Source organism: Ensifer sp. 22460, assembly GCF_052044935.1.
In the GTDB taxonomy this organism is placed as follows: domain Bacteria; phylum Pseudomonadota; class Alphaproteobacteria; order Rhizobiales; family Rhizobiaceae; genus Ensifer.
Genome location: NZ_JBQENZ010000040.1, coordinates 1 through 51,008 on the forward strand (window position 1 = coordinate 1; position 51,008 = coordinate 51,008).

Here is a 51,008-nt window from a genome sequence, read left to right on the forward strand (position 1 = left end):
GTGAGCGTCCGGCGAAGGCATTTTCGCTTGGTCGAGAGGCCGATATTATAGGTCGCGTTTCATCTCGTCTGCCATTACGCGGTCGACCACATCCGGATCGCATTGTTCATCGACGAGAAACTGGCGGATTCCACCATCCCATGTCCGTATGTCGGCGAGGAGATTCTGGAGCTCGTCCACGCCGTTCTCGGTCAGGCCCTTTGTGCCGTATTCGCTGCCGTCGCGGACATAAAGCAATTCGCCTTCGCTGATATTATCCGAGTTGGCGGTCACCTCTTCGATCAACTCGAGGTTCTCGCCGATCATCTCAGCGACCTGTTTGAGGGTATAGATGATCCTTGAGCGTGCCATCACGCAGCCTCGTACCGGTCTTTTGCCGGAGTCCACTGCCACGGGAGCAGTTCCGCAAGTCGATCCTTGGGATGGCTCTGGATCCTGGTCAGGACGTCTGCCAGATAGGTCTCTGGATTGTGGCCATGGAGTTTAGCTGTTTCGATGATGGTCAGGATATTGGCGATGCGCTCGCCGCCCTTGTCTGACCCAGCAAAGAGCCAATTTTTTCTTCCAATTCCGAGTGGCCTCATAGCGCGCTCAGCTATGTTGTTATCGATTTCGACACGGCCATCGTCAATGTAGACGCTCAAAGCTGCCCATCGCGAGAGAGCGTATCGCATCGCTTCGGCAAGCTTCTGTTTCTGCGGCAGCGTCGAAAGCGACGTTTCAATCCAAGCCTTGAGGTCCGCCAGAATGGGTCTGGCGTGTTGCTGGCGCAGTGTTCGCCTCTCGTCGGAAGACATGCCGCGGATACGATCCTCGATATCGTAGAGTGCACCGATGCGCGACAGAGCCTCGTCGGCGATCGGAGATGGCTTGAGCTTGATCACATCATGGAACTTGCGGCGAACATGCGCCATGCAGGCGGCTTCGATGATCTGGTTGCCGTAAAGCTTGCTATAGCCAGCATAGCCATCCGCATGCATTACGCCGCTGAAGTCAGCGAGGTGTTCAGCCGGATGCACGCCCTTTCGGTCGGGGCTATAGTAATAGGCGATCGCTCCGGGCGTGGGATCCTGGTAGCCGCTGCCGTCGAAGACATAGACCCAGACCCTGCCGGTCTTCGTCTTTCCTCGTCCTGGATCGAGAACATCGACCGGCGTATCGTCCGTGTGTACTCGGTCGACCGCGGCGATATGGGCTCTGATCAGCAAGATGAGGGGCGAGAGCAGAACGGACACACGGCCAACCCAGTCCGCCATGACAGACCGGGAGATGTCTATCCCCAGCCGGTCGTACATCTCGGACAAACGATAGAGTGGGATATGATCGTCAAATTTGGCGACCATGATGTGTGCGAGCAGTCCTGGTCCAGGTTTCCCTCGCTCGATCGGCAAGCTCGGCATCTCACCCGATACCGTCGTGTCGCAGTCCTTACAGACCATGCGCTTCTCGATATGCCGGACGATCTTCACCGAAGCCGGCACATGCTCCATCACCTGGACCACCTTGTCGGCCGCCTTCAGGAACGACATGCCACCACAAGTCGGGCAACTGCAGGGCGCTGTGTACACCCGCTCTTCAGTTGGAAGGCCATCCGGCAGAGGTCTGCGTTTCGGCTTGTCGGGGGTATCATCCAGATCTGGCAGCAGGCCTTTTCCGGAACGAGCATCAGCCTCGGCGCGGGAAGCCTCGATCTCCTCGAGCATCAGCTCGAATTGCTCAATCTTCCGATCGATCTTTTCCGAGGATGCGCCGTGCTGCCGATGTCGGAGCAGTTCCAACTGCGCGCGCAGAAGGCCGATGATCGAGTCGCGTTTGATGACTTCGGCTTCTTGTGCGCTGAGTTTCGCCGCCTGTTCTGCGACGAGCGCGCGCAATGCCAATAGCTCGTCCTGACTGTCCAGCGGCGGTGCTTTCATGCCCAAAAACATAGCCGATTTGCAGCGAAAGCACTAGCGTTTTGCCCCGGATGTGCCTGTAAAATATAGCTTTTAACCCGTGCGGCCAGGGGCGGAAGTCCACGCTGGTCGGCGCCAGTCAATCCCCTCAACAAGCATCGACAACTGAGCCTGCGTCAGATGCGCAACACCATCTTTCGCCGTCGGCCAAGGAAAGTATCCGCGCTCGAGAATCTTGTAAAACAGGCAGAACCCTTGGCCATCCCACCATAGAAGCTTGATCCGGTCGGCGCGCTTTCCACGGAAGCCGAAGATCGCTCCGGAACCCGGCGCTTCCTTGATCACCGCCTCGACCATAGCAGACAGACCATCGATACCGCGCCGCATATCGGTCACCCCGCAAGCCAAGTAGACCCGCACATTTCCTGTCGGCCCGATCATGCAGCCTCAACACACGCGATCAACGATGACAACGTCTTGCGTTCAATGTCCGCCGGAACTTTCAAACTGCGACCATTTCGTAGCTGGATCTTGATAAGCGCGGGCGCCCCGCCGGCCGCCGGCATCTGCCCGAGGCTTACTTCGTTGACCAGGTGGACCGGAAGGAACGTTGCTGACACATCGAAGTGGCTAAGCGCTTTCCGCCATAAACGGATCTGCGCAGGATAAATGTCATGGCGACGAGCGACATCACCAATGCGAACGCCCGGTTGATCGGCTTCAGCCAATATCGCCAGCTTCGCTTCCTTCGACCACCGCCGCCTACGCTCAACGCCGGAAATGATCTCCATGCGAGCCATGCCAACCTCTCAGATCTGATATTAGTGCCAGCACTAATGCTGGTTCTAATGCCAGAACATCGCCTAACTGGCTCGTTCAGCAAAATCCGCTCACCGGACGCTCACGATTGTATGCGGGATCTGCTCGATCATCGAGGCGATGCGCGCCGCGAGTTGCTTCTTGCCGCCGAGGTAAGCCGCCGGCGGGGACACGGGCCGAACGGCCGTGAACTGAAAACTGTCTTGCATTGTCGAGGACCATTTTTTCTGGCACACCGCCGAGCGCCTGCGCAGGCAGCGGGTGTGGCAAGGATCCTTTGGGATTGCCAGGCGGGAACGACGCCAATCAGCTCCGCCGTTGCAGCTCTAGGGCTGCGACCACCCGTGGCCGGGCAGCCAAAGGCCGGAGGGCACGCCCTCCGGCCAATCTCATTTACGCGCCGTCATGCGTCGCGGTTGATTTCGAAAACGTCAGATGGCCCTTCCATCTCGCGTACGCCTTTGAACGAAGGGTGTCGAAGCTTTCCATCTTGCGTCCAGGCGCGATACTCGACATCGGCGACGAGAAGTGGCCGCGCGAAGAACGCGCCCTTCCGCTTCAGCGCAACCGCCGGCTTATCCGCCGGGATCGCATTGAGTAGCTCCCGCAGCGCCACCGATTCTTGATTGCTCCACCCGGTGCCACAACCTCCTACATAGACGAGATCGCCAGCCTTCATCGCAGCCAGAAGCAGGCGTCCGATCGCGCCTGGTATGCTCGACGCTTCATAGCCGACGATGGCGAAAGTATCGCGCCTGGCGCATTTGATCTTCAGCCATTCCGGCCGCCGGCCCGAGTGATAGGGCTTATCCCGCCGCTTCGCGATGATGCCTTCGAGCCCGTGCTCGCATGCGACGCGGAAAAACTCTGCACCGTCCGCGTCGACCTCTTCGGAAAAACGGATCGCGCCAGTCCTCCCGGCGACGATCGGCTCTAGCAGGCGTCGGCGCTCCGACAATGGCAATAGCCGCAGATCGCGGCCGTCGAGATAGAGGAGGTCGAAGGCCATCAAGAGGACTTCGCCGCTGTCGTGGAGGCTCGGTCGCTTGCCAAGCGCCCTCTGCAGCAGACCGAAATCCGAGCGGCCCCGATCGTCGAGAACGACCGCCTCACCGTCAAGGATCATGGACGCGTGCCCAAGCTGGCGCGCCTCAGCGACGATCGATCCGAAACGCCGCGTCCAGTCATAGCCGCCGCGCGTGATCGCCTTCACCCTTCCCTGCTCTACGTGGATGGCGAGCCGATAGCCGTCCCACTTAACCTCGTAGAGCCATCCCTGCCCGGGCGGCGGCTTATCGGCGAGAGTCGCCACGCAGGGAGGAATGCTGCTCGGCATCGGATCGGCCGGCGAGGCGGGGGGCGGTTTCCTTCTCAGTGTTTTAGCCATTCCGCATTAACGCACAAAGCCGTGAAAAGGTCTGCTCTATCGCCGTGCCCGTCGCCACCCAGCGGCCCGCGCCTCGGCCTCACTGCAGAACCAGCGTTCGCCGTAGCGGGAATTGATCACGGTCTCTGAGTAAAACGTCTGGCCGGGGACGTGGTAGATCCGCTCTCCGGTGTTGATGCTGACGTTGCCCTTGATGTTGCAGCTTGGGTCGACCATGGAGAGAAGCGTAGAAGGCTCCGCGATCCACTCCTGGATCGAAGTTACCCCAGCAATGCCCGTGACCCCGATGAGGACCATTAAGGCCGGCGCTTCACGCAGCATCGACCTTTTGCGCGGAACTCTACGATACTGATGGCGCATATCTCCCCCTATGCCACCCTTGCATAGGGATTGAACGTCAAAGTCGAAAAATTGTCAAAGCAATCTCTAAAATAGAGATTCTTGAAATTACGCTTTCATCCGCGCGAGGCACCAGTCCCAATACGTCTCGACCATCTCAGTGGCCTCGCGTGCGGTGTCGCAGTAGCCCTGGTTCGGTGTCGGCGGAGCGCCTTGGAAGGTCCGGGGAATTGATCCTGCCCATTGCCAACGGCCGGCAATAGGGCCGCTGGTCTCTTTTCTGATCCTGCCGATGTAGCCGACGCCATCGAAGCCGAGCCAATCGAGATCGGTCGGCGGGTCGTTGGCGTCCAGCTCTGTGCGGCGCCACTGGTAGCGAGGTTGGTAGGGATCGGTCATGGTTTCTCGCGCCATGCGTCGGAAAACGGCTCGCGCCCAAGTGCTTTGGAGATCTTCCTCCAACATGCGCCGCCCATACCTGGTATCCGGAGCAGCTCCGCCCCGGGCACATCTTTCAAATCCTCTGCCGTCTCATAACCGAGCTGGTTAAGCTCGGTTAGAAGCCAGGGCTTTAGCTTTAGGTCTGCGAGTTTCGTGGTCATGCCCGTATCAGATCAGGCTTCTTCACGTCGCGCAATTTGTAGAATTCTACAAGGTTCTTGCCAGCTTGACTCCAACTTGGCTTTGGAACATTTAGAGAACAGAATAATCTTGGAGCCAAGGCCATGATGCACTCCCCCCCTTCTCCGTCGGTCCTGCCCGCCGCTTTCACGACGAAGCGCGCGGCCGCCTATTCGGTTCGCGGCTACACCATGGGCGCCATAAGGGATGGTTGGTGGGCTTTTGTGCCTGGCCAGGAAACCAAGCCAAATGACGATCTGATTGACGAGCTGTGCATCGCGCACACGAAGTCTGGTCGGACCCTCCTGAGGTATCTGCGCAAGGGTAGAGTGCCAGGCACGTGGGATCTGCTGTCGGTTACCGGCGAACCATTGCTCGACCAGGAGCTTCTGTGGGCAGAGCGGGTGATCTGGCTCGAACCCCATAAAATCACCCACACCGAGATCACAGAGTGCCTCGCGATTGGGGCTAGCAAGGTTGCCGAGTAGTCCGATGCAGGGAGAGATCAAGCTCAAGTATCGTTGGAAGAGGCATCCCGGCGACCCCGAAACGCTGTTTCATGGCGACGATGGCGACCGTCGCATGGGCCGAGTTCAGAAGGCGGTAGCCGGCAGTTACTGGCTATGGTTCATGAACTTCCAGCACGGCATCAACGATCCGGCCGTCGCGATCTCATTGAACGGCGCGGCCGAGAGTGCTCGAGAGGCGGCTGCAGCCTGTGAGCGCTGCTATGACGCGGTGCTCGACCTGACGTGGCCGGGAATGACGGCCGCGCACCGCGCCCGTCTCTTTGCCCACGAACATCAGAACAGGCGATAGCGCTTGAGAAAGTTCGCCACCAGGGCGCTTGGCTTTGTTGAACGAACGATGGGGATGCAGATTGCCTCCATTGCTTTAATTGCCTCGGCCATCTTGGCTGCGATCTCGTCTCGCTCAGCATAGCCAGCCCAGATCCTCTCCTCGAACCGTTGGTGGGTTTCAGCGTTGAGCCCGTTTGGGTTTCTGAAGAGAGCCTGATATCGGGTGATCGCCGCCGCTCGGAAAGACCGGAGCGCAGCATCCACTGTATCGAAAGCAGCCGCAGCGTTCTCGCCAAACAAGGCGCGCATTCTGAAACTGTAGGAGAAAAATTCCGACCAAAATTCACTCTGCGATTCCAGCCTAGCCAAGGGCACGAAAAGATGATCGCGGCGATCCCGCTCTTCGTCGCTTTCGCTTTCATCCCTCTGACGCGTTTTCCCCTCCGATGCATAGGACGCCGGTGATCGCAGTGCATCCATCCGTTGCTCGGCCTCATAGAAACGCTCTATGACGGCTTGGCACAACTCGATATCTCGCTTGCCGGTGGTTTCTCTGCGCCAAGCGTTGAGCCCACCAACGGCCACATAAACGCCGGCACCCGTTGCGATTGCCGTAAGCCAACCTTGAATTACCTCAAGCACCGCATCCCCCTGCGAAAGAGCCAAGTCGTAAATCTTATTCAAGGTGCGCAGTGGATTCGCAAGTCGCCCTTCGGTTGAACTTTCCATAGTTTTTGGCAAACTGGCGGCAGCCACCTATGGGCTACGGAGGAGGAGCGAATGAGCCTGGACAAATACACGCTGCACAAAGATGGCAAGTCGGAGAAATGGCGCCTTGAAAAAGAAGGGTCCAACCGCGCAAAGGCACAATTCGATACGAAGAGTGAAGCCCTGAAGAGCTTGCGTGATACTGTTGGACCGAGCGGCGGGTCAGTCCGCATCCGGAAAGTCGACAACACGATTCAGGAGGAGCGAACGTATCCACGCTCTAAAGACCCCAAGAAAAGCAAAGGCTGATCATCAGCCGCAAACACGAAAAAAGGCCCCGGGCCGAAACCGCGGGAGAGAGCAACGTGTTCAGGCTTCGCTCAGCTCTGCTTATCGACCGCCGCCCCGAACCACCGCATGAACAGCACCTCCGACCCACGCGGCCCCAGGTAGGCAAGCGCGGCAATCATGCCCGTCGCCATCGGTTGACCAAGAGCAAGCCACGTCGCCAATCCTTCGCCGATGAAGGCCATGCCGACCGCGATCGGCATCTCCCACAGCAGTTCCTTGCCGAAAAACTTGCGTCGCATCTTTCGCACCTCGTTTGTGTGCCACATGAGGCGGCCGGCGAAGACTGCGATGAGGGTGGTCGCCGCGCCGCCGAACCAGGCGTTGAGCAGCTCGATAAGTGACGTGTACTTTTCCTGCATGTCAGCGATTTTCCCCGTGTCGCTTGCATTCCGCCTTCGTCCAGATCGCCGCGGCGCAGATACCGACGGCGGTCCGGTCTATCTTTCGCTGATCTTCCGGCGTCGCCCCTCGCGCGCCGATCAGGTCTGTCCCGACGATGCTTCTAAGAGCCGTCACACTCGCCGGCGCCGAAGTTCCACAGCCCACCAGCATCAAGGCAGGAATCGTAATCAATGCGCTTCGAATGAGCGCGGCTCGCCGCTTCATTGTTCTGCCTTTCAATCTTGGTGGTGACGGACTGCGCACCGTCCTCGCGGATCTCGACAACGAGCCAGATGAGACCGGCGAGCACGAGCCCGCTGATGATGATGCGTGGCCACATGTCAGCGGGCCGGAGCGCGGTTGACCGACCAGCGGCCAGTGAAGAACATGAAAGCTGCGATCGAGCCGATGACGATCAGCAGCGCGGCGATGCCGGCGGCATAGGGATTGTTGACACCCAGGACTGCCGAAAGGCCAGCGCCGCCGAACAAGCCGCCGACGGTGGTCACAGCCGTTCCACTCTTCGCAGCCGGTACGTCGTCAGCCTTGGCCGCTTCCGGCTTCACGTCCGGCTGCTCGGCCGGCGTTCGCGACGCCTCGAGCGCGTCGAGGAAGTTCCGGTAATAGCCAGCGATCAGCTTCGCCTTGTCAGTCCCATTGATGATCGCGCGCGCGCCGACCGGATCGTCGTCGACCTGCTTGAAATAGTCGGCGAGCTTTTTGCCGGTGAAGGTGCCGGCGATCATGCCGTCGAAAAGGATCCGAACGGCCGTCGCCATCTCGCCAGCCTTCTCCGGCGTGTCGGCAATACCGAACTTGGCATAGTTCGCCTTGCCGGTGATTTGCGGCAGGCCTCGGCCGCGATAAAGCCAACCGTCATCGGGCGCCGTGTTGCCCATCCGGCCGCCATAGACCTTATTCGCCAGCTTGCGCGGATTGCGGGCGAAAGGCTTGGCGCTGGCGATCGTCGGGAACCGGGACGGCCACACCTGAGTGAGACGCTCGGCCGAATAGCTGAGGTTCTCGGTTACCGGCTGCATCGTGCCGCCGGTCTCGTGAAAGACGGTCGCCAGCATGTATGCGAGATACCGGTTGTCGATCACCTTGCCGGTCGACTGTCGCCGATCCCACTCGTCGAGGATGGCATTCATGCCGTCGATCTGGGATTGCGTCAGGCGGTGGCCAAAAGGCGCGCGCCTCGCATAGGCGAGGAACGTCGTTCTGTTCATCGGATTTACCTCTTCGTTAGGAAAACAGGCCACCATCCGGCGCGGCATGATGCCGGCAGGGGGAGCATGATGGGCTATGATTGGGATGGCGCTCGCGGGCGCCGAATAGTACGATGATTGCCGCCCGAAATGAGCGCGCAAGGGGAGCGCAATGTTATGCGTGTCGATGACCGTCAGACTTCGGAGGGCCAGTGTGGTCCATTTTGGTCTCCGCCAATTGCTGTCGATCAGGCCGAGTTGAACCCTGCGATCCTGCGGCAGATTGAGACCTGTGCCGATAAACGAGATTTCAGGGCCTACCAGGTCCAGGTGTTCGCAGATCGCGTCGGGCCACCCGAGGGCCATGTTCGAGATCGCCTTTAATCCCAAGACTCAACGCGCATGCGCAATCTACGAGGCCGTGTCGGAGATGGACTTTGGCAATGGTCATCGAAGGCTGGTTGTTGCGAACGATCCGCTCTGGGTCACGGCCGCGACCCCTCATACGGCAGTCAACTTCTTCTTCCAGGCACTAATCGAGCAATCCGACGACGCCTAACCCCATGGTCTATGCTGGAATCTCGCCCACGAGCGCCGTAGCCGTCGCGCTTGCGGCCTTGCTGGTATCGGTCGCGGCTCAGGTGGTGACGCGAGCGATCTGAGGGCGAACTACAGCTTCTGCGCCTCGGCCCACATGGTTTCGAACTGCTCGGCCGAGATCCCGAGCTGCGCGGCAATTGTCATCAGCAGTGGATGATCCCGCTTGAACTCGCCGGCATATTGCCACTCGATTCGAGCCCTTTCCTTGTCAGCCCCATCCGGCAGCGCGTCGATCGCCGCCTCGACCTGGGCAAGGGAGAAGCCATTGTTGACAAGGCCGAGGCGAAGCTGGCGCGCGCTCAGCGGCTGGTTCTTTTCCATCTCGGCACGCTCTTGCGCGATCCTGGCCAAAGTTTGCGCTTCGCGGGTTTCAGCATCCGGCGCCAGTGCAGCACGAATAATGGTGTCGTCATCTCCGATGAGAAGCCGGCCTTCCCTTGCCGCCGCCTCTCGCTCGAAACGCACGAGCTGGTCACGGGCGGAATTGACGACGCTCCGCGCAACAGAGTTCAAGGCGAACTGAACGCCGCCCGATCGGTAGACGTGGGCCAGAGCCTTGTCATCCTCTGGCGACGTTTCAAGCGTGACGATGTACTCCATAGAGACCCCCTTAGAATTGGATGAATTCGATGCTCAAGCTTGAGTTTTCCAAGCTCATCACGGTTGAACCGGTGATGCCGCACCAAGAGATGTACGAGTTGGCGTTCATGTACGCGATCACCGTTCGGGTCATGCTGACCCAAGCGTTTGTCGGGCAGTACATGGCCACCCACGAGTTGCCGTTGACGCCAAGTCCGAACACAGATGGCGACGGCGAATTCACGACAGCGCACGCCGTCAACCTGTACCACCCTGCAACCGGGATGTGCACGGCGCGGCCGCCGATGCCGGGATTGCCGCCAATGGTGAACGCTGAGCCGCTGCCGCCACGTAGGAAGTCGAAGCCGAATGTTGAACCAAGGATGCCGTGGTGCTGTCCGGCGCCCAGTGTTGCCGTCCCCTGTCCCGCATAGCAGTGCATCAGCGGAGTTTGCCTGGTCTCGACAATCCCGTAGCGACGATTGATGCTAAAGGCGTAGCCTTCCCATGTAGGGCCTTCGCCGTAGCGGCTGAAGCCCAGGTTAGATCCGACATTGTTTCCGGTCTCGGCTTCCGCGGTGGCTTCAATACCCCAGCGGGCCTGGCCATTCGTGGTCAGCAATACCTGCCTGGTCGATCCAGAAGCGCCGTTAATGCGAACCATTCCGCCATTGGCGTAGACCCAACCGGATAACGTAAGGTCGCCGGCGACAGTGACAGCGCCGTTTACGGTACCGCCCGCTGTTGAGAATGCCCCGATCTTGGAACGCATGTCAGCGGCGCCAGCAGTCGTCGCGTAGTAGTCCGTCCACACCTTGCCGAGCGGCACCGCATCTATCTGGGCGATGAGCTGCCCTTCGGTGGAGTGCCATCCGAGCATGACGTCATTGCTGGCGCCCATGTTCGAGCCGCCAGAGCGCCGCACAACCTTTGCAGCCGATGCAAAGGTCGCGTCGGTCGTTGCCGCCACTAGTGTTCGCCCGTAGCTGGTGAACGGTGCCCACGCCATCGCGGCGTTGCTCGTCGCAAACGGCACCCTATCAGCGATCATCGACGGCCCGAGGGCATTCAAGGCCGAGAGCGTCGGCGTGTCCAGCCGCGTGAGGTAGTTCGCCAGCGCCTGAGCGTTGGCAACTGTCTGCTGTCCATAGGCGGTGTCGCGCATGATCGCATAAGGATAGGTGCCGGAAGCTCCCTTCCATTTGATCGCGGCGGTGATCTGGGTGTTGCTGTCGACCGAGAGGATCGGTAGCGGGTTGCCGTCCGCTTCCGCGATCAGAATGCCGCCGGCGATCAGCGCGGTTTGCCAGGCCGTGCCGATGCCCGCGATCACAGCGCTGCCATTCGTCAGGGTGACGGTCCCTGCCGTGTAAGGAGTGGTCATGTTGGGAGCTTCCTAAGCTGGAATGCCGAAGATGTAATAGCGAATGCCGCCCGGCGAGTAGGCCCCGGAGGTTCGCCAGGTTCCAGGGCTATCGCTGCGATTGTAGTAATCGCCGACGTTGCCGGTGAAGGTGTAGAACCGAGCGTTGTTCGCCGTCAGTTCGCAGAAAGTGCTTTCCCCAGCGTGGGCTTGGCCGTTGTAGGGATATTTCAGCCGTTTCACGAACGGCAGGCGCCACATGGCACTCCACGACATTGGAAGGTTGTTCTGCCCGAGGCTCGCACCGTTCCCGGCGCCATGGTGTGTGAGGTATTTCACCATCGGGAACATGCCAGTCCCATCAAAGGGAATATCCGTGATAACCCCGTTGCCAGCGCCGAAGGTGAAATAGCCTTCTTTCAGGATCTGCACCTGCGGCCATCGGGTGTCGATAACAATATCTGCCCAGCCGGGCGGATCTGCGGAACCGGGACGAAGGAATTGCACGACACGGCCGCCGTCCTCGAACTGCCGAAGTATCTTATTCGATCCCCCCGTTGGGCCGCTGACGTCTTCCATGTAGAGCATGAAACGTGCCCGCATCGCCTTCGAGGCCTCAAAGCCGATCAGGCTCCCATCGAACCAATACTCCGCACCGAAATCGAGGACTTGCGGGTTCGACGGATACATGATCGTCGCGCTGTCGTAGAAGTGAACGTCAAGCGCCACGGTATCGGGCAAAGGGATACTGGTCTGGTAATAGCTCACCCCGGCAGGAAGCGCGATGTCAGCCGCAGCAATGACCTTCACCGGCATCTTTGAGGCATCGAAGGCCATTTGCTGGACGGTGGCAGTATCAACGTTGTAACCCGGCTTGGCGATTTTCAATGCGGTCGACGATATCTTGATGGTCTTGGTCCCGTTCGGCGCCAATACCGGAGCGTCATCCGGGGCGACATTGTTGCCCGGCAGGTTCCAAACGTTCAGACGCTTGTCGCGAGATCGGAATTTGTTGAAGGCGTCAATTCCGTCATTCGGCGTGACGATTATGGGCATGCCGTATGCGAAGTTCCCAAGGCTGTTGTTGAGAACCATGTTCTCCGCCCATCCCATTTGGGCGTAGTTCCCCACGGCGTAGTAGCCGCCCTGACCGTGGTAATATTCCCCGCTGTCGGTCCAGGCGACCATCTGTTGATTGTAACGATTGCTTCCGCCGCCCTTTTTAGCCTTCACGTCGAACAGGGGAACGTTGTAGCGGAGCGTCGGAAACGCCGAGTTGCGAAAGCCCCATAACGTCCCCTGCGCAACGGTCAGCGAAATGTAAGTGAACGTCGCGGCATTGGCGCCAGGAGGGTAGTAGGTGACGCCGTTTCCGGCCTGGAAGGTGTTCACGACCCAGATGTCACACAAGCTCGCCTGAATGCCGAGCTTGCTGTTGTAGAGGAACTTCCAGCGCTCGCTATCCGGCGTGGTGCGCGGATCGTCCGCGCTATTCTTCATGATCTTGATGCAGGCGGCACCTGTAGAATCGATACCGATCATGGTGCGGACCATCAGCTGTAAAACTCCAAGGTGCCAAGATTGAGGTTGAAATCGACCTTGCCGTCTGGCGACAGCATGCGACCAGCTCGGATCAAGCCGATGTTTGCGATGTTGAGCTTCAATTCGCCGTTCTCGATGACGATGGGCAGGAAGGCATTGCTGCCACCGTTCCAGACAACGAACTGATCGGCCTTTACGGCGAAGCGGGATTTGAGCACCCCGCCTTCCGTGTAGATCTCAATGTAGAAGCCGCTATCCTTGAACGCGTCCGCGAGGTTCGCGCGCAGCATCACCGAGAAGCGAGAGGTGACGCCCGATTGGTCGGCGGCCGCCTCGAACTTCACCAGCCCTTGCGCAAACCGCCCGTTGAGATCGGCACTGACGCCGTTGACGCTGGTCGTGAGCGCGCTGTCCGCGTTCGCTCGTGCTTGCTCTTCGGAAATCAGCCGCGCGAGATTGTTCCCGACCGTCGATGTCAGCACCGTCGTGTTAAAGGCCAAAGCGTTGTCGGCATTCGCGCGCGCCTGCGCTTCTGAGAAGATGGCCGCCTTGTTATCTACGGTCGAAGCTTTCAGGGACGTGATGTCCGACGCCAGCGCCCCATCTGCGTTGACGCGCGCTACCTGCTCTTTCGTGACCTCAGAACGAACGTCACCGACCTGCGCCAGCACGGTGGAGATGCGAGCCGCAAGCGCCTCATCCTCCCTTGCCCTGACCAGCGTTTCGTCGGCGATCTTCGCAAGCGACGAACCGACCTGCGCCGTGATCTCGTGACGCTGCGTCTGACCGAGGGCGCTTTCCACCATCCACGCGACGGCCAGCTCTTCGATCCGAGGCCGGAAAAAGTTGTCCATCTCGGACTGAATGTCTTCGAAACGGCTCTTTACGTCGTCGCGGACCTGGCCGAGCCCCACCTGCAGGGTGAGCGACCCCGTGACAGTCGCCGTTGTTCGCCAGGCGGTAAAGGTGCGAAGCCGATCGGGGTTCGTCTTGATCGTGGCCCGCGCGACATAGGCCTTCTCCGAGATGATGTTCTTGGTGGTCCGGTACCGACCACCTTCGGGCTCGGCGCATTGGTCGGTGAACTCTTCGGCTGTGCCGTCAACACGATAGACGAAGAGCACGTCGGTGATTGTCGGATCGTCCGGCGGGTCCCAGACGAATTCGAGTGCCGGAACGTCGAAGCCGTTGCCGCCCTGGATCATGCCGGCATGCACGTCGAAGTTCTGCACCGTGAAGAGCTGCGACGGATTGATGGGCGGCACGGGCGGCACGATGATCGGGCCGGGCTCGATGTCGCCATCGTCATAGATGTCGGCGCCGGTCTCGGTCAGCACGAACGTGAAACGGAGATCCGCGTCGCAGCGCCATCCCGAAACCATCCAGGACTTGCCCTGGTACGTGACCCACTCACCCTCCATCACCTTGAGGCCGACGCGGCGGCTGACGGGCACCGTCGCGGTACCGCCCTTGCGGTTCTGGCGATAGCGGATGTTGAGCAGGTACTGCGCGATGTCGGCATCGGACACCTGCAGGAAGTCGATCGAAGTCTGGCGCGCCCGCTTGTCGGCGGCGACGTCGGCATTGACGACGATCGGCTTCAGGCTCTCCGGGTTCCACATCGAATCGGGCGAGGTGAACTGTCCCGACAGATGGTTGAAGAGATCGAAGGCCGATTTGCGCGGCTGGCGCGGTTTCGGCCGATCGCTCGGAATATCCGCATCCGTGATCGTCAGAACCGGGATCTGCGGCGCACCGACGACGACACCCGAGAGCCCGCGGCGGTTCAAGCCATAACCAGCCATCGCGTCGTCAAAGGCCGACAGCGCCTCAGTGTGGACGGTCTCGGAATTAACCCAGAGCGAGCACTGATAGATCGGCTTGCCCTTGCGCAGCGTCCGGCAATAGTTGATCGCGACGAAGTAGGACGAGAGGTCAAGCTGCCCGAGCGATTTGCCCTCGCCGATCAGCGTACGGCCGGATCGCAAGCCCTTCAGGCCGAGTTGGTAGTTGAGGCGGTGGACCGCAGGGCTCAGCGTGTGCGCCCAGGTCGAAGGCGTGTTCAGCCGCTGTGGGCCATTGCCCCCCGCGACCGTCGAATCTTTCGTCGGATCATACTCGCGTAGGCCGCGCAGCATCCACTCGATGTCCGGCCGTCCCCTGCCAGCATCGCGGAAGAACTGCAGGTGATAGTAGCGATAGACGACGACATAGCAGAGGCCGGAGAGCCGGCTGGTCGCTTTCCAAGAATTGCCGAGCGCTGCCGTTTTCGCGACAAGCTCGGCATCAGCCACCTGCCCCGGACGACCATCGTAGAAACGGATGTCGATAGAGCTGTTGCCATCACCATCGATAAAGCCCTCGACGAAGTAGCGCGCAGCCTCGCCGCCCGCGACCGGCTTCGACACCAGATTGTACTTCTGGCCATACATGTAGATGTAGGGCTCAAGGCCATCACACCAGCCGTTCGCCAGGATGAAGACATCGGCATTCATCTTGTTGCCTTTGTCCCACTTGGCGTAGTAGGCGCGCTGACCCTTCGTCTTGCCGATGCCGTAGAGCGTGCTTGCAGGCACGTCGCCGCCCATCTGGACTTCGCCCTGGACGGCCGTGAACTTCTGCTTCTTCTGCTGCGTTTGCCCGAGCTTCGTCAGTCCCAGCTTCGCGCCGAACGCCAGCGCTCCACCAACCAGATTGCCAATAACAGTCGAGCCGAACAGGGCGCCAAGCCCTGTCGTGACCAGCGAAAAAATTGCCATGGAAGGGATTACCCGAGATGGAAAGTCGCAACGACGTCGGAAAGGCCGTGGTCGCTACGGCCCCTCTCGGTTTTGGTGATGAAGCGATTGCCGATGCAGACACCGACATGCTCGGCGCCATCAGCAAGGCGCAAGATGACCAGGTCGAAGTAGCGTGCCGAGGCGGCGCCATCCGGATCTTGACCCAGCTCCGCCGCCCAGAAATCGACGAGGCTCGAAAACCCGCGCCGGCGCAGCGCGAGATGCGCGCCCCGTAGCGTCTTGTAGGCATCGCCGTACTTCTCGACGAGCGATGTGCCGTGCAGCGCGTCCGCCATGGCGCAGCCGAGGTGGAAGCAATCGGCAGGGCCATAGGCATAGGAGGTCGACAGCTCACGCTCGAGCGTGGCTGATCCGATACGAAACCGCTCCATGGCCTATCTCGACACCTGCCCCCACTCCTCGGGGATCGTGCCGACGGTCGCGACGTATTCGAGCCCGGTATCCGTGTCGTCATTGTCGAACTGCTGGTCACCGGAGCTGCGCTTGATCAGCGTCTGTCCTCGCGCCGATCGGCCAGGCGGCTGCAGCTCGATCGTCAACGTCAGCAATCCGGAGCCCTTCGCGTCGAGTGCGTCATCGTTGAAGCTGACCCGGTCGATCTCATAGAGGTTCGAAACCAGAATGCCGACGACATCACTGGTTTTGGGTGCGCCGGCAAGATGCGTGATGATGACCGGCGAGTTCGGGTAATCATATTCCTCGATCTTAGCGACGGCATCTTCCGGGTCTGTGACCGGGATATTCGAGAACTGGATTGTCCGGGTCGTCACCGCAACGCCGACGTCGCTGTTGATGTCGCCCGCCTCGAGGAACCTGTTCGGCAAGTACTTCAGGCCGTTATAGGTAAACGGCCGCCCGCCACGATGATAGCCGACAGTCTTGCCAGGCAAATCGAAGCGGATCAGGTCGAGCGTCGCGAACTCGCCGCTCTCGACGATCGCCTCGACTTCAGGAGAAAGCACGCTCATGAGAAGAACAGCTCCGTAGCGGTGAACTGGACATTGTAGTTCGGCCAGGACTTCGGAAGGCTGTAGCTGCCCTCGTCCATCTCCATGATGCAGGCCGGTTTCTCGAAATGGACCGTATTCCCGGCGGCAAAGGTCTGGGTGTCCAGTGCGAAGCGGATCGACAAGGTGACGACGCCTGCGCCATTGGCCGTCGCAGGCGCCATGATCCGATGCAGCGAGCGCACCAGCGAGGATTTGCGCACCTCGACATAGTCGCCCTTCGAAAGCTGAAAGCCAGCCGGCAGCCCGTTGACAACGATCGTCAGCGAGTTCGTGATCGACTGAAGCAGAGCGTCGCCGTTGAAGGCTCCGCCGCCCGCCTTCACACCGGACAAAGGCGTGTCGCCCTGGTAGGCGATCGGCCGAGGCCTCTGCGGATCATAGCCAGCAAACACGCCGCCATCGCTCGCCAGCATGTTGAAGGCGTCGAATGCCGCAACCTCGGCCGTCGTCAGTTTGCCCGCGGCATAGGTCGCCACCCAGAACGGCGTGCCGCGAAACAGCGTTTCGGTGCGCCGGCCGAGCATGCGCGAAGTGCTACGGGTGCGGATCGGGTCGAAGGAAATCGACGGGCCATAGACGACGGCGGGAAGCGCGATCAGATCCGGCATCAGTAGTCCCCGCCGTTCTGCCGGAGATTTTCCCGCGCGGCCTCGTTCCGTTTCATCAACTGAACGGTCTGCCCGCTCGCCTGTTGCAGGATCTTGGCAACCAGGTCCTCGCTCAGTTCGATCTGAACGACAGAGCGCCCGCCATCGGCCGCACCGCCCGCATCGGGCAGCTTGCTCGGCGCGATGATGCGGCCGTGGTTCGTCGGCACCATGAACTCTTCCTCATATTCGTTCACCCGATAGATCCGCCCGGGCGAAACGTCGCCGCCGCCAGCGCGCGCGCCGCCGGTCAAGAAATCGCCAAGCGTCGTGTTCGGCACAAAGCTCGGAGAGAAAAGCCCCTTGTTGCCGCCGCCAAACCCGCCAGAAAATGCTTCGAACAGCGAGCCGAAGAGACCCTTGCCGTTCGTCTGCACGTTGATCAGTTCCGTCAGCAGCGCCGCCAACGCCTCCTTGGCATCGAAGGTACCGTCGACGATGCGGGTAAGCTGGTCGTCGAGTGTGTCGCCGACGCGCTGCGCCGCATCGCGCATCCGGTCTTGCTGATCGATCAGATCCTCCTCGGCCGCCATCTGCCTATACTTCTGGTCGATCAGCTTGGAGATTTCCTGCCCCTCTTTCGAGGTAGCGGTAACACCCGCCTCGCGCAGCGCGATGGCCCGCTCGCGCTCGATATCGGTCAGACCCATCACCGCAAGCTCGTCGCGTAAGGACTGGATGACGTTCTCGATCGCCTGCTTTTCCTTCTCGGCGGCGCGCTCGGCCTTGGAGCGGCTGCCGCCCTTCCCCTTTTTGTCGTCATCCGGGGTGATGACGGGCGGGGTCCATTTCACACTCGGCGCCGGCTTTGGTGAGTTGCGCTCGCTAAGGATCGCAATCACCCGGTCTTCCTCGGCACCTAGTTGATCCATATACGCTTCCAACTGGCTGATCTGCTCATCGAGCATACCCTTGGCACCGTATGCTCCCATTGCCTCACGCTGCTCCCGCGCTTCACGGATCTGCTGGGCAATGTCGTTCCTTCTGCCCAGCAGTTGGGTCTGGCGTTTTTCAAGCGTCTTAGTCTGTTGGCTCTCAAACTCGTGGAAACCGTCGATGAAGGTACCGAGGGCACCGACGGCATTGACGATCGCAGCCTTGAGATTCGTGCCAACGGTAGTCGTGATCGCATTGAACTGGCGATCGATCTCTGCTGCCTGCTGGATCATCTTTTCGTCCAGCACGATACCGAGATCGTTGGCAGCCTTGATCGTGTCGCGAATACCGGCCTCACCCTCCTCTATGAGCTGGACGAACTGCTCGCCGCCGGCACCACCAAACACTTCGTCCAAGATCCGGATTTGTGCCGCCTTATCGAACTGCTGCAGCTTTCCGATGATCTCCGTAAAGAGTTCTGAAGGGTCCTTCAGCTTGCGCTTGAGATCGCCCGCCTCCAGCCCCAAACGCTTGAACGCTTCTGCCGCCGAGCCGCCTCCGGTGAGGATGAACTCATCTGCACGAAGGTTGAGTTCCTTGATGCCGTCGGTGAGGGCGTCGACACCTATGCGGTTCTGCTCAGCAACATACTTCAGTTCCTGAAACGACTTCACATCGAGGCCGGCTCGCCGCGCCTCATCACCGATCGAGGCTATTGCGCTTGCTGCGTCGCGAATGATCGCTACCGTGGAGGCCGAGACAACCCCAGCCGCGACGCCAGCCACGCCGCCGGCCAGACTTTTGATCCGACCGATCGACGCAACGACGTCCAGAGCGGTCGACTTCGTCATGGCTCGGATGCGAGCTAGGGAAGCCTCAAACCCTTTCGAGTCTCCGGATATTGTGACGGGAATATCAGGACGCGACATGACTTACCCCTTCGGTGCCCCTATGACTTGATGATTGGGATTGGTCTTGAGCGACGGTCGAACGCCGTACGCAGCAGCGGCGCGACGAACCTCTTCGCGAGAGATAAACGGAACGCCGCTGAGTTTTCCGGAAAGCCCCTCCAGCGCCATCTCGAATTCGACGGCCGTCGACCTCCAGAAGACTTCCGGCGACCAGCCGAGAAGCTTCGGAGAGGTGGCGACGCGAAACGCCGTCTTGAGATGGTCGGAAATCAGGAGAGGCTGACGGGCTTTCCCAGCAAAGCATCCGCCGCGATGTCATTGGCCGTCTGCTCATCGCGCCGGATCTTGCCCGCCGCGACATGGCCCGCGAGTGCCGTTTCCGCCGCCTCGCGCCAGTTCGCCTGGTCGGCGAGCGAGATGTTGTCATCGGCGAGGATTTTGGCAACCAGTGTGTCGAGCTGGTCGGCGTCGTCGACGACAATCAACGCGCGGACAGCGCAGGCAACGGCCTTGGGCTCGAAACCCAGCAGCCGGGCGTAGACCTCATCAATCGTCCTGGCGCCGATCGCCTGCGAGAGCCGGGCGAGACCGGAGAAGGTGACGGCGATGCGGAAGTCGATGGCGCCGATCTTGACCGGCGCCTCGCCACGGATCGGGTTAGCGTGTTCCACCATCGCCCCCGTCACACGGCAGGCACGAAGGTGACCACGCCCGTCATCGCACCACGGATGTCCGCCTGCAATTCGTTCGTCTTATCGCCAGAGAAGGTGCCCGAGATTAGCACGTCGCCCTCAAAGGTACCGACGCCGGGAACGGTGATTTGCCACTCGCGAACTACCTGGTTGACGATGTCGGCCGCGACCGACTTCATGGTTGCAGTGTTCACGAACGAGCCCTGTCCGTTGAAGCGGATCGACTGGATGCCGTACATCAATGCCAGCACCAACTTGCTGCCAGGAGCAGCACAATTCGGCTTGGTGATGTCGATTTCTTCATTGTTGATTTCGAGCGAGCGAGACTCGACGATGCAGGCAAGCTCGAAATTGCCCGTATCATTCGCACGGGCAAAGGTAAGTTCGCGGCCGAGAGCCATGGCGATGTCCTCTGAGGTTGGTGAGAGCGGAAGCGCGCCTAGAGGGCGGGCTGCTGGGGATCGGCCGCAAGCGTCTTGTAGGCGATCCGGTAGTTGATCGAACCGGCGCAAAGCGACGTGCCGGTCTGAGTGTTGACGTAGTGGCGCTCAGATTCGAGCAATGCCTCGATCACGAGACCATCGAGCTTGATGGCAGCCCCCATGGCGCTCTCCACCTCGACGCAGATGTCGTCGAACTCAAGCTCCGGATCGTCGTCGCGAAGATGGACCACGATCGAAAGCGGCAGCCGTCGATCGTAACCATCCTCACCATTCGCGCCCGAAAATGGTCTGAGGTCGGCAATCTCGTTGCTGTCCGACCAGGTGAGCGTCAGTGCCGGCAAGTCTTCCTGCCTGATCCCGCCCTTGCGGCCGCGGACGACCTTGTCGGGGTCGGAGAAACGCGGAATGGCGATCAGCCGCGCCTTCACCGCGTCAAAGATCCGGGTGCGGAGGTGCGCCATGTCAGGCGATCGACTTGCCGAGGTCGCGGAGCGCCTGGCCGAGGATCTCGACCGAATAGCCGAGTGCTACGATCTGCTCGCGGGTCTTCCTCTGGTCGGCAAGCCGGCCGACATCGGAGCGTATCGCCGAGCGCAGGCGGGACGGTAACTGCTGCCACGGACGCTGCGTCATGCCGCCGACGGCCTTGCGAGCCGTTTCCTTTTTCGCGCCTTCATCGGTGGCAAAGAGCGCCTGGCAGATCTCTTCGGCCGGGTCGACCTTCGCGGTCGTCGGCGCGTCCTGTTCCTGTTTCATGTCAGATGTCTCCTGAAAGCGAGAGCTTGAGCATGGCCCGGGCGTCGTCGCTCACGTTGATGATGGGATAGGTCACGCCGTCGATCACGACTGTGTCGCGCTTACTTTCGAGACCCGGCACGTCGGTCGCGGCAACTGCGAGCAGATGCGTCGTTCCCTCGACCGCCTGATCGACCTCCTCCATAAGCTCGACGTCGCGCCAGACGCGGAGTATGCCCCGAACAGCCTTCGGACTAACGACGCCGGCGATGGTGAACACGGCATCGACGTTGCCGAAGGCCTTCGCGAACTTCGACCCCATGCGGGCGAAGATTTCGGGGCGCCGCGTCATTTCGATTTCAGCTTGTCGACTTCGGCCTGAAGAGTTTTGACCTGGTCGGCGAGCAGCTTGTTATCTTTGCCGAGCTGATCTTTTTCCGCCTGCAACGCCTTGATCTGATCAGCAAGGATCTGGCTATCCTTGCTGAATTCATCGTTTTCAGCTTCGAGTTCATCGTTCTTCTTCGACAGCGCCTTGCTATTTTCGAAGGCTGTATCGCGCTCGGCCGTAAGCCGGTCCACCTTGCCGAGCAACTCGTCACGCTCGCTGGTGATGGAAGAGATCTCATCGCGGAATCGCGCAAGGTCGGCACTGGATGGTCCCGCCTCCTTGACCTCAGGCCCGCCGACATAGTCGCCGAAGTTCGCACGAAGGTTCTTCACCTCATCTTCCGAGATGCCGTTGGCGCCGACCGGAACCGGATCACCGGGTTTGTACTCCTTCTTGCCGAGAGTGACGGTGACATTGAACTGCTCTGTCTTCTTGCTCATCTGAGCCTCCTGTTTACCGACTGCGGTCTCCGCCGCCCGAGAGCGACGGAGCCGAGGCTGGCATGGGGTTACGTTGGGTAGATCAGCGCACCAGCGCGAAAAGGCTGGCGTCGGGTTCAGGGGCAACCGGGAGCGGTGCGGCCTGCGTCTGCACGATCGTGCGAGACGGATTCCTTTCGCGCCACATGTCGGGAAAGCGTTCCATCGCCTGCAGCACGTCGTTGTCGAGGATCGCGCCGTAAGCGAAATGGCCCTGGAAGCCGTAGGGATCGAAGATCGCCACACCCATCGACGGCCAGAAGTTCTGCTTCACGCCGCCAACGGTGTAGGGCTGCGAATACTGGATGAATGTCAGTTCGCCGATCGTGCCCAGCACCGTGTAGTACTTGTTCTCGGCGCCAGTGGAGACCGGCCCGAGCTGCATGATGCCGCCGTCCTGACGCCGGTTGTCGAGCATCTCCTGGAAGCGAGGCGACTTTTTCAGGAGACCGGCCGCCCCCGGTCCCAAGAGGACCTCGCGGGCGGTAAAGCCGCTGGTGTCGCCCAGCAGCTGCGCCCACTTATCGACGTCGTCCATCGGATCGACGCCGGCTTCGCCCCAGCGCGCGGCGCCGGCGAGTGCAATGGTCAACGCAGCATCGCGCCCGAATGTCACCGTCTGCGTCGGATAGTCTTCGCCCTGCACGATCACCTGACCGGTGCGCAGAACCTGCGAGCACATGTACTCTTCGCGGCGCGTAATCCGCTGGTCCTGGTCATCGATGATGGTCGCGAGATTGTAGGCGTAGCGATTGGCAGGCGTATCCCGACCACCGATCGGTTCGCCCGGAATGCGGATCATGTTGCCGCGTGGACGAAGCGTGTTCTGCGGCTTGACGTAGGCCGGGGTGAAGCTGGTCGCCTTGAAGCCGCGATTGGCAGAGTCCTTGCCCGGAACATCCGGATGCACGAACGGAGCAAGCTCGCGATCGGGAAGGATGCGGTCGAAGACGATCTCTTCCATGTCGGAAAGCACGGTCGTGGAGAAATAGCGATCGCGCAGGAAGGCTTCCGGCCGGTCACGGGGCGGCAGAACCTGAATGAGTTCCGCGGTATTGAGGAGGATATCCATCTGTCAGTTGCCCTTTCGGTTAGGCCGTTACTTCAGGACGCGAACGTAGAGGGGCGAGCCTTCCTTGCGGAAAGCGGCTTCCACGGTCGCGGCTGTGTGACCGGCACCAAGAATGAGTTTCGTCGAATCGAAGGCGCCGCCGGCGTAGGCAGCGGCTACGACGTCACCGGCGGATGCGTCGCAGTCGGTGGCGAGTACGAGGCCCGGCGTCTGCGAGCCGTCGGCTGCGGCCGAGGCGGACAGGATGTACTTGTCCGACGCAGTGATGTTGCCGATCACCGCGCCGCGCTTCAGGTTCTGACCGCTGGCGATGGTGATGTTGCGCGTGACGGCCGGCACGTCGGAGACGAGCAGGTCGTTCGGGGCGAAAGTTGCTTCAGCCATGGTCAGGCTCCCTTGCGGTTACGGCCGTGCATGGCCTGGATGGTGTTCCGAACACCGGCAACAACCGCCTGGCGCTCGCTCGACTTGCCGCCACCCGGCGTTCCTGCACCGAGCTTCGGGCTCTTGCCGGCCATGCGACTGCCAAGCTGCCCGCCCCCGCCGCCCATCGCCGACAGCAATGCGCCGGCGTCCTTGGCGGAATAGAACTTCGATCCGAAGGCCAGTTCAGCGGCGAGCCCCGGATTGGCATCGGCTTTCGGATGGGAGAGGATCGAGCGGATCCGGCCCTGTTCGGCGCGACGGATCGCACTGGCAGAAGTGGTCTTGCCTTCGTCCGCCTCGTCCTCGTCGGTTTCGGCAGAGGTGTCTTCTTCCTCGGCGTCAGCCTCAGGGTCCGTCACGTCGTCTTCGGCAGAGGTTTCATCCTCGGTGCCTTCGGCGGTTTCTTCTTCTTCGAGTTCTTCCGGCCGCTCTTCTTCCAGCCGGGAGCCCTTTTTGCCGCTAATGGCGGCGAGCACGCTCCGCGTGAGCGCGCTGGTGCGCGTCAAGTTCGACATTCGTCGTCTCCGTGTGATGATGGGTTAGCCGGCTGTCCGGCTCAGTTCCGCTTCGAAGGCCGCAAGGACCTGCGAAGGACGTGCAACCGCGTCGGCGAGGCCGGCATCAACCGCCTTTTGTCCGCGATAGACCCGCGCCTCGGTGGCGAGAGCGGATTGCTGGGTGAGGCGGCCGGCGCGGAAGCGCGCAACGGTCGCCGCAAATTCGACGCGAAGCTCTTCGAGCTCGGCGAGTTCCTGTTTCAAGACATCGTCGGGGATGGCCTGATAGGGATTGAAGTCGGCCTTGTGTGCGCCAGCTGAAAGGATCGTGACGTTCAGACCCTCCTTTGCCAGCCAGGCGCTCATGTCGACATGCATGGAAATGACACCGATAGAACCGCAGATCCCGGTCTGAGGAATGACTACCTGTCGGGCTGGCGATGCACACAGATAACCGGCAGAGCAAGCATGATCGGTAAGCACTGCGATCGTCGGCTTCATCTGCGAAAGCTCGAAGATCTGCTCGGCGCAATCAAAGGCGCCAGTCACCTCGCCGCCAAAGCTGTCAACCTCAAGCACCACTGCCTTGACGTCGGCGCTCTCCATACAATCGCGAATCTGAAGCGAAATCGCTTCATAGCTCGTCATACCGCACGACTGACCGATCCACTTGCCCTTGTTGACCAAAGAGCCCTCTATCTCGATCAGCGCAATGCCACGTTCGGACAACATCTTGGGGCCTTTGTAGACGTCGTCTCCCCAATAGTCCTTCGCGTCCCGCAGCTTCTCGCCGATCAGGCCCATCTTTTCGCCACCAGCCACATGCGCGGCAACATCCGGCGCACCGAGGACCCGTGGCCCGAAGGCACGCGCAATGATGTCGCCCTTTGCAGGGTGCAACATCAGCGGCGTACCGAACATACGGCTGGCGATTTCAGGATAGTTCCTCATGCCGGCTTCCTTCTGGCAATCGCAGGAATGCCGACCGGGTGACGGCGGGCAGACTGACGACCATTGACCTCTTCCTCGGTGTCTTCACCGGGCTCGCGATCATCGGCTGGGTTCACGCGCGGACGCGCCGGGACACCGGCAGCCCCCATGGGCAAGCCCAGTTTTTCATAGAAGCTGCGCTCGCGTGCCCGCTGCAGCGCGTCCATTTTCCAATCCCGACCCTGCTCTGCCGATTCCTGCTGCAGCGTCGTCAGGTTGTTTTCGATGCGCTCGCCGGCGGCCTGCGCTTCGCGCAGCGGATCAATCCAACCACGACCAGGACCGATCCAGTCCGCGTGGCACCAGGCCGCCGGGTTCTGGTCGAACGGCACGGCGCCGGCGGGAAGTTCGATCAGGCCCTTGTCGAAGATCTCCTCAAGGAACGCACGATAGATCGGAGCCATGAACTGGGCTGCAAACCCGCCCTTCTTCGCCGTCAGTCCGCGCCAGATTTCCAGCAGGGCCGCGCGTGCCGACGAGTAGTTGACGTTGCTCCAGTCCATCGTCAGCTGCTCGTAGGTGATGCCGATCGCGCTCGCGACCTTGCGCAGGGCAGCATTCACGAAGGCCTCAAAGTTCGCATTCGGATGCTCCGGCTTTGTCAGGGTCGCTTTTTCCCCCGGCTGCAGCATGTTGACGCGAACGCCGGGTAGGTCGATCGGTGCGGCGCTGTAGTACGCCTTCTGCGCGTCCGACATCTCGCCGTAAACGCTCGCGACTTTCTGGGCCGACACGTCTTCACCCATGGCATCGAGAAACTCTTCCGGATCGAAGGGCGTCTCGATGAAGGCGGCCATGACTGCGTTCAATGCCGCCGCCTGGCTTTCGAAGTCCTCATAATCCGTCGACTGTTTGATCGAGCGGATGATGGGCGCCCAGTCCGAAACCCCGCGCGTCATGCCGGCCCGCTTCTGTCCGAAGGCGTGAACGACGATCGGTCGTCCCCATTCGGTTTCTCGCTCGACATACTCCCATTGCCACAGACCGGTATTGCCGGCGAAGACTTCGCCGGGATGCGACTTGCGGAAATGATAACCCTGCGGTGCGCCGTAGCCGTTGATCACGACCCCGTCGCGCAGGAACTCGTCATCCATGCGCCCGTTCGGGTTCGAGCACCGTGCCGGGTCGACGACATGAACAGCGGTCTGGAACAACGGAGCGTTGTCGTGCCAGACGATGACGCCCATCGCCTCGCCCTCAGGGCCGAACCGCTGACGGGCGGCAAGGCCGAGAATGCCGGCCATCGTTTTCGTCCGCTCGGCATCACACCACTTGTCGACGTCCTGCGTGTAGTCGCGCCACAAGGCCTCGATCCGGTCGGAGATCGCATCGGCTTGTTCGAACGTCATGTTGAGCGAGACATGGTTCGGCCTGGCGGCAAGCGTCCAGCCCGAACCGATGATGTTGTCAACGAGACGCGACGTACCAGCAGCACCCCAGCCGTCATTGCGGGCAACGTCGTTGAGACGGTCGACCAGGTCGACGCGGTTCCACGACAACGCCGACTGGCCCGACCAGGTGCCCGGCCGCCATTTGGCAAGCGACGGATGATCGCTGGCGGCACCCTGGTAGGCGGTCGATGCCATCATCCGGTTCTTCGACATCTGCACACGGGCGGCCGCGCGCATGGCATCGGGCAGCGGCTTGTCATCCGGGCCGTAAATCGCGACATCGCTCATCCGAAGATCACCCCTCGGCTACGGGCTCGACCCATTCGACGCTGGCCAAGCTGCGCCTCAAGACTGCGCACGTACTGGCGCAGGCTCCCGGCATTGGCGGCGACATAGGTAATCGCCTCGCCGTTGTAGTTAAGGCTGACTTCCGCGCGGCCGATCTCCAATTGGTGAAGTGCCTCGCGCGCTTCTGCGAGCCGCGCTTGCAGCACGGCGCGTTCCTGTTCGGTCAAAGCCATCTGAGATCCTAGCGATTGTTGCGCTGGCGAGCCCGCTCGGCACGCGCAAGCGCGGCGGCGAGCCGCGATGATGCTTCGGTTGCCGTCGTTTCGGCCGGCGTTTCCGTTTTCACCTCAACCCGGTTGAGATGGTCTTCGAGGTCACCTTGCTGCGGCGCCTCGATCCGGCCGAGGCGGTCGGCTATTGCGTCCCACTCTTCGTCCGTCCAGTACGGCACGCCCCAGCGATAGGCACCGGCAAGACTCTGGTTGAGCATGTCGATGATTTCGTTGCGACGACCGTCGAGTAGCTTCCAGACATAACGGGTGTGACCGCTACGGGTCTTTTCCGGCACGCGCGCCTCCGAGGTCGCCTGCTGGTAGAAGTCGTCGCCAAACCCTCTTGCAAAGCGGATGTAGCCTGCCCGTTCCGGATCGCTTTTTTTGTAGTCGCGATAGAGCCGCAGCTTGAACGCCGAGGCATTGAACGTGAAGAAGCGTGACGACCACTTCTGCTTTTTCGGCTTGCCGCGCTTGTCGTACTCTTTCGTCTGCACGATCGGCGGCGCGGCCTCGGTGTTGCCACCGCGAACCATGATGACGCGAGATTTCGGGTGCTTGCGAACCCAGTTCCACACGTCGTCGGTGTATGCGTTGCCGTCGATCGCGAGGCGATCGGCCAGGCGCTTACGGCCGAGTTCGTCAGTCCACTCGCGCTGCAGCAACTTGTCGAGTGCTGCCCGAACCTCAGGCTCCGAGATGTGGCCGGAATGCTCCTTGTAGCTTGGGAGGTGGCTGCCGGCGCGATTGTCGATGACGCCGTGGTCAATGACGGCGCGATAGCGGTTGCGTCCGTAACCGACGAGGAGCCATTCGACACGGTCGCCCTGAACGTCGAGACCGAGCACCAACACGAGTGCTTCCGCCGGAATGACGCCGCGGCGGAAACCTTGCTCTTCACCGCGGTCGCGCAGAACTTCCCAATCGACCGCCTTGTTGTCGGCCTCATAGGCAAGACCTAACCAGTCGTTGAAAAAGGTCTGCTCTGCTCCGGAGCCATTGTCCCGCTTCTCCGGTCCACCGGCCTGAAGGGAGAGCCACTCGCGCGCCAGGTTCTCCCAGCGTTCAAATGGCGAATACGCCATCCAGACCCGAAACGACCGGTGGCGGCGCGCCCGATCTGGGTACTTTGCGACCCACTTCGCACCGTTCCTCGGTAGCACCATCCATTCTCGATGATGCTCATGAATCTCGCCACCGCAATGGATGCAGACGAAGTGTGCTTTCTCGGGATGCTCAGGATCGAGATGATCCCGCATGTTTTCCCAGCGCAGCTCCTGCAACCCGCCACACTCTTTGTGCGGGCAAGGAACGTGGTAGCTCTCCTGCGTCCCCTCGCGATAGTTCGCCGTGATCTTGCATCCCGGCTCGACCATCGGCGTCGAAATCTTGAAGACCTTGGCGTTGAAGAACGCTTTGCTGCGGCTGTCCGCTTGCGCCTCCGGGTCACCAGCTTCGTTCATCTGCCACTTGGCAAGATCGTCCTGCACCTGCTTTCGCGGCGAGATCATCGACAGGCCCGCCGGCGAGTTGGCGCCGGCCGCCTGAATGGCTCCTCGGCCGTCGATCCGCTCCTTGTAGAGCACCGAGTTGCTGGCGTCGCGGCTGTTCTGCGAGAACAGCTTGGCGACGGCCGGCATCTCTCGCACCAGCGGCATGAGCTTTGTCTTCGACCAGCGCGACGCATTTTCCTCGGTCGGGTGGACATAGAGGAAATCGCCGGGCGCCATGTCGAGCGAGCCGAGCGTGAAGATGTTGGCGCAGATGGTGCCGCCGATCTGGGCCGACTTCGCTAGGCTGACGATATTGCAGGGATCCTCGGGCGAAAGCGCCCTCAGGATCTCCGAGAAGAACGGAACAAGGTCCTCATTGTATTTGCCGGGATGGTCGGTGATGCGCTCAGAGAACTCGATGTTCTGCTTGGCCCATGCGAGGTAATCAACCGATGGCGGCGGCTCGCAGATCTCGGCAAGGACCGAATACGCCATCCGCTCCGGGTTGAACAACATCGTCACGTCTGTTCATCCTCGAGATGTTCAACCAGCTCGGCGGCGGTAGTGGCGAAATCATTCGCTGCCTTCGCACGCGTTTCGCGGAACGACTTGAGCAAGGCATGCATCGCGTCGTGCATGGGCACATCGAACTGCGCAGCCATCGTCTTCGCCATGGCGGGTATAGCGAGTTCCATCACCTTGAAGGCCTCAGTTACGGCCTTGACCGTCTGACGCCTGGCATCGTCGGCAAGCATGTAGCGCCCAACTTCAAGCGCTTCCTCACGCTCCAGCTGCGCGGTCTTGATCTGCTGCTGCCTGAGGCGCTCGGCTGCCAACTTGTCGGCAACGTCATCCCTGACAATCAGCTCCGGCTCGTCCGGATCGAAGGAAGGCGGCTCCGCGGCAGGTCGCGGCGGGCGGCCACCGAGGTTCAGCGCCGGCTGGCGGGTCGGCATGTTCAACGATGCCTGCCCGTTGGCGCCAAAGCGCTGGGAAGGCTCAAGCGTTTTCTGCAACTGCGACTGGGCAACAGCCGGCCTGATCTTCGCCGCCCTGCCCTCACCTTCAAGCGCATCGCCGTAGATCTTGCCTTCGGCGATGTACTGCGAGATCCGGCCAGCGCTCACGCCGATATGTGCGGCGAAGGCACCCTTCGTCATCGTGTCAGCGGACAGGCTCATTTTAGCTTTCGACTTTAGCCAAACTCTTTAGTTTAGGCTCTGACTTTAGGCTTCAAAAAGTCGCTCAGACTAGGCAACCACCGCGGTGCCAAATACCCGTAGGCCGGACTTCGCCAGGAAGGACCCGCGAACCGGTCGACCGGGTCAGCGAGCCGTCCGAACCGCCCTTTCGAAGGCGGCGGCGAAGTGGTCATGAATGTTCGCGGTCACATAGCGCTCGACGACCTCGCGAAGATGGAGGCGGATGCGATACGTGCTCTGCGACACGAACAGAATGACCGGGAAGATCGCATTCGTGGTCGGGTCGCGCTGGTAGACACCCGGAAAGAGATGGCCCGGACGTTTCGCCGCGAAGAAGCGCGTGTTCTTGTAGTTCTTGTTCCTCTTCAGGGAACTGTCGGAGCGGACGCGGGTAGCACCGGCACCGCGATAGTCGATCTGCAAATCGGCCATGACACGGTTCAGAAACCCTTGCGTCATGTTGCCGTATCGATCGAGAGGCGCACGCTTCGCAGGAACTGCCACTTCGTTGCGCTTCATCAGGTTGCGGTCGATCAATTGCCGCTCGAAAGCCTTGTGCGTGCGCATCCCGCCTTCGATCTGTGGTCCAAGGAACGCGGTTGCTGGCAACCCTCCCTTGGTTCGATCACCGGTCACGACGACCGCTGCCTGCAGATTTTGCCTGGTTGCCCGATCGAAGACGACGCCGCGCTTGGCATAGGGTGTCGGCCGATCGAACACGCGATCCATTTCGCGCTGCACTTCGAGCCGTCCGCCTTTTGCCGTCTCGTTCAGAGTCAGCATGATCGCATAGGGCAGCTGCTTGCGCTCAATGTCGGTAAGGGACCGCTCAAACGTCGAGAGATCGAACCTGATATGCGCATCAATCATCGTTCGAAAGCCTGCGAGATGCTCATATCTCTTAAATGAAAAAGGCGACCTTTCGGCCGCCCGTCATCTTCTCATAGCAGTAGCACTCGCCCTGACTCGGTGCCTCATATGGAGGCTTGAGGGCATGGGGCCGGTGCGTTAGTTCCCTGAGGCTTTCGCCTGCTCTGCTCTAGATCTGATCTAGGGGATCGGAGGGTAACGTCATCCGGCTCGTCCGTGGCAAAATGACTCTCACAACTTCTTCAGATGTGCAAGAGGCATCCTCTCGATATCGAACGGGCGGCCTTGCACGTCGATGCGCACGCTTGCCCTCGCCTCCCGGCACCATTTCACGGCAGTGACAATACATCGGAATCCGGTAAACGGACCAAACACGATCTCGGCTTCAGTGCCCTGACCGATCGATTTGTCGGTAGCGACACGTGGCGCTTGGCCATCTCCGAATAGCGCTTTGAAAACAGCGACGTGGACATCCTTGATGATGTGGTAGCCACCCGCTCCGCCAACAAAATCGATCACATGATTCTGATGACGAACCCCAAGAAACGCTTCCGGAGACGGCACCAACCGCACCAACAGGTAGCCCGGAACAGCAGGTTGCACCACGTCGATCTTCTTGCCACGTCGGATATAACTGTCCTTTTCGCGCGGCATATAGGCCTCGACATTGGCCGCTGCCAGCGTGTTTTCCACATCAAACTCCCTGCCCTTTTTCACATGGAGGCAGTACCAACGGGCGCTATCGGGGTGCATTTCGGTCACTTTCATTGTTGCTGCCTTCAAACTTGCTTGTGTGATTCGCCGCATACGGTCCCTGAAACCGTCTTTGGCCAGCGTTGCGATCGGCTGACCCTTCATTCCCCTATGCTGCATCATGGTCACCCTGCCCCTCGCTGATGGTTGCCTTGAACGTCTCGATTGCCGCTTCGACGCTGCCGCCAGCCTCTATCAGCGGGAAGCAGATCCACTTGGCGTCGCCCATGCGAGGCCATGGCCATTCCATTCGCTCATAGAGCTGCCGATAGGCCTGCACCTCGGCGGAATCGACGTGGTAGCTCTTGAAGCCCTCGCCCGCCTCGACGATGGCGCCGTCGATGACCTGGCCGCGAAACTGCTCCGCCGCCGCATACATCTCGCTGACCTTCGGCCAGGCCCAGCGTTGGCGATGCTCACGGCGAACGCGATCGGCCATCGGGCCTCCAGCCTTCACAGTCTGCTGGAGGAAGGGTGTCATCGCCGGCATGGGTGCATCCGGCTCAAGCAGGCGGCTTATCGCCAAGGCCTGCCACGCCTTGCTGAATGGCTTGTGCACGCTTGGCGGGTTAACCGCAGCCGCCGCCACGGCGCCGAGCCGCTGCCAGCGCTTTTCGTGAAGGTACTTGCCGGCGGCCACGGTGCCTTTCTTCGTCCGGCCGAGCTGCTCACGCGCCCGGAGATAGGCCGGCGTGAGTTCGATAGCCACTCTACGTTCGGCAGGCGTCAACCGGTACCAGGCCTTGCGGGCTTCCGTTTCGCTGTCGTCGAGATTGGTCGGCCACGTCGGGAACCACCGCTTGAAGCCACGCTCGATCGACTGCCGGCTTTCAACCTTTTCGTCATCGCTCGCGCGCTCTCTCTCCGTTCGTTCAGCAGGAGCCGTTAAACAAGAGTCGTTAATAGGTGCCGATCCAGGACCGGCAGGGGGTGCCGACTCTGGACCGGCAGGGGGTGCCGATATATCGGCAGGGGTGCCGGTATACCGGCAGGGGGGTGCCCCCTCCTCCTCGTCGGAAATAGGACCGAATTCCTCGTCGGAAACATCACCGTCATTGTCCCACGATTGGAACGCAGATTCCGGCGTCTCGCGATCGTAGATGACCCGATACCAGTGCGCGCTGTCTCGGCCGCTGTCGCTGGCAACCACGCGCCGCTCCACGGCTCCGATCACAACGAGGCGATCGAGCGAGGCCTGCACCGTCGAGCGGGCACAGCCCATCTCTTCCGACATCTTCACCTGGCTGCGGCGGCACCATCCGTGCTTGCTGCTGGTATGTCGTCCGAGAACGCAGAGAACCTGCAGATCTCGCCCCTTGAGCCGCTGATCGGTGACCAGCCAGCCGGGAATGATTGATAGTCGCGCCGTGCTCACTCCGCCGCCTCCATTTGTTGATGCTGATAGATCCGCACATCGACGCGGCCGCACATCAGGACGAGCCTGTAACCTTGGTCCGACCAGTTCACTGGCTCCTCCCCCGGCGCGCGATTTCGACTAGCTGCAGGCGCGCGCATTCGCGCGAGACCCGCAAAGTGATGGGATGGCCGCCGTCATCGCAGCGGGTGCCGCAGAGCGCGGCGATTTCGGTTGCCAGGCACGTGAGGCCGGCCTGAAATCCCGCCCGCTGGAGCGCGGTGCGGATCGCCATCTGGTCGCGCAGCAACACGTCCAGCGGTGCATTGAGAATCCAGCGAGCCCGAGCGGCATCGTCCGGCGCGTCGAGCAGTTCTTCGACAATCGGGAGAGGTGCCGTCATTGTGCGACGGCCTCCAGCAACAAGGCCCCGGCGGTCGCCTGAAGCGCCAACGTCCCGGCATCGGACAGCGCCCAACACTCCCCGTCGCGCAGTTCGATCAGTCCATCCGCCGAAAGCCCGGCAATCAGCGCGTCAGCCACGATCGGACGAACGCCGATCCCACGCCGCAAGGTCACCGCATCGAACTCGCCGCGCTCCAGCATCCAAACGAGGGCGCGTGCACGCTCCTCGCTGAAGCGCTCGTCGAGCGTCTTGCGCGGCGTTTCGCGTGCGAACTCGTCGGGCTGCGGCTTGTAGGTCATCGGCGCAACGTTGCCGCCCGCACCTGGCAGCAGCGGCGCGGCATTCTCGTATGCCTTCCAGTCCACGCGGATGATGCGCGGGAAGCCGTCGCCATAGCTGCCATCTTCGTTGCGTTCCCAGACGAACCACGCCGTGTTCATCTGGCTGCTCGCCTCAGGCCCGTCCCAGCCGTCCCGGTGCATCATCGGCAGGCGACGGGTGAAGAGGTAGACGCGAGAAGGCGGGTTTTCGTCCATGACGAAGATCCGATTCGGGTCGTCGAAACCGGCCGCGAAATTCCAGTTGAGGAGCAGCGCCATCTTGCGCGGCTTATGCTCGCGAAGTGCATGGGCCGGAAAAGAGTTCGCCAGCTCCGCGTATGGCGGGTTGGTGACGATATCGACGCCGACGGAACCGCCAGCGACCGACAGCAGGAAGTCGCCCACTTGCTGCAGCTCGCCGTGCCGCGTGGCAACGCCCCGATCGACGAGATCGGCGATCATCACCTCATAACCGGCATCTTCGAGCGGGCGCATGATCGCGCCTTTGCCGACCGCCGGCTCTTTCACCATGGCCGAGAAGCTTTCCAGCGCCAGCAGCGTGCGCATGGCCTCGATCGGCGTTTGGTAGAGCTGATCGCCCTTCTCGCCCGCCGGAGCCGATCGCGTGCCGATCGCGTGTGACAGGCTCCGCCGGCTCGGATCAAGCCCTGCCTCCAGCCGGGCGGCGATCACGCGCTCGACAAAATCAGGCTGCTCGCGCACGACATTGCGGAGCTTGCGCGCCTCGTGCAGCCGGCGCTTGTCGATGCCGACATCGTCGAGCGTGAAAACGTCCGCATCGCGGACCTTTGCGCGCCCCTGCTTGGCGACCTTCCCTTTTTCCTGCGCCTCGTCGATCGTGTCGGCCATCGCGACGTAGCACATGCTCTCAATCTTCAGCGCTTCCGCCTGCATCTGGCGCGCCTTGTCGATCAGCTCGCGCGAGGCCTTAACTTTTTCGGCATAGTTCACCGCCGCCTTCGCCTGCTCATAGGCTCCGGTTGAAAGCAGCAGCGCCGCCCGCACGTCGCCGGCGCTCAAGAGCGCGCGTGCCGTCTCGATCGAGGCGACCAGGTCCGACGACTCGGCAGCCGGCGTTGCCCGAGACGCGGGAACAGCGAAATGCTCATAAGGTGGCGAGGTCCACACAACATCGACGCCGCCGCCGTCGATGCCGATCGGCACGATATCAGACGCCTGCGCATGGTTTGCCGCGTGAACAGCAAGAGCCTCGCCGCCATGATTAACGAGATCGATAGCGATTGCCGGGCGTTCGTAGCCGGAAAGCTCATAGGCCTTCTCGGTCGGATACCAGAGCCATGCTTCTTTGGCATCGCGCTTCAGCAGTTGCCTGCCGTTCAGGTTCCGACACGAGGCATTGTCGGCTTTGCTCTCGCAGCGGACGTGACCCACCGCGAGCGCCGCTTCCATGATGCGCCTGGCGCGGTCGCCAATTCCCTTCGGCAGCCCTTCGATCACAGCGCCCGCCTTTCCGATTGCTCGATGATTTCGCAAACCTCGCACTCGTCGATGTTGAGCAGCGCGGCGATGGCATAGGTGTCGTGCTGGCCGTCGTGCCAAAGCTGAAGCACGCGCTCGATCAGGATCTGGCGAGGAAGCGAGGGCATCAGTGCGCCCTCGCCAGACGATCGAGGTAGGCAACGCCCTTGCGTGTCAGGGAAACGCCGACGCCGATGCGTGACGTGATCGAGGGGGCGATGATGCCTCCGGTGAAGGCAACCACACCTGCAGCGGCGCAGGTCTTGGCAACATCGATCCGGCAACCTTCAACACGCAAAGAACCGCCCGCGTAGCGGACGGCGCGAAGGAAGGCGCGAGCCTCAGCCGAGAGGTGAACGTCGAGCGTGGAAGGGATCATGGTTCCTCCCCCAACCCAGCCAGCACCGCCTGCAGTGCACGGATTGCTTCGCGCGCCTCTTGCGAGATCTCCTTGCGCTCCAGGCTGTCGACCTTCCCGTCGGCGCGTGCCGCGATGATCGCCTGCGAGACATCCATGGTCTCTTTCAGGATCCGATGCGCATCGGCTTCCGTCACTGGCTTGACCGCGACCTGCCCTGAAATCGGAACAAGCTCAAAACCGAGCTGCTTTGCGGCCTCGCCGATGATGATTGGAGAACCAGCCCGGCGGTCGGCCTCGACGGCGATATCGACTGGAACAACGTTTTCGCGAAATTCGATGCTGACCGAAGCGTATTTGGAAAGCGTCGAGACGCCGACGCGCGCAAGCAGCGCAAACGACGTTAGTCCGCCTCCGAGCTTGAAGCTCGCTTCGGTCGCCCCTTTCAGGGACATGAGAGGTTCATCAAAGCGCACGAAAACACCCCGCGAAAAAAGCAAGGAAAGAAAACCGGATAAGGATTCAGTGAAGCGCACAAGGTGCGCGCGTAGGGTCAGCCCATCAGGTCAAGGGGGACCACATGGATAGGCGGATGGAAAAACAGAGGCAGGGACGCGCAGGTCAGTGGCGCGCCCCTGCCAGGTGGCAAGGCGCACGGGAGGGAGGAAGCCCGCGTTTGTCGTGCCTTGCATTGGTGACTTTCTCATTCGGCACCCACTGGGGGGCCGAAGACATCCCGCCTCAAATCATGTCGGGAAACGCCAGTCTCTCGTTCAATCGCAAGCACACGCTCGGGCGGCGCCTCTTTCCACTGAGACACCGCCTGAGGTGTGATGTTGAGTTTGCGAGCAAGAGCCGACGAACCGCCAACAGCTTTCCTCGCACGATCCAACGATTCAATTGAGAGTGAGTGTTCCATGGCGAGAAGTAAAAGCACAGCTTTAAAAAAGATGCAAGCTACACTTAAATGGACGCGCGATGAAAGTTCCTCTTTCAATGCGCGTATGAACGATAGCGAACTTGCAAAGAAAATTGGCGCCGCGATCAGGACAGCCCGCAAACAGCGAGGACTAGTCATGCGCGAAGTCGCCGAGGCGGCCGATGTTAGCACCGGAGCTGTGGGCAACTGGGAGCGCGGCGCCAACGTCCTGTCGATGGATAACCTTCAGGCAGTGGCGCGGCTGCTTAAACTAGACCCAGTCGCGCTGAGCCGAGGTGAACTAACCTACCTTGGCGTAGACGATCCGCTCGAACTGGCCGACGCGGAGATAATCAGCGAGCGCGGCCCAGCTCCAACCGGACCACTCGATGTCGAAGTGCTAGGGGTTGCAGCCGGTGGAGACGACGGAGACTTTACCCTGAATGGCGAGGTCTCGGGTTACGTTCGCCGCCCACCAGGTATTGCCCACCTCCGCTCAGTATTCGCGCTCCATGTGATAAGCGACAGCATGGTCCCCCGGTATGAGCCAGGAGACTTGATTTATTGCGGCGGGCGCCACGCCGTACCAGGAGACGACGTAGTTATTGAGATGTACCCCGACGAGGGCGAATCGCACGGAAAAGCTTATGTGAAACGCATGACGCGTAGAGCCAAATCGGAGCTGGTGTGTATCCAATACAATCCCGCAACCGAACTCACCTTTGACGCGTATCGCATCAAGAACCTTTGGCGGATCATCCCGCTGCGCGAACTTCTCGGCTATTGAGCCGAGCCGCTTCGACGCGGACGCGATCAGACTCGCAAACGAACATCACCTGAATTGAAATGGTTTTGCCAGGAAGCCCTTCTTCCCGGCACGAGGAGCATTGCAAACGCGTACCCAACTGGGCAACCGAGGTCATTGGCCCAACGCCCCGACCATACAGATCTTGCGGCTTCCGCCATCGTGAATGGCCACAATCTCCACACTCGATAGAGAGAGACGATACCTGACCTAGGGTTGGGTCGGACGCTGGCAACATTCCATCAAACCTCCTTTGTTCTCATTTCGTTCGCAATATCGATTCTTTCATCCCACTTGTCGAATCGTTTTTGCTAAAGCCATGTTTTAAAGTATAGCTTGCAAATAGATTTAAGCCGTGCTTTCTTTCGCTTGCCTCGTTAAAGGCGACCGCGGGAAGGATAGGCATCAAATTTCCGCGCCGCCGGGAGGCTCACCCGGTTCAACAGCGGAGAATGACATGCAACCGAACGGCGGAATTAAAACCAGAAACACCCTCCAGCGCATGGCAAAGGCCATGGTCGAAGTCGGCGAGGGCTGCACGGCCGAAGACCTGAAGCGCCGGAACTTCACCCCCGACCAGATCGGCACCCTCGGCCCGAAAGCCAGCGAGATCGCGACCGACATGGCTCAGTTCGCCTGAGGCCGAACGCTTTCGGCGTCGGCCTTCGGGCCGACATCGAAGGTGTTCCCTTCGCTGTCCTCAATCGGAGTCTCTGGTCATGAATGAGCACTTCACCGGCTACCACAAGGCACGCCTTGACGCCGGATACAGCCGCTTTCGGCTTCTCTGCGTCAGTCTTGCTATGTCGGCAGCCATGCTGATGTCGGCATTCCTCGCTGGCAACACGGCAATCAAGAAGGAATGGCAGTTTGCGTCGGAGGCTCGCGTCTGATGGGCCACAAACCATACCCCCTCGACGGCACCATCCCCGCCGAACCCACCGTTCACCGCCTTTGGGACCAGGGCGCGACCGCGCGCGAGATGGCGCTGCACTTCTCAGTGCCGCTGCCCTCCATGGAGCGCTATCTGCGCCTGCGGCTTCATCGCTGGATCGACGCACAGCGGCGTGCCGCTTCGCCCGACGATCGCCGGATCGTCCACACCGTCCGCTACTTCGACCGCAGCGCCTACGCAGTTATGCACGTGTCGCTGCCCCGTATCTCGATGCATGTGAAAGCGATCGAGGCAGAACACAAGAATGCGGACTGGAGGGTCGCGGCGTGAGCATCACCCTCTGGAAACCGGAAACGGACGTCGTTCTGCACCAGGCGCTCGGCAAGTGCGCCGAGGAGTGCGCAGAACTATCGCAGGCGCTGGCTCGCTGCCTGATCCAAGGCTTTCACGAAGCTGAACCGGTCACGCACAAGCTCAACCGCACGCATCTCTTTGAAGAGGCGGCCGATCTTAAGGCGGCGCTGCGCTGGCTTTTCGACGTTCTGGACGAGCCGTTCAAAGGTGAATCCGAACGCGAGCGCCGCAAGTTCGACGGCTTCAAGCGGTGGCAGGCCATGCTTGAGGCAGAGGGCGGCACCAATGGCTAAACTCCTCCACCCCTTCCGCATCCATTTCCATGACCCCGAAGTCGCACCGATCGACATCGACGCCGCCGACGCCAAGGCCGCTCGTGAAGTCGCAGCGGAACGCCGAGGCGTCTCGCCGGGCGCTATCCGCAAGGTCAAAGTCATCAGGGAGAACACCAATGGCTGACGGCTCCAAGATCGAATGGACCGACGCGACGTGGAACCCGATCACCGGTTGCTCGGTCGTCTCCCCCGGCTGCACCAACTGCTATGCGATGAAGCTCGCCGGCACGCGGCTGAAGAACCATCCGAGCCGCGAAGGCCTTACTCGCGACACGAAGGCCGGACCGGTCTGGACTGGTGAAGTACGCTTCAATCCGCAATGGCTCGACGAACCGCTGCACTGGAAAAAGCCGCGCATGATCTTCGTGTGCGCCCACGGCGACCTCTTCGCCGAGGGCGTGCCCGACGAGTGGATTGACCAAGTATTCGCCATCATGTCGCAGGCGCCGCAGCATACATTTCAGGTGCTCACAAAGCGTCCGGAGCGAATGCGGAGCTACCTCACCCGCTCCCAGCTAGAGCATCATCTTGTCGTCGCGCTCTTGCGGACCACATTCCCGGTGCCTGAGCCCGGCCGCTGGCCGCACCTTCCGCTTCCGAATGTCTGGCTTGGCGTTTCTGTGGAAGATCAGAAGCGCGCTGATGAACGACAAGGCTTAATGCTGGAGGTCGCCAATTCAGGATGGCACACATGGGTGAGCTATGAGCCCGCGATTGGCCCCGTCGACTGGAAAGATTGGAGGTTTCTCCGTTGGCTGGTTTCGGGCGGCGAAAGCGGCCCTCGCCCTACGCATCCGGACTGGCATCGAGCGACGCGAGATTTCTGCGCCTCTATTGGCATCCCATACCTGTTCAAGCAGTGGGGCACCTTTGCGCCGAGGCGCATCACGATTTCCGAATTTTGGAACCCGGCGACGGCGCAATTGGGCGAATTGATCGCCAACTCCAACGGCAAGCTGGAGCAGTACCCGGCTGACACGGGAAATGTCGTGGCGATGCGCAAGCTCGGCAAGAAAGAAGCCGGCCGCCTCCTCGACGGCATCGAGCATAACGGCTTTCCGGAGACCCGCCGATGATCGCGCGCTCGTCCGATCCGAAGGTCAGAAACCCGGTGCTAGGCTTACCGGCTGCGAAGCGTCTTGAAATACTGCCACCGGAGGCGCGTGCCGCGCTCGCTGCCGTGCTCAAGGATATCGCGCAACACGCTCGCGCCAAAGCCCAGGAAAGTTGGCGCCGGAACAAAGGTCCGATGGCCGTCTATTGGAAGGCCGTCGGCGCCTATGCGACGCACCTCTACAGGGTGACACGGCCATGACCCCCATTCGCCTCCAGCTTTCCCGCCGCAAGGGCTTTAACCTTCAAGACGCCAGCCTTGCCGCCAATGACCTGACTGCCGTCAACGTCGCGCGGCCGTCGAAGTACGGCAACCCCGTTATCAAGCAAGACTTCGACGAGCTGCAGTCGATCTATGCGGAACTCGGCCGACCGCCGATCGAGGGCACGTGGCAGCAACATGCCGTGAAATGCTTCGACGCATGGCTAGGCGGCGAGATACCGGAACTCGGCACACCGCCAACTTGCGAAGAGATCCGGCGCGACCTGCAAGGCAAGAACCTCGCCTGCTGGTGCAAGCCCGGCGACCCTTGCCATGCCGATGTCCTGTTGTTCATCGCCAACGACGGCAGCGAGGTGAAGCCATGAACCTCGACTTTGCCAAAGAGACATACCTGGACGCGCGCCAGCTGCTCGGGCTTGCCAGCGAGGAATGGTGCGAATCCTTCGAGGTCGAAAGCGGCCGCGCCGAGATCTGCGCCAAGGACTTTTTGACCGGAGAGGTGGAGCCGATCGCTCACCTCCTGCCGGCGTGCGGTTACGACGATCGCCGGATCATGACGCACGCGCCGACCTATATGCGCGCAATGGACTTCCTGCTGCAGCATGCCTTTCGCGAGATCCGCGAATTGCGTCAGAAACTTGCCGTGCAGCAGCCGAAGCCCAAGCAGTACGCCGCCGAATGCGCCATGAAGTGCAGCGAGCCAGCCTTCCTGAAATTCCTTGAGGAGCGCCACGGCCTCCAGCGGCCACTCACGAAGGATCGCGCGGCGACAAAGGTCCGCTCCATCCTCAACATCTCTTCCCGCCGCGAGCTGGACGAAAAGCAGGACGCCGCAGCCCGCTGGCGCAGCCTGGTGAATGCCTTCGAGGCTTGGAGGCGGCACGGATGATGATGAGCCGCCGCGAGGCGATCCGCGAAAGGATCATGGCGAGGGTCGTTATCGACCCCGTAACCGGCTGCTGGATCTGGCAAGGGCCGACCTCCGGCAGCAAAGGCCGTGGCAAGAACTATCCGCGCATGTCGCTCGGCAGCCAGACGGTCGCCGTGCACCTGGTCATGTGGACCAACGAGCACGGCTACATTCCCGGTAAGAAGCAGCTGGACCACAAATGCCGCAACCGCCTTTGCGTTAATCCGGACCCCGAGCATACGGAGCTGGTGACGCACAAGGAAAACCAGAAGCGCCGCGACCGGGCACGCGCCGGCATGATCGGCCACAACGGCGGGCCGCCGCTCGAATGCGAGGAGGTTTGCTAATGGCGAAATCAGATCAGATCGCCTACCCGCCACGCGGACTTAGCCGGCCGGAGGCTGCACGCTACATCGGCGTTGGTGAAACGAAATTCGATGAGATGGTGTCAGACCGGCTAATGCCGCGCCCCAAGAGGATTGGCGGACGCGTCGTCTGGGACCGCATCGCGCTCGATGTCGCCTTTTCGGCTTTGCCTGATGAAGGAAGCAACCGAATTGACGACTTGTTGTCAGGGCGTGCATAGACGCATATCTTCCCGCCATGAGCGAAGATCAAGAACCCCGCCCCTACCTCTCCTCCTACGAAGACCGCCACGGAAAAACCCGTTGGCGGTTTCGTCGTGCCGGCAAGACGATCCAGATCAAGGGACTTCCCGGAGCGCCCGAATTCGAGGCCGCCTATCAAGCGGCGATCGAAGGCCGCGAGTATAAGCCAGCTGTCGTCGTGGATCTGCCCGGCAAAGCGATCCCCGGCAGTTTCCGCGACGCCTGGAAACGAGTGCAGAAGACACCGGAGTGGCTCGCGTTTGACCCCGCTACCAAAGACCAGAACACCCGGCTGGCCACCGAATTCCTGAAACTTCACGTCGTGAAGGAACACCCGGACGTCTGGGGCGACATGCTCGTAAAGGACGTGAAGCGACGTCACATTAAGGGCATCCTCGCTCATTTCAGCGCGACGCCTCACAAAGCGAAGCACCTGCTTACGACGATCCGCAAGATGATCTATGTCGCCCTCGACGAAGAATGGATCGAGGCCGATCCGACATGGAAAATGAACTACCGGCCCGAATATAAGGGTTGGCGGGCATGGACCGTTGAGGAGCGTGAAATGTTCGAGGCGCGCTGGCCCCTCGGCAGCACGCCGCGCACTGCTTACGGCCTCGCGCTCTGGCTCGGCAATCGACGCTCGGATGTCGCCCGCGTGCGCTGGGATTGGTTCGACTTCCGGCGCGGCGTTGTGACGGTCAAGCAGAAGAAGGGCGACAAAGAGCTGACGCTTCCAATCACGCCCATGCTGCGTGAGATCGTCGATCCGCTGGAGCGCAAGGGCGAATACGTGCTCATCACCGCTTATGGAAAGCCGTTCTCGGAAAAGTCCCTCACCGGCCGCATGGCCGACTGGACGAACAGCGCCGACATGCCGAAAGGCTGCACGCTTCACGGCCTCCGAAAAACACTTGGAAAAATGTTGGCGGAGACAGGTGCCACGACTCGGCAGCTCATGGATACGCTCGGCCATGACGATATCGCACACGCGGAGCTGTACAGCCGTGAAGCCGAACAGCAGCGACTTGCGCGCGATGCGATGACGCGCCTTACCAGGCGTATCCGCGGAAAACAGCAGACCGAGTAGCGGAAAATAGACTACGTGCGTTGCCGAGCCCGCACATCGTCGATGAGCGGTTGAAGGGCCCGCAGCACCACCGTGGCGATCGCCTTTAAGTGATACATGGCAATCTCGATACCCTTAACGTTCACGGTTCGGTTGACGCGAGCGATCGGTTCCGGTCTGGGTCGCGGGTCAAAATGAACGCCGCCCGCGACGTTCGCGGCGTACTCAATGACGTCCTGGATGGTGATTTTGTTGCCATGAGCATTGATGACAACGTGTTTTAGGAATTGTTGGCGCGTTAGAGTTACGGAGGGGGCACCGGGCCTACGTATCTCCGGATCCAGACCATCCAAGATCGTCCAAAAGGTCTGCTTTTCGTACGGGTCCGGACCAGCATAGCTAGAGGCGCCAACGTGAAATTTCGCCTTGATGCGATTCGTGTTGACCGCATCCATCAACGAAAATCTGTCCATCAACATTTGCCGCAATAGTCCAGCCAAGTCCAAGAGCTCAGCTTCGTCTCTTGAATGCAACAGCTCGGCTGCCTGTTCGCACCGCCGGATGAACAGCAATTCTGCGTGCATGCATACCCTCCCTGTTGCTCACACCAAAAATTCTGCCCCAGCAGAGAAACCAGGCGAAAGGAACGAGTCAATCGCCCCCAAATCCCCTGCTCGACGCAATCGGAATGGGCGTGGCTAACCTACTGGCTAACTTGGCTGGCTAACCATCAATCAACTAATTGAAATCGTTATATTTTGGTGGGCCCGGAGGGACTCGAACCCCCAACCAAGCGGTTATGAGCCGCCGGCTCTAACCATTGAGCTACAGGCCCACGCTGGATCTGCAGGCGTCCTCAAAACGTACCGATTCGAGGATAAGACATGCAGCAACTCTAAGTACTACAGCAACCTTTGCGCCTCTGATAAAAACGCGTGGCACCGTAGTGATCCAGGTGCGCGAACCAATGGCAGTTCGCGGTGGCAATGGCTCTAGCCGAAAACCTTTTTGCCGACAAGCCATTGCCGCAATGCTCACACAATCGCCGAGCATGAAGACGCCAGGGACGGAACAACCGGAGAGACATAGACCATGATTTCCACACGCACTGCCCGCACGCTTTCGATCGCCGCTTTTGCCGCCGCTTTTGCCGGTGTAGCCGCCGCTCAGGCGCAGGAGACCGACAAGGACAAGGCAACCATCGTCGTTGCCGGCGAAGGCCGCGCGACGGTCGCGCCCGACATGGCGGTCCTGCAGCTCAGCGTCGTCAAGGACGCCAAGACCGCCCGCGAAGCGCTGGACGCCAACAACAAGGCCATGGCCGAAGTGCTAAAGGCGTTGAGGGCCGACGGCATTGCCGATCGCGACCTGCAGACGAGCGGCTTTTCGGTGAACCCGCAATACAACTATCCGACCAATACCGACGGCGGCAATCGCCCGCCGGAGCTGATCGGCTACCAGGTGGTAAACGGCGTCAGCGTCCGCGTGCGTGACCTCGCCAAGCTCGGCGAAATCGTCGACAAGTCGGTGACGCTCGGCGTGAACCAGGGCGGCGGCGTGCAATTCACCAACGACAAGCCGGAAGGGGTCATCACCGAGGCGCGCAAGGCGGCGGTCGCCGACGCCATCGTCAAGGCGAAGGTTCTCGCCGAAGCTGCAGGCGTCTCGATCGGCAAGATCCTCAACATCTCAGAACAGGGCTTCCGTCCCGAGCCGGTCCCGATGATGCGCGCCGGCATGGCCAAGGAATATGCCGCCGATGCCGTGCCGGTCGCAACCGGCGAGAACAGCTACAACGTCACGGTCAACGTGACCTTCGAAATCAAGCAGTAAGCTTGCAAGGCCCGCCGCAACCGCGTGGGCTTTCACCTAATCCTCGCCTCTGGTGCCGGAGATCGGCGCCGGGGGCGAAGTGTTTTTGGGCGGCACGCCGAGTATGCGCCTGCGGATGTGTGTGGAGGTGCGAAGCAGGTATTGCCGCGGTTGCGGCTACCGACAGTCCGACCGCCAAAGGAAGCCTTTGGGTCGAAACCGGCTCGCCCCACGCACGGTCATCCTCGCCCTTGAGGCGAGGATCAAGACCGTCATCGATGTGCGCGTCGGCGCGGGTCAGGCTCGAGGATGGTGCTCGAGGAGAGGCGTTTTCCCAAAATAGCTGGCAGAGGGGCCGCCTCGGAGCGCGTGCCTGGGCATGACCACCCGTTGGCAAAAACGAAAAAGGCCCCCCATGCCGAAGCATGAGGGGCCATTCTTCCGCCGGCCGGGGGAGACAAGGCGGGAAGATTTGTTACCAGCGACCGATCGTCGGGCAGCCGCGGGCGTTTGCGAAGACGATCGTCTGGCGGTAGCCGTGGCGGCGGCCTTCGACGACGACGCGGCGCGGCGTGACGTCGGCGACATAAGCGCGGCGCAGGCCGCGATCGCGGGCCTTGTCGACGGCCATCCACGGTGCGCAGCGGCCGCGGCGATCACGATCCCAGTGGCGGTCACGGCCGCGACCCCAGTCGCCCTCGTCGCCGTAGCCGCCGTTATAGTCGCGGTACTGCACGTCGATGCCGTCACTCGGGCCGAAGCCGAATTCGATCGAGTCCGCCGAAGCGGTGGAGGCTGCACCAAGCAGGCCAGTCAATCCAATGACGGCGGCGGCAGCGGCGTTAAAAAAGCGGTTCTTCATGACATCTCTCCAGGCTTGAAGGGTTCAATGGGCAATCACCGTCCCAAGCGATTGAGCAAAGAATAGGTTTCCCAAGCTGAACGACAGCGGAACCTGGTGTTCATGGGAGGTTCAGATTGCCGGAGCGTGATCCGCTCCTCTTTGGCGCGAGATTCGCCCTGCAAGGAAGGCCGCCCCACGGAGCACGTCTGAATGATAAGCTACTGATCCAAATTGATTTCTTGAAATCAAGACGCGCAACGGCGGCTCGCAACGCAAGGAGCAAATCGGCCGCTCGATCATCGCAGCAAAGGCAAATCAGGCGTCGCCGGGACGGCCGCGCCCAAGGAACGCTGAGGCATTTTCTGCCGTCGAAGGTGGTGGTCAGCCGATTCGCGGGCAGCCATAGGCATTGGCGAAGACGACCCGGCTCAAATATCCGCGGCGCCAACCGACCACGACGACACGGGAATGGGTGACCCGCTCGACCCGGGCGCGATGGAAGCCCAGGCGCCAGGCCCTGCGCAGTGCTTCGCGCGGCGAGCAGTAGCCGCGATGGCGAACGAGATCGACGTCGCCACGCTCCATCGTCGGCAGCGGCATCGGGGCCGCAGCCTCGGCCGGCAGGCTCGCGAAGCTCGTCACGGCGAGCGCAACCGCCAGAACCGAATTACGAAACATGGCTTTCATGGATCTTCTCCCGGTCAACGCAAAACAACAATCCGGTCGGCAACCGGTGCCATAGGATAGGCAGCCCGCGCGCGCCTGCCATCGTAAACTTCCGCCATCGCGCGTTTCTGTCAATCCGAGCTCTCGTCAGCCGGCAAGCGCCCGTTCGAAAACACGGATGTTGCGATAATGGCTGAGGCGGGTGATGGCGCCGTCTTCGATCTCGAAGATCAGCACGCTTGGAATGGAATAGCTCTGGCCGGACGCGGCGGGGAAGCCCTCCATCGTTTCGCGATAGGTGCCACGCGCCGTCAGGTCCGCCGCCACCCGCTGACCGAAGGCATCGCGCATCAACACCACATCGCCGAACTGTTCGTCGAAACGGCGCAGATAATTCATCAGCCAGGCGCGCAAGGGGCCAACGCCGACAGTGCGCTGGCCGGTCAGCGAATCGAGCTCGACATCCTCATGGACGAGCCGAGCCAGCGCCTCGAAATCACGTTGGTTCAGCGCTTCGATGAAGCGATTGGCAATGGTCTGTGCATCCGTCATCCTGTTCCTCTCCGACGCCGCGCTGTCGCCCTTTGGTCTCCATGCTCTAACTAGAACGGATCCCGTTCCGGTCAATTGCGCCCTGTCGCATCGATCGGACAGGCATCAAGCGCCAAGGTGCAGCACGATCTGGCGGCGGTGCGGCCGGTCGCGATGTTCGAAGAGGTAGATCCCCTGCCAGGTGCCAAGCAGCATACGACCACGGGCAACGGGAATGCCGAGCGAAACCGGCGTCAGCGCCGCCTTGATATGCGCCGGCATATCATCCGGTCCTTCCTGGGTATGCACGACCCAGCTCATCGATGGATCGGAGGATGGCGGCACCAGGCGGCGGAAAAAGGCGTCGAGGTCGCGTCTCACATCCGGGTCGGCATTTTCCTGGACAAGAAGCGAGCAGGACGTGTGCCGGACGAAGACGGTCAAAAGCCCCTCGCCGTCCGTATTGGCCCGCACGAAGGCCGCCGCCTCGTCCGTGAACTCGTAGAGCCCCTGGCCGCGTGTGGAAATGGTGATGCTCGTCTGCGGCATGTCGATCTCCAGCCGGCAATTGCACCGGCTGCAAGGCAGGTGCAACGCGTTGATGTGCCCAACGCTTCTACCCCTGGACCGTTCCCGGTCCAAGGCAGTGACCGCAGGAAAAAGGCAACGCGCCGCTACATCTCGAGGAACGTCTGGAAGCCGCCATAGATCATGCGCTTGCCGTCGAAGACTTCCTTCCAGGCATCGCCCTGCAGCCGCGGATCGGCCATCACCTTGGCGACGATCGTGTCGCGGTCGGCGCGGGACTTATAGGCGATCCACGAGAAGACCACGGTCTCGTCGTCCTTGGCCTGCACCGAGCGGGGGAAGGACGTCACCTCGCCATAGGGCACGTCATCTGCCAGGCATTCGTTGTAGGAGAGCGCGCCATACTCCATCCAGACATCGCCGGCCGCCTTGGCCATCGCCTTGTACGCCTCGATATTCGCCTTCGGCACGGCAACGACAAAACCATCCACATAGTTCATTGAGAAATCCTCCTTGGTTCTTTCGACCAGCATAGGACGCTCGGGGCATAAAGGTTCCGACACCAGTTCCAATTTTTTTCAAGCGGCGCCTGTCGGAACGGGCATCGCCCGTTCGTCCTTAGTTGGTACCAATCACCACGGGAGACATATCCATGCAGAAGATCACGCCCTTTCTCTGGTTCGACGATCAACTGGAGGAAGCCATCGGCTTCTACACCTCCATCTTCCGCAACGCCCGCGTTACCGACATCAATAAGGGACCTGATGGCAGGGCCTTCACCGCGAGCTTCGAACTCGAGGGGCAGCACTTCATGGGGCTGAACGGCGGCCCGCATTTCAAGTTCAACGAGGCGGTATCGTTTTTCGTGCGCTGCGCCGACCAGACGGAGGTCGACTACTATTGGAGCCGGTTGCTCGAAGGCGGCACGCCGCAGCATTGCGGCTGGCTGAAGGACAAGTTCGGCCTTGCCTGGCAGATCATTCCCGACGCGCTGATGCGACACCTCAGCGATCCCGATCCGGCACGCGCCGCCCGTGCCCAGCAGGCGATGATGGGCATGATCAAGATCGAGGTCGCCGAACTCGAGCGGGCCGCGGCCGGCTAAAGCATCCCGCTTTCAAGTGGAATCACTTGAAGGCGGAAAGATGCTCTAGAATCAAAGTACTAGAGCGACCTTGGTGCGCTCTCTGAACGCACGGCGCTCTAGAGCAATTCCAGCTAAAGTGTGAAACGGTTTTGCGTCCGGAATTGCGTAAAAAACAGCTGGAGAGTTTCCGCGGGCCCGTTTTTGACCGGAAACGCTCTAGCTGCCGCAGCCGCGTAATTGCCGATTGTAGATCGAAGCCATGCCGGCCGCCCGCTTGGCGCCGGTCTTGGCCGTATCGCTCCAGTTGCCCCGCGCATAGCCCGCGTGGCCGTGGTAATAGGCGACGTAGAGCCGGTAGGCGTCGTTGAGCGCGATACCGTTCTGCTGTGCGCTCTCGCGGTGATACCAGGCAATGAAGCGGATGGCGTCGCCGAAGTCCGAGCGTCGCGCCGCCCAGCGGCCGGTCTCGCTCTGGTAGCGCGCCCAGGTGCCGTCGAGCGCCTGGGAATAGCCGTAGGCCGTCGAAACGCGCGTCCAGGGGATGAAGCCGAAGAGCTTGGTGCGCGGCGGCCGCGCATTATGGCGGAAGCCGGACTCGGTATAGATCGTCGCCATCAGGATCGGCACGGGCACGCCGTATTCGCGCTCGGCGCCATAGGCGGCACGGCGCCAATTGTGGAACAGGCCATCTCGCTGCTCGAAAACCGCACAGGCATTCCGGGTGTCTCTCGGCACCGTTCCGCAGCCGGCCAGCAACAGGAGGACGACGACAAATACGCAACGCATCGCAGAACCTCGGGTTTCCGAGAGATTGATAAAGTGTAAACGTTAAGGATCTCTTTTGATTCAAAGGCGAACGATCGGGAGAACGGCATGGCAATGTCACGAATGCTGCTGCCGCTCCTGTTCGCCGCGGGCCTTGGCGGTCCCGCAAACGCCGGCGACATCGGCCGGCTTTATCAGAGCGACGCGATCGTCACCGGCACCGGCGAGATCAACCGGCAGATCGGCTTTCGCGAATGCCTCGGTGAGGTTTTGGTCAAACTGTCGGGCGATCCGACGATCCTCGACGCGCCCGGCTTCGCCGCGCTCGAGGCCGAGGCCGGCAGCTTCGTCTCGTCCTTTTCCTACCGCGACCGGCTTGAAGGTATCCCGATCCACGACGAACAGGGCACTCACGATCGGCCGCACGATCTCACCTGCCGCTACGCGCCGCCGACGATTGACCCGCTGCTTGCAAAGCTCGGTCGAAAGCCATGGCTTGCGCCCCGCCCGGTGATCGCCGTACTGCTGGCGGTCGAGGATCAGAGGCGCCGTTTCGTGCTGGCGCGCGACGGCGACGAAAGCCCCTATATGGCCGACTCGCTCCGCGCGGCCGCGACACCGCTGGCGCTCTCGGTCACCCTGCCGGACAGGGCGACCGTCGCCGGTGGAAAGCTGGACTTTGCCACGATATCGCAAGCGAGCCTGGAGAGCTTCGCCAGGCTCGCAATGCCGAGCGAGGGGGACGTGACGCTTGCGGGCACACTGGTCTGGTCCGATCAAGCGCGCGGCTGGAACGTCAATTGGCGGATGCTGTCCGCCGGTAAAAGCTATGAATGGCAGATCAGCGGCGTCAGCTTCGACGACGCTTTCCGCAATGCGCTACGCGGAGCGGCCCGCATCCTCTCCGGAAACGGGTCGCCCTGAGCAGATCCAGTGTCGCGGCCCGTTCGGCCTATCCGAGCGAGGCAATCAGTTCGCGATAGGCGGCCTCTGGAAATGCCTTGAGCGTGGTCGAGCGCACATTGCCGGCCATGCCGAGCGTGAGGGCGAAGCGTGCGGCGATCGCGTCATCGGGTGCCTCGACGACGGCCACCATGTCGTAGTCGCCCATGGTCAGAAAGAAATGCTTGAAGGAGCCGCCCATCTCGCCGAGCACTTGCCTTGCCGCGTCGAGCCGTTTCGGAGACTCGCGCACATTCTTGACGCCCTGCTCGGTCCAGTTGAGGAGCATGACATAAGTGGTCATCCTACACCTCCACGGGGGCACGCTTCACGCCCGCGGTGCGATTGCTTCCGCGTCTTAGACGGGGTGCCCCAGATTGCTGCGAAAGCGCGACTATACTCCTGGGCGCAGAGCCTCACAATAAATCGCTTGGGTGAGGCAGAAACGAAAAAGCCGGGCGATCTGCCCGGCTCTTCTCATTTTCGATGTACCCGACTTTAGCTGTCGAGGAACGAGCGCAGCTTGCGGATTGCTTAGCTGTCCAGGAAGCTTCTCAGCTTCCTGGAGCGGCTCGGATGCTTGAGCTTCCGGAGCGCCTTCGCTTCGATCTGGCGGATACGTTCGCGGGTGACCGAGAACTGCTGGCCGACTTCTTCGAGCGTGTGGTCGGTGTTCATGCCGATGCCAAAGCGCATGCGCAGCACGCGCTCTTCGCGCGGCGTCAGCGAAGCGAGAACGCGGGTGGTCGTCTCGCGCAAGTTCGCCTGGATGGCAGCGTCGATCGGCAGCAGCGCGTTCTTGTCCTCGATGAAGTCGCCGAGGTGCGAATCTTCTTCGTCACCGACAGGCGTTTCGAGCGAGATCGGCTCCTTGGCGATCTTCAGGACCTTGCGCACCTTTTCGAGCGGCATGGCGAGCTTTTCGGCCAGCTCTTCCGGCGTCGGCTCGCGGCCGATCTCGTGCAGCATCTGGCGCGAGGTACGGACGATCTTGTTGATCGTCTCGATCATGTGCACCGGAATACGGATCGTGCGGGCCTGGTCGGCGATCGACCGGGTAATCGCCTGACGGATCCACCAGGTGGCGTAGGTCGAGAACTTGTAACCGCGGCGGTATTCGAACTTGTCGACCGCCTTCATCAGGCCGATATTGCCTTCCTGGATCAGATCGAGGAACTGCAGGCCACGATTGGTGTACTTCTTGGCGATGGAGATGACGAGGCGCAGGTTCGCTTCGACCATCTCCTTCTTGGCGATGCGCGCTTCGCGCTCGCCCTTCTGCACCATGGAGACGATGCGGCGGAACTCGGCGATCGAGATACCGGTTTCGGTGGCGAGATTCTGGATCTCCTGGCGAATGTCGCGGATCGTCTGGTTTTCGCTCTTGGCGAATTCCTTCCAGCCCTTGCCGGCCAGGTTGCTGATCGACTTCATCCAGTTCGGGTCGAGTTCGGCGCCCGAATACTGTTCGAGGAACGAGTCGCGCTTGACGCCGTAGGATTCGGCAAGCCGCAGCAGGCGGCCTTCGTTCTGCATCAGCCGCTTGGAAATGTCGTAGAGCTGCTCGACCAGGCTGTCGACGCGGTTCTGGTTGAGCGACAGCGACTTGACCGCCTTGATCAGCTCATCCTTGAGCTCCTTGTAGCGGCGCTCCTGAGCGGGCGAAAGCGTGCCGGTGGCAGCAAGGCGGGCTTCCACCTGCTGGTCCTGCAGCTTGCGCAGCTTCTTGTAGGTCTCGGCGATGATGTCGAGGGTTTCCATGACCTGCGGGCGCAGTTCCGCTTCCATGGCGGCGAGCGAGAGGTTCGACTCGTCGTCGTCTTCCTCTTCCT

The 51,008-nt window shown here is 61.1% G+C and carries 74 protein-coding genes and 1 tRNA gene (1 of these 75 running past the window's edge); 20 read left to right on the forward strand and 55 right to left on the reverse strand.

Going from position 1 to position 51,008, the window contains the following annotated elements; all coding sequences use genetic code 11:
- Positions 1-45: 45 nt before the first annotated feature.
- The 9 genes from ACTJKM_RS32800 to ACTJKM_RS32840 all read right to left on the reverse strand — a co-directional run bounded on the left by ACTJKM_RS32800 (position 46) and on the right by ACTJKM_RS32840 (position 5,042).
- On the reverse strand, positions 46-351 hold the full coding sequence (locus ACTJKM_RS32800; protein WP_440660022.1) for a hypothetical protein: 306 nt from the start codon (positions 349-351) through the stop codon (positions 46-48).
- Entirely contained in the window at positions 351-1,916 is a 1,566-nt protein-coding gene (gene tnpC, locus ACTJKM_RS32805) for an IS66 family transposase (protein WP_440660024.1), read from the reverse strand. The genes ACTJKM_RS32800 and tnpC overlap by 1 nt, the downstream gene beginning before the upstream one ends.
- 72 nt (positions 1,917-1,988) lie before the next feature.
- Positions 1,989-2,336 carry an IS66 family insertion sequence element accessory protein TnpB gene (gene tnpB / locus ACTJKM_RS32810; RefSeq protein WP_018240454.1) on the reverse strand — a complete coding sequence of 116 codons (348 nt, stop codon included), beginning with the start codon at positions 2,334-2,336 and terminating at the stop codon, positions 1,989-1,991.
- Positions 2,333-2,686, reverse strand: a complete 354-nt coding sequence (gene tnpA, locus ACTJKM_RS32815) for an IS66-like element accessory protein TnpA (RefSeq protein ID WP_440660025.1) — start codon at positions 2,684-2,686, stop codon at positions 2,333-2,335. The genes tnpB and tnpA overlap by 4 nt, the downstream gene beginning before the upstream one ends.
- A gap of 99 nt (positions 2,687-2,785) precedes the next feature.
- Positions 2,786-2,923 carry a hypothetical protein gene (locus ACTJKM_RS32820; RefSeq protein WP_440661658.1) on the reverse strand — a complete coding sequence of 46 codons (138 nt, stop codon included), beginning with the start codon at positions 2,921-2,923 and terminating at the stop codon, positions 2,786-2,788.
- Between the two features lie 194 nt (positions 2,924-3,117).
- Complete coding sequence (gene ligD / locus ACTJKM_RS32825; RefSeq protein ID WP_440661659.1) at positions 3,118-4,026, reverse strand: non-homologous end-joining DNA ligase; 909 nt, start codon at positions 4,024-4,026, stop codon at positions 3,118-3,120.
- A gap of 111 nt (positions 4,027-4,137) precedes the next feature.
- A complete protein-coding gene (locus ACTJKM_RS32830) occupies positions 4,138-4,461 on the reverse strand; it encodes a sunset domain-containing protein (RefSeq protein ID WP_440661660.1) in 324 nt (107 codons plus the stop codon).
- 87 nt (positions 4,462-4,548) lie between these two features.
- Positions 4,549-4,839 carry a hypothetical protein gene (locus ACTJKM_RS32835; protein ID WP_440661662.1) on the reverse strand — a complete coding sequence of 97 codons (291 nt, stop codon included), beginning with the start codon at positions 4,837-4,839 and terminating at the stop codon, positions 4,549-4,551.
- A complete protein-coding gene (locus tag ACTJKM_RS32840) occupies positions 4,836-5,042 on the reverse strand; it encodes a hypothetical protein (RefSeq protein ID WP_440661663.1) in 207 nt (68 codons plus the stop codon). The genes ACTJKM_RS32835 and ACTJKM_RS32840 overlap by 4 nt, the downstream gene beginning before the upstream one ends.
- 123 nt (positions 5,043-5,165) lie before the next feature.
- Here ACTJKM_RS32840 and ACTJKM_RS32845 point away from each other — a divergent pair, with 123 nt between their 5' ends.
- Together ACTJKM_RS32845 and ACTJKM_RS32850 are read left to right on the forward strand one after the other, a co-directional pair.
- Positions 5,166-5,549 carry a hypothetical protein gene (locus ACTJKM_RS32845; RefSeq protein ID WP_440661664.1) on the forward strand — a complete coding sequence of 128 codons (384 nt, stop codon included), beginning with the start codon at positions 5,166-5,168 and terminating at the stop codon, positions 5,547-5,549.
- A gap of 4 nt (positions 5,550-5,553) precedes the next feature.
- Positions 5,554-5,880, forward strand: coding sequence for a hypothetical protein (locus ACTJKM_RS32850; RefSeq protein ID WP_440661665.1), 327 nt, complete (start codon positions 5,554-5,556; stop codon positions 5,878-5,880).
- Here ACTJKM_RS32850 and ACTJKM_RS32855 read toward each other — a convergent pair.
- Positions 5,865-6,617 (reverse strand): hypothetical protein, encoded by a 753-nt coding sequence (locus ACTJKM_RS32855; RefSeq protein WP_440661666.1) that lies wholly within the window; start codon positions 6,615-6,617, stop codon positions 5,865-5,867. The two genes, ACTJKM_RS32850 and ACTJKM_RS32855, sit on opposite strands and share 16 nt — an antisense overlap.
- A 24-nt stretch (positions 6,618-6,641) precedes the next feature.
- Between ACTJKM_RS32855 and ACTJKM_RS32860 the strand changes: the two genes are divergently transcribed.
- The gene (locus tag ACTJKM_RS32860; RefSeq protein WP_440661668.1) at positions 6,642-6,878 is read left to right on the forward strand and encodes a DUF2188 domain-containing protein; all 237 of its coding nucleotides are present in this window, start codon (positions 6,642-6,644) and stop codon (positions 6,876-6,878) included.
- A gap of 71 nt (positions 6,879-6,949) precedes the next feature.
- On the opposite strand, the gene ACTJKM_RS32865 is transcribed toward ACTJKM_RS32860, so the two are convergent.
- From ACTJKM_RS32865 to ACTJKM_RS32880, 4 genes are read right to left on the reverse strand one after another with little or no spacing between them, the layout of a single operon-like run.
- Positions 6,950-7,279: a phage holin family protein gene (locus ACTJKM_RS32865; protein ID WP_440661669.1), complete on the reverse strand. Its 330-nt coding sequence runs from the start codon at positions 7,277-7,279 to the stop codon at positions 6,950-6,952.
- Between the two features lies 1 nt (position 7,280).
- Positions 7,281-7,526 (reverse strand): hypothetical protein, encoded by a 246-nt coding sequence (locus ACTJKM_RS32870; protein WP_440661671.1) that lies wholly within the window; start codon positions 7,524-7,526, stop codon positions 7,281-7,283.
- A complete protein-coding gene (locus tag ACTJKM_RS32875) occupies positions 7,423-7,641 on the reverse strand; it encodes a hypothetical protein (protein ID WP_440661672.1) in 219 nt (72 codons plus the stop codon). Before ACTJKM_RS32875 ends, ACTJKM_RS32870 begins: the two co-directional genes overlap by 104 nt.
- A 1-nt stretch (position 7,642) precedes the next feature.
- A complete protein-coding gene (locus ACTJKM_RS32880) occupies positions 7,643-8,530 on the reverse strand; it encodes a chitinase (protein WP_440661673.1) in 888 nt (295 codons plus the stop codon).
- A 343-nt stretch (positions 8,531-8,873) separates the two neighbouring features.
- Between ACTJKM_RS32880 and ACTJKM_RS32885 the strand changes: the two genes are divergently transcribed.
- Positions 8,874-9,068 (forward strand): hypothetical protein, encoded by a 195-nt coding sequence (locus tag ACTJKM_RS32885; RefSeq protein WP_440661674.1) that lies wholly within the window; start codon positions 8,874-8,876, stop codon positions 9,066-9,068.
- A 110-nt stretch (positions 9,069-9,178) separates the two neighbouring features.
- On the opposite strand, the gene ACTJKM_RS32890 is transcribed toward ACTJKM_RS32885, so the two are convergent.
- The 31 genes from ACTJKM_RS32890 to ACTJKM_RS33040 all read right to left on the reverse strand — a co-directional run bounded on the left by ACTJKM_RS32890 (position 9,179) and on the right by ACTJKM_RS33040 (position 35,848).
- Positions 9,179-9,709, reverse strand: a complete 531-nt coding sequence (locus tag ACTJKM_RS32890) for a hypothetical protein (protein ID WP_440661675.1) — start codon at positions 9,707-9,709, stop codon at positions 9,179-9,181.
- 10 nt (positions 9,710-9,719) lie between these two features.
- Positions 9,720-11,072 (reverse strand): hypothetical protein, encoded by a 1,353-nt coding sequence (locus ACTJKM_RS32895; RefSeq protein ID WP_440661676.1) that lies wholly within the window; start codon positions 11,070-11,072, stop codon positions 9,720-9,722.
- Between the two features lie 12 nt (positions 11,073-11,084).
- Positions 11,085-12,605: a hypothetical protein gene (locus ACTJKM_RS32900; protein ID WP_440661678.1), complete on the reverse strand. Its 1,521-nt coding sequence runs from the start codon at positions 12,603-12,605 to the stop codon at positions 11,085-11,087.
- The gene (locus ACTJKM_RS32905) at positions 12,605-15,352 is read right to left on the reverse strand and encodes a phage tail tip fiber protein (RefSeq protein WP_440661679.1); all 2,748 of its coding nucleotides are present in this window, start codon (positions 15,350-15,352) and stop codon (positions 12,605-12,607) included. The genes ACTJKM_RS32900 and ACTJKM_RS32905 overlap by 1 nt, the downstream gene beginning before the upstream one ends.
- Before the next feature lie 8 nt (positions 15,353-15,360).
- On the reverse strand, positions 15,361-15,765 hold the full coding sequence (locus tag ACTJKM_RS32910) for a DUF6950 family protein (protein ID WP_440661680.1): 405 nt from the start codon (positions 15,763-15,765) through the stop codon (positions 15,361-15,363).
- A gap of 3 nt (positions 15,766-15,768) precedes the next feature.
- Positions 15,769-16,362 carry a DUF2163 domain-containing protein gene (locus ACTJKM_RS32915; protein WP_440661681.1) on the reverse strand — a complete coding sequence of 198 codons (594 nt, stop codon included), beginning with the start codon at positions 16,360-16,362 and terminating at the stop codon, positions 15,769-15,771.
- Positions 16,359-17,012, reverse strand: a complete 654-nt coding sequence (locus ACTJKM_RS32920; protein ID WP_440661683.1) for a hypothetical protein — start codon at positions 17,010-17,012, stop codon at positions 16,359-16,361. The genes ACTJKM_RS32915 and ACTJKM_RS32920 overlap by 4 nt, the downstream gene beginning before the upstream one ends.
- Entirely contained in the window at positions 17,012-18,856 is a 1,845-nt protein-coding gene (locus tag ACTJKM_RS32925) for a phage tail tape measure protein (protein ID WP_440661685.1), read from the reverse strand. Before ACTJKM_RS32925 ends, ACTJKM_RS32920 begins: the two co-directional genes overlap by 1 nt.
- 251 nt (positions 18,857-19,107) lie before the next feature.
- Complete coding sequence (locus tag ACTJKM_RS32930) at positions 19,108-19,512, reverse strand: hypothetical protein (RefSeq protein ID WP_440661687.1); 405 nt, start codon at positions 19,510-19,512, stop codon at positions 19,108-19,110.
- Positions 19,513-19,520: 8 nt separating this feature from the next.
- Complete coding sequence (locus tag ACTJKM_RS32935; protein ID WP_440661689.1) at positions 19,521-19,931, reverse strand: phage tail tube protein; 411 nt, start codon at positions 19,929-19,931, stop codon at positions 19,521-19,523.
- 38 nt (positions 19,932-19,969) lie between these two features.
- Complete coding sequence (locus tag ACTJKM_RS32940) at positions 19,970-20,434, reverse strand: hypothetical protein (protein ID WP_440661691.1); 465 nt, start codon at positions 20,432-20,434, stop codon at positions 19,970-19,972.
- 1 nt (position 20,435) lies between these two features.
- Positions 20,436-20,729 carry a hypothetical protein gene (locus ACTJKM_RS32945; RefSeq protein WP_440661692.1) on the reverse strand — a complete coding sequence of 98 codons (294 nt, stop codon included), beginning with the start codon at positions 20,727-20,729 and terminating at the stop codon, positions 20,436-20,438.
- Between the two features lies 1 nt (position 20,730).
- Positions 20,731-21,060 (reverse strand): head-tail joining protein, encoded by a 330-nt coding sequence (locus ACTJKM_RS32950; protein ID WP_440661693.1) that lies wholly within the window; start codon positions 21,058-21,060, stop codon positions 20,731-20,733.
- Positions 21,057-21,539, reverse strand: coding sequence for a hypothetical protein (locus ACTJKM_RS32955; protein WP_440661695.1), 483 nt, complete (start codon positions 21,537-21,539; stop codon positions 21,057-21,059). The genes ACTJKM_RS32950 and ACTJKM_RS32955 overlap by 4 nt, the downstream gene beginning before the upstream one ends.
- Before the next feature lie 82 nt (positions 21,540-21,621).
- Positions 21,622-22,650 carry a major capsid protein gene (locus ACTJKM_RS32960; RefSeq protein ID WP_440661696.1) on the reverse strand — a complete coding sequence of 343 codons (1,029 nt, stop codon included), beginning with the start codon at positions 22,648-22,650 and terminating at the stop codon, positions 21,622-21,624.
- 27 nt (positions 22,651-22,677) lie between these two features.
- Entirely contained in the window at positions 22,678-23,034 is a 357-nt protein-coding gene (locus ACTJKM_RS32965) for a head decoration protein (protein ID WP_440661697.1), read from the reverse strand.
- Positions 23,035-23,036: 2 nt separating this feature from the next.
- A complete protein-coding gene (locus ACTJKM_RS32970) occupies positions 23,037-23,591 on the reverse strand; it encodes a hypothetical protein (RefSeq protein ID WP_440661699.1) in 555 nt (184 codons plus the stop codon).
- A gap of 24 nt (positions 23,592-23,615) precedes the next feature.
- Complete coding sequence (locus ACTJKM_RS32975; protein ID WP_440661700.1) at positions 23,616-24,524, reverse strand: S49 family peptidase; 909 nt, start codon at positions 24,522-24,524, stop codon at positions 23,616-23,618.
- On the reverse strand, positions 24,521-26,242 hold the full coding sequence (locus ACTJKM_RS32980) for a phage portal protein (protein WP_440661702.1): 1,722 nt from the start codon (positions 26,240-26,242) through the stop codon (positions 24,521-24,523). Before ACTJKM_RS32980 ends, ACTJKM_RS32975 begins: the two co-directional genes overlap by 4 nt.
- Positions 26,239-26,475, reverse strand: coding sequence for a gpW family head-tail joining protein (gene gpW, locus ACTJKM_RS32985; RefSeq protein ID WP_113294433.1), 237 nt, complete (start codon positions 26,473-26,475; stop codon positions 26,239-26,241). Before gpW ends, ACTJKM_RS32980 begins: the two co-directional genes overlap by 4 nt.
- Positions 26,476-26,483: 8 nt before the next feature.
- Positions 26,484-28,529 carry a phage terminase large subunit family protein gene (locus ACTJKM_RS32990; RefSeq protein ID WP_440661704.1) on the reverse strand — a complete coding sequence of 682 codons (2,046 nt, stop codon included), beginning with the start codon at positions 28,527-28,529 and terminating at the stop codon, positions 26,484-26,486.
- A complete protein-coding gene (locus ACTJKM_RS32995) occupies positions 28,526-29,188 on the reverse strand; it encodes a hypothetical protein (RefSeq protein WP_440661706.1) in 663 nt (220 codons plus the stop codon). The genes ACTJKM_RS32990 and ACTJKM_RS32995 overlap by 4 nt, the downstream gene beginning before the upstream one ends.
- A gap of 144 nt (positions 29,189-29,332) precedes the next feature.
- Positions 29,333-30,079, reverse strand: coding sequence for a hypothetical protein (locus tag ACTJKM_RS33000; RefSeq protein ID WP_440661707.1), 747 nt, complete (start codon positions 30,077-30,079; stop codon positions 29,333-29,335).
- Between the two features lie 231 nt (positions 30,080-30,310).
- Positions 30,311-30,937: a transcription termination/antitermination protein NusG gene (gene nusG / locus ACTJKM_RS33005; protein WP_440661709.1), complete on the reverse strand. Its 627-nt coding sequence runs from the start codon at positions 30,935-30,937 to the stop codon at positions 30,311-30,313.
- 4 nt (positions 30,938-30,941) lie between these two features.
- Positions 30,942-32,207 (reverse strand): helix-turn-helix domain-containing protein, encoded by a 1,266-nt coding sequence (locus ACTJKM_RS33010; RefSeq protein ID WP_440661711.1) that lies wholly within the window; start codon positions 32,205-32,207, stop codon positions 30,942-30,944.
- A gap of 88 nt (positions 32,208-32,295) precedes the next feature.
- Positions 32,296-32,589 carry a hypothetical protein gene (locus ACTJKM_RS33015; protein ID WP_440661713.1) on the reverse strand — a complete coding sequence of 98 codons (294 nt, stop codon included), beginning with the start codon at positions 32,587-32,589 and terminating at the stop codon, positions 32,296-32,298.
- Positions 32,586-34,391 (reverse strand): hypothetical protein, encoded by a 1,806-nt coding sequence (locus ACTJKM_RS33020; RefSeq protein ID WP_440661714.1) that lies wholly within the window; start codon positions 34,389-34,391, stop codon positions 32,586-32,588. The genes ACTJKM_RS33015 and ACTJKM_RS33020 overlap by 4 nt, the downstream gene beginning before the upstream one ends.
- Positions 34,388-34,540, reverse strand: a complete 153-nt coding sequence (locus ACTJKM_RS33025) for a hypothetical protein (protein WP_440661716.1) — start codon at positions 34,538-34,540, stop codon at positions 34,388-34,390. The genes ACTJKM_RS33020 and ACTJKM_RS33025 overlap by 4 nt, the downstream gene beginning before the upstream one ends.
- Complete coding sequence (locus tag ACTJKM_RS33030; RefSeq protein ID WP_440661717.1) at positions 34,540-34,791, reverse strand: hypothetical protein; 252 nt, start codon at positions 34,789-34,791, stop codon at positions 34,540-34,542. Before ACTJKM_RS33030 ends, ACTJKM_RS33025 begins: the two co-directional genes overlap by 1 nt.
- Complete coding sequence (locus ACTJKM_RS33035; protein ID WP_440661719.1) at positions 34,788-35,225, reverse strand: phage regulatory CII family protein; 438 nt, start codon at positions 35,223-35,225, stop codon at positions 34,788-34,790. The genes ACTJKM_RS33030 and ACTJKM_RS33035 overlap by 4 nt, the downstream gene beginning before the upstream one ends.
- Positions 35,226-35,473: 248 nt before the next feature.
- A complete protein-coding gene (locus ACTJKM_RS33040) occupies positions 35,474-35,848 on the reverse strand; it encodes a transcriptional regulator (protein WP_440661721.1) in 375 nt (124 codons plus the stop codon).
- Between ACTJKM_RS33040 and ACTJKM_RS33045 the strand changes: the two genes are divergently transcribed.
- From ACTJKM_RS33045 to ACTJKM_RS33105, 13 genes are all read left to right on the forward strand, one after another.
- The gene (locus ACTJKM_RS33045) at positions 35,775-36,476 is read left to right on the forward strand and encodes an XRE family transcriptional regulator (protein ID WP_440661722.1); all 702 of its coding nucleotides are present in this window, start codon (positions 35,775-35,777) and stop codon (positions 36,474-36,476) included. The two genes, ACTJKM_RS33040 and ACTJKM_RS33045, sit on opposite strands and share 74 nt — an antisense overlap.
- 475 nt (positions 36,477-36,951) lie before the next feature.
- Positions 36,952-37,134, forward strand: a complete 183-nt coding sequence (locus ACTJKM_RS33050) for a hypothetical protein (RefSeq protein ID WP_440661724.1) — start codon at positions 36,952-36,954, stop codon at positions 37,132-37,134.
- A gap of 79 nt (positions 37,135-37,213) precedes the next feature.
- Complete coding sequence (locus ACTJKM_RS33055) at positions 37,214-37,387, forward strand: hypothetical protein (RefSeq protein ID WP_440661726.1); 174 nt, start codon at positions 37,214-37,216, stop codon at positions 37,385-37,387.
- The gene (locus ACTJKM_RS33060) at positions 37,387-37,719 is read left to right on the forward strand and encodes a hypothetical protein (RefSeq protein WP_440661728.1); all 333 of its coding nucleotides are present in this window, start codon (positions 37,387-37,389) and stop codon (positions 37,717-37,719) included. Before ACTJKM_RS33055 ends, ACTJKM_RS33060 begins: the two co-directional genes overlap by 1 nt.
- Positions 37,716-38,036: a hypothetical protein gene (locus tag ACTJKM_RS33065; RefSeq protein WP_440661730.1), complete on the forward strand. Its 321-nt coding sequence runs from the start codon at positions 37,716-37,718 to the stop codon at positions 38,034-38,036. Before ACTJKM_RS33060 ends, ACTJKM_RS33065 begins: the two co-directional genes overlap by 4 nt.
- Positions 38,029-38,202: a hypothetical protein gene (locus tag ACTJKM_RS33070; protein ID WP_440661732.1), complete on the forward strand. Its 174-nt coding sequence runs from the start codon at positions 38,029-38,031 to the stop codon at positions 38,200-38,202. The genes ACTJKM_RS33065 and ACTJKM_RS33070 overlap by 8 nt, the downstream gene beginning before the upstream one ends.
- Positions 38,195-39,154, forward strand: a complete 960-nt coding sequence (locus ACTJKM_RS33075; RefSeq protein WP_440661733.1) for a phage Gp37/Gp68 family protein — start codon at positions 38,195-38,197, stop codon at positions 39,152-39,154. Before ACTJKM_RS33070 ends, ACTJKM_RS33075 begins: the two co-directional genes overlap by 8 nt.
- Entirely contained in the window at positions 39,151-39,393 is a 243-nt protein-coding gene (locus ACTJKM_RS33080; protein WP_440661734.1) for a hypothetical protein, read from the forward strand. The genes ACTJKM_RS33075 and ACTJKM_RS33080 overlap by 4 nt, the downstream gene beginning before the upstream one ends.
- Positions 39,390-39,779, forward strand: a complete 390-nt coding sequence (locus tag ACTJKM_RS33085; protein ID WP_440661735.1) for a DUF4326 domain-containing protein — start codon at positions 39,390-39,392, stop codon at positions 39,777-39,779. The genes ACTJKM_RS33080 and ACTJKM_RS33085 overlap by 4 nt, the downstream gene beginning before the upstream one ends.
- The gene (locus ACTJKM_RS33090) at positions 39,776-40,303 is read left to right on the forward strand and encodes a hypothetical protein (protein ID WP_440661736.1); all 528 of its coding nucleotides are present in this window, start codon (positions 39,776-39,778) and stop codon (positions 40,301-40,303) included. Before ACTJKM_RS33085 ends, ACTJKM_RS33090 begins: the two co-directional genes overlap by 4 nt.
- On the forward strand, positions 40,303-40,671 hold the full coding sequence (locus ACTJKM_RS33095) for an HNH endonuclease signature motif containing protein (RefSeq protein ID WP_440661743.1): 369 nt from the start codon (positions 40,303-40,305) through the stop codon (positions 40,669-40,671). Before ACTJKM_RS33090 ends, ACTJKM_RS33095 begins: the two co-directional genes overlap by 1 nt.
- Positions 40,671-40,910 carry a helix-turn-helix transcriptional regulator gene (locus ACTJKM_RS33100; RefSeq protein WP_440661737.1) on the forward strand — a complete coding sequence of 80 codons (240 nt, stop codon included), beginning with the start codon at positions 40,671-40,673 and terminating at the stop codon, positions 40,908-40,910. Before ACTJKM_RS33095 ends, ACTJKM_RS33100 begins: the two co-directional genes overlap by 1 nt.
- Positions 40,911-40,927: 17 nt before the next feature.
- Positions 40,928-42,022: a tyrosine-type recombinase/integrase gene (locus ACTJKM_RS33105; protein ID WP_440661738.1), complete on the forward strand. Its 1,095-nt coding sequence runs from the start codon at positions 40,928-40,930 to the stop codon at positions 42,020-42,022.
- 11 nt (positions 42,023-42,033) lie between these two features.
- Here ACTJKM_RS33105 and ACTJKM_RS33110 read toward each other — a convergent pair whose 3' ends face one another.
- The gene (locus tag ACTJKM_RS33110; protein WP_440661740.1) at positions 42,034-42,585 is read right to left on the reverse strand and encodes a hypothetical protein; all 552 of its coding nucleotides are present in this window, start codon (positions 42,583-42,585) and stop codon (positions 42,034-42,036) included.
- 175 nt (positions 42,586-42,760) lie between these two features.
- Positions 42,761-42,836, reverse strand: a tRNA-Ile gene (locus ACTJKM_RS33115).
- A 257-nt stretch (positions 42,837-43,093) separates the two neighbouring features.
- Between ACTJKM_RS33115 and ACTJKM_RS33120 the strand changes: the two genes are divergently transcribed.
- Positions 43,094-43,834 carry an SIMPL domain-containing protein gene (locus tag ACTJKM_RS33120; RefSeq protein WP_057253203.1) on the forward strand — a complete coding sequence of 247 codons (741 nt, stop codon included), beginning with the start codon at positions 43,094-43,096 and terminating at the stop codon, positions 43,832-43,834.
- 454 nt (positions 43,835-44,288) lie between these two features.
- On the opposite strand, the gene ACTJKM_RS33125 is transcribed toward ACTJKM_RS33120, so the two are convergent.
- From ACTJKM_RS33125 to ACTJKM_RS33145, 5 genes are all read right to left on the reverse strand, one after another.
- On the reverse strand, positions 44,289-44,675 hold the full coding sequence (locus tag ACTJKM_RS33125) for a hypothetical protein (protein WP_058324744.1): 387 nt from the start codon (positions 44,673-44,675) through the stop codon (positions 44,289-44,291).
- Positions 44,676-45,038: 363 nt separating this feature from the next.
- On the reverse strand, positions 45,039-45,344 hold the full coding sequence (locus ACTJKM_RS33130; protein WP_058324743.1) for a hypothetical protein: 306 nt from the start codon (positions 45,342-45,344) through the stop codon (positions 45,039-45,041).
- Between the two features lie 126 nt (positions 45,345-45,470).
- A complete protein-coding gene (locus tag ACTJKM_RS33135; protein ID WP_057253198.1) occupies positions 45,471-45,875 on the reverse strand; it encodes a ketosteroid isomerase-related protein in 405 nt (134 codons plus the stop codon).
- Between the two features lie 105 nt (positions 45,876-45,980).
- The gene (locus tag ACTJKM_RS33140; protein WP_058326826.1) at positions 45,981-46,403 is read right to left on the reverse strand and encodes a secondary thiamine-phosphate synthase enzyme YjbQ; all 423 of its coding nucleotides are present in this window, start codon (positions 46,401-46,403) and stop codon (positions 45,981-45,983) included.
- A 125-nt stretch (positions 46,404-46,528) separates the two neighbouring features.
- The gene (locus ACTJKM_RS33145; protein ID WP_057254348.1) at positions 46,529-46,882 is read right to left on the reverse strand and encodes a DUF1428 domain-containing protein; all 354 of its coding nucleotides are present in this window, start codon (positions 46,880-46,882) and stop codon (positions 46,529-46,531) included.
- Between the two features lie 152 nt (positions 46,883-47,034).
- Here ACTJKM_RS33145 and ACTJKM_RS33150 point away from each other — a divergent pair, with 152 nt between their 5' ends.
- The gene (locus ACTJKM_RS33150; RefSeq protein ID WP_057253195.1) at positions 47,035-47,487 is read left to right on the forward strand and encodes a VOC family protein; all 453 of its coding nucleotides are present in this window, start codon (positions 47,035-47,037) and stop codon (positions 47,485-47,487) included.
- Between the two features lie 198 nt (positions 47,488-47,685).
- Here the strand turns inward: ACTJKM_RS33150 and ACTJKM_RS33155 are convergent, their stop codons facing one another.
- The gene (locus ACTJKM_RS33155) at positions 47,686-48,255 is read right to left on the reverse strand and encodes a transglycosylase SLT domain-containing protein (RefSeq protein ID WP_058326827.1); all 570 of its coding nucleotides are present in this window, start codon (positions 48,253-48,255) and stop codon (positions 47,686-47,688) included.
- An 87-nt stretch (positions 48,256-48,342) separates the two neighbouring features.
- On the opposite strand from ACTJKM_RS33155, the gene ACTJKM_RS33160 reads away from it, so the two are divergent.
- Positions 48,343-49,158, forward strand: coding sequence for a DUF2066 domain-containing protein (locus ACTJKM_RS33160; protein ID WP_156436834.1), 816 nt, complete (start codon positions 48,343-48,345; stop codon positions 49,156-49,158).
- 28 nt (positions 49,159-49,186) lie between these two features.
- Here ACTJKM_RS33160 and ACTJKM_RS33165 read toward each other — a convergent pair whose 3' ends face one another.
- A complete protein-coding gene (locus tag ACTJKM_RS33165) occupies positions 49,187-49,480 on the reverse strand; it encodes a GYD domain-containing protein (protein ID WP_057253192.1) in 294 nt (97 codons plus the stop codon).
- Positions 49,481-49,710: 230 nt separating this feature from the next.
- Positions 49,711-51,008: the 3' portion of an RNA polymerase sigma factor RpoD gene (gene rpoD / locus ACTJKM_RS33170; RefSeq protein ID WP_057253188.1), read on the reverse strand. It continues 760 nt past the right edge of the window; the window shows 1,298 of its 2,058 coding nt (coding positions 761-2,058); its start codon lies off the right edge, out of view; it ends in the stop codon at positions 49,711-49,713.

Bases quoted from the DNA above. Each gene is read 5' to 3' on its own strand.
- ACTJKM_RS32800 (WP_440660022.1), bottom strand. From the start codon at position 351: ATGGCACGCTCAAGGATCATCTATACCCTCAAACAGGTCGCTGAGATG.
- tnpC (WP_440660024.1), bottom strand. From the start codon at position 1,916: ATGAAAGCACCGCCGCTGGACAGTCAGGACGAGCTATTGGCATTGCGC.
- tnpB (WP_018240454.1), bottom strand. From the start codon at position 2,336: ATGATCGGGCCGACAGGAAATGTGCGGGTCTACTTGGCTTGCGGGGTG.
- tnpA (WP_440660025.1), bottom strand. From the start codon at position 2,686: ATGGAGATCATTTCCGGCGTTGAGCGTAGGCGGCGGTGGTCGAAGGAA.
- ACTJKM_RS32820 (WP_440661658.1), bottom strand. From the start codon at position 2,923: ATGCAAGACAGTTTTCAGTTCACGGCCGTTCGGCCCGTGTCCCCGCCG.
- ACTJKM_RS32830 (WP_440661660.1), bottom strand. From the start codon at position 4,461: ATGCGCCATCAGTATCGTAGAGTTCCGCGCAAAAGGTCGATGCTGCGT.
- ACTJKM_RS32835 (WP_440661662.1), bottom strand. From the start codon at position 4,839: ATGACCGATCCCTACCAACCTCGCTACCAGTGGCGCCGCACAGAGCTG.
- ACTJKM_RS32840 (WP_440661663.1), bottom strand. From the start codon at position 5,042: ATGACCACGAAACTCGCAGACCTAAAGCTAAAGCCCTGGCTTCTAACC.
- ACTJKM_RS32845 (WP_440661664.1), top strand. From the start codon at position 5,166: ATGATGCACTCCCCCCCTTCTCCGTCGGTCCTGCCCGCCGCTTTCACG.
- ACTJKM_RS32850 (WP_440661665.1), top strand. From the start codon at position 5,554: ATGCAGGGAGAGATCAAGCTCAAGTATCGTTGGAAGAGGCATCCCGGC.
- ACTJKM_RS32860 (WP_440661668.1), top strand. From the start codon at position 6,642: ATGAGCCTGGACAAATACACGCTGCACAAAGATGGCAAGTCGGAGAAA.
- ACTJKM_RS32865 (WP_440661669.1), bottom strand. From the start codon at position 7,279: ATGCAGGAAAAGTACACGTCACTTATCGAGCTGCTCAACGCCTGGTTC.
- ACTJKM_RS32870 (WP_440661671.1), bottom strand. From the start codon at position 7,526: ATGAAGCGGCGAGCCGCGCTCATTCGAAGCGCATTGATTACGATTCCT.
- ACTJKM_RS32875 (WP_440661672.1), bottom strand. From the start codon at position 7,641: ATGTGGCCACGCATCATCATCAGCGGGCTCGTGCTCGCCGGTCTCATC.
- ACTJKM_RS32880 (WP_440661673.1), bottom strand. From the start codon at position 8,530: ATGAACAGAACGACGTTCCTCGCCTATGCGAGGCGCGCGCCTTTTGGC.
- ACTJKM_RS32885 (WP_440661674.1), top strand. From the start codon at position 8,874: ATGTTCGAGATCGCCTTTAATCCCAAGACTCAACGCGCATGCGCAATC.
- ACTJKM_RS32890 (WP_440661675.1), bottom strand. From the start codon at position 9,709: ATGGAGTACATCGTCACGCTTGAAACGTCGCCAGAGGATGACAAGGCT.
- ACTJKM_RS32895 (WP_440661676.1), bottom strand. From the start codon at position 11,072: ATGACCACTCCTTACACGGCAGGGACCGTCACCCTGACGAATGGCAGC.
- ACTJKM_RS32900 (WP_440661678.1), bottom strand. From the start codon at position 12,605: ATGGTCCGCACCATGATCGGTATCGATTCTACAGGTGCCGCCTGCATC.
- ACTJKM_RS32905 (WP_440661679.1), bottom strand. From the start codon at position 15,352: ATGGCAATTTTTTCGCTGGTCACGACAGGGCTTGGCGCCCTGTTCGGC.
- ACTJKM_RS32910 (WP_440661680.1), bottom strand. From the start codon at position 15,765: ATGGAGCGGTTTCGTATCGGATCAGCCACGCTCGAGCGTGAGCTGTCG.
- ACTJKM_RS32915 (WP_440661681.1), bottom strand. From the start codon at position 16,362: ATGAGCGTGCTTTCTCCTGAAGTCGAGGCGATCGTCGAGAGCGGCGAG.
- ACTJKM_RS32920 (WP_440661683.1), bottom strand. From the start codon at position 17,012: ATGCCGGATCTGATCGCGCTTCCCGCCGTCGTCTATGGCCCGTCGATT.
- ACTJKM_RS32925 (WP_440661685.1), bottom strand. From the start codon at position 18,856: ATGTCGCGTCCTGATATTCCCGTCACAATATCCGGAGACTCGAAAGGG.
- ACTJKM_RS32930 (WP_440661687.1), bottom strand. From the start codon at position 19,512: ATGGTGGAACACGCTAACCCGATCCGTGGCGAGGCGCCGGTCAAGATC.
- ACTJKM_RS32935 (WP_440661689.1), bottom strand. From the start codon at position 19,931: ATGGCTCTCGGCCGCGAACTTACCTTTGCCCGTGCGAATGATACGGGC.
- ACTJKM_RS32940 (WP_440661691.1), bottom strand. From the start codon at position 20,434: ATGGCGCACCTCCGCACCCGGATCTTTGACGCGGTGAAGGCGCGGCTG.
- ACTJKM_RS32945 (WP_440661692.1), bottom strand. From the start codon at position 20,729: ATGAAACAGGAACAGGACGCGCCGACGACCGCGAAGGTCGACCCGGCC.
- ACTJKM_RS32950 (WP_440661693.1), bottom strand. From the start codon at position 21,060: ATGACGCGGCGCCCCGAAATCTTCGCCCGCATGGGGTCGAAGTTCGCG.
- ACTJKM_RS32955 (WP_440661695.1), bottom strand. From the start codon at position 21,539: ATGAGCAAGAAGACAGAGCAGTTCAATGTCACCGTCACTCTCGGCAAG.
- ACTJKM_RS32960 (WP_440661696.1), bottom strand. From the start codon at position 22,650: ATGGATATCCTCCTCAATACCGCGGAACTCATTCAGGTTCTGCCGCCC.
- ACTJKM_RS32965 (WP_440661697.1), bottom strand. From the start codon at position 23,034: ATGGCTGAAGCAACTTTCGCCCCGAACGACCTGCTCGTCTCCGACGTG.
- ACTJKM_RS32970 (WP_440661699.1), bottom strand. From the start codon at position 23,591: ATGTCGAACTTGACGCGCACCAGCGCGCTCACGCGGAGCGTGCTCGCC.
- ACTJKM_RS32975 (WP_440661700.1), bottom strand. From the start codon at position 24,524: ATGAGGAACTATCCTGAAATCGCCAGCCGTATGTTCGGTACGCCGCTG.
- ACTJKM_RS32980 (WP_440661702.1), bottom strand. From the start codon at position 26,242: ATGAGCGATGTCGCGATTTACGGCCCGGATGACAAGCCGCTGCCCGAT.
- gpW (WP_113294433.1), bottom strand. From the start codon at position 26,475: ATGGCTTTGACCGAACAGGAACGCGCCGTGCTGCAAGCGCGGCTCGCA.
- ACTJKM_RS32995 (WP_440661706.1), bottom strand. From the start codon at position 29,188: ATGAGCCTGTCCGCTGACACGATGACGAAGGGTGCCTTCGCCGCACAT.
- ACTJKM_RS33000 (WP_440661707.1), bottom strand. From the start codon at position 30,079: ATGATTGATGCGCATATCAGGTTCGATCTCTCGACGTTTGAGCGGTCC.
- nusG (WP_440661709.1), bottom strand. From the start codon at position 30,937: ATGAAGGGTCAGCCGATCGCAACGCTGGCCAAAGACGGTTTCAGGGAC.
- ACTJKM_RS33015 (WP_440661713.1), bottom strand. From the start codon at position 32,589: ATGACGGCACCTCTCCCGATTGTCGAAGAACTGCTCGACGCGCCGGAC.
- ACTJKM_RS33025 (WP_440661716.1), bottom strand. From the start codon at position 34,540: ATGCCCTCGCTTCCTCGCCAGATCCTGATCGAGCGCGTGCTTCAGCTT.
- ACTJKM_RS33030 (WP_440661717.1), bottom strand. From the start codon at position 34,791: ATGATCCCTTCCACGCTCGACGTTCACCTCTCGGCTGAGGCTCGCGCC.
- ACTJKM_RS33035 (WP_440661719.1), bottom strand. From the start codon at position 35,225: ATGTCCCTGAAAGGGGCGACCGAAGCGAGCTTCAAGCTCGGAGGCGGA.
- ACTJKM_RS33045 (WP_440661722.1), top strand. From the start codon at position 35,775: ATGAACGATAGCGAACTTGCAAAGAAAATTGGCGCCGCGATCAGGACA.
- ACTJKM_RS33040 (WP_440661721.1), bottom strand. From the start codon at position 35,848: ATGACTAGTCCTCGCTGTTTGCGGGCTGTCCTGATCGCGGCGCCAATT.
- ACTJKM_RS33050 (WP_440661724.1), top strand. From the start codon at position 36,952: ATGCAACCGAACGGCGGAATTAAAACCAGAAACACCCTCCAGCGCATG.
- ACTJKM_RS33055 (WP_440661726.1), top strand. From the start codon at position 37,214: ATGAATGAGCACTTCACCGGCTACCACAAGGCACGCCTTGACGCCGGA.
- ACTJKM_RS33060 (WP_440661728.1), top strand. From the start codon at position 37,387: ATGGGCCACAAACCATACCCCCTCGACGGCACCATCCCCGCCGAACCC.
- ACTJKM_RS33070 (WP_440661732.1), top strand. From the start codon at position 38,029: ATGGCTAAACTCCTCCACCCCTTCCGCATCCATTTCCATGACCCCGAA.
- ACTJKM_RS33075 (WP_440661733.1), top strand. From the start codon at position 38,195: ATGGCTGACGGCTCCAAGATCGAATGGACCGACGCGACGTGGAACCCG.
- ACTJKM_RS33080 (WP_440661734.1), top strand. From the start codon at position 39,151: ATGATCGCGCGCTCGTCCGATCCGAAGGTCAGAAACCCGGTGCTAGGC.
- ACTJKM_RS33085 (WP_440661735.1), top strand. From the start codon at position 39,390: ATGACCCCCATTCGCCTCCAGCTTTCCCGCCGCAAGGGCTTTAACCTT.
- ACTJKM_RS33090 (WP_440661736.1), top strand. From the start codon at position 39,776: ATGAACCTCGACTTTGCCAAAGAGACATACCTGGACGCGCGCCAGCTG.
- ACTJKM_RS33095 (WP_440661743.1), top strand. From the start codon at position 40,303: ATGATGAGCCGCCGCGAGGCGATCCGCGAAAGGATCATGGCGAGGGTC.
- ACTJKM_RS33100 (WP_440661737.1), top strand. From the start codon at position 40,671: ATGGCGAAATCAGATCAGATCGCCTACCCGCCACGCGGACTTAGCCGG.
- ACTJKM_RS33105 (WP_440661738.1), top strand. From the start codon at position 40,928: ATGAGCGAAGATCAAGAACCCCGCCCCTACCTCTCCTCCTACGAAGAC.
- ACTJKM_RS33110 (WP_440661740.1), bottom strand. From the start codon at position 42,585: ATGCACGCAGAATTGCTGTTCATCCGGCGGTGCGAACAGGCAGCCGAG.
- ACTJKM_RS33120 (WP_057253203.1), top strand. From the start codon at position 43,094: ATGATTTCCACACGCACTGCCCGCACGCTTTCGATCGCCGCTTTTGCC.
- ACTJKM_RS33125 (WP_058324744.1), bottom strand. From the start codon at position 44,675: ATGAAGAACCGCTTTTTTAACGCCGCTGCCGCCGCCGTCATTGGATTG.
- ACTJKM_RS33130 (WP_058324743.1), bottom strand. From the start codon at position 45,344: ATGAAAGCCATGTTTCGTAATTCGGTTCTGGCGGTTGCGCTCGCCGTG.
- ACTJKM_RS33135 (WP_057253198.1), bottom strand. From the start codon at position 45,875: ATGACGGATGCACAGACCATTGCCAATCGCTTCATCGAAGCGCTGAAC.
- ACTJKM_RS33140 (WP_058326826.1), bottom strand. From the start codon at position 46,403: ATGCCGCAGACGAGCATCACCATTTCCACACGCGGCCAGGGGCTCTAC.
- ACTJKM_RS33145 (WP_057254348.1), bottom strand. From the start codon at position 46,882: ATGAACTATGTGGATGGTTTTGTCGTTGCCGTGCCGAAGGCGAATATC.
- ACTJKM_RS33150 (WP_057253195.1), top strand. From the start codon at position 47,035: ATGCAGAAGATCACGCCCTTTCTCTGGTTCGACGATCAACTGGAGGAA.
- ACTJKM_RS33155 (WP_058326827.1), bottom strand. From the start codon at position 48,255: ATGCGTTGCGTATTTGTCGTCGTCCTCCTGTTGCTGGCCGGCTGCGGA.
- ACTJKM_RS33160 (WP_156436834.1), top strand. From the start codon at position 48,343: ATGGCAATGTCACGAATGCTGCTGCCGCTCCTGTTCGCCGCGGGCCTT.
- ACTJKM_RS33165 (WP_057253192.1), bottom strand. From the start codon at position 49,480: ATGACCACTTATGTCATGCTCCTCAACTGGACCGAGCAGGGCGTCAAG.